This window comes from Gammaproteobacteria bacterium (genome assembly GCA_027296625.1).
Taxonomy (GTDB): domain Bacteria; phylum Pseudomonadota; class Gammaproteobacteria; order JAKEHO01; family JAKEHO01; genus JAKEHO01.
Genome location: JAPUIX010000135.1, coordinates 1 through 57671 on the forward strand (window position 1 = coordinate 1; position 57671 = coordinate 57671).

Annotated in this window: 60 protein-coding genes (1 of these 60 running past the window's edge); 38 read left to right on the forward strand and 22 right to left on the reverse strand. The window is 53.6% G+C overall.

All coding sequences use genetic code 11. The features are described 5' to 3' along the window. The 9 genes from O6944_07570 to suhB all read right to left on the reverse strand — a co-directional run. A partial coding sequence (locus O6944_07570; protein MCZ6718988.1) for a hypothetical protein occupies window positions 1-341 on the reverse strand: 341 nt, incomplete at its 3' end. A 33-nt stretch (window positions 342-374) separates the two neighbouring features. Then, entirely contained in the window at window positions 375-1292 is a 918-nt protein-coding gene (locus tag O6944_07575) for a lysylphosphatidylglycerol synthase transmembrane domain-containing protein (GenBank protein MCZ6718989.1), read from the reverse strand. A 1-nt stretch (window position 1293) separates the two neighbouring features. Continuing rightward, window positions 1294-2088: a class I SAM-dependent methyltransferase gene (locus O6944_07580; protein MCZ6718990.1), complete on the reverse strand. Its 795-nt coding sequence runs from the start codon at window positions 2086-2088 to the stop codon at window positions 1294-1296. After that, window positions 2085-3002 (reverse strand): glycosyltransferase family 4 protein, encoded by a 918-nt coding sequence (locus tag O6944_07585; GenBank protein MCZ6718991.1) that lies wholly within the window; start codon window positions 3000-3002, stop codon window positions 2085-2087. The genes O6944_07580 and O6944_07585 overlap by 4 nt, the downstream gene beginning before the upstream one ends. A 188-nt stretch (window positions 3003-3190) precedes the next feature. Beyond that, window positions 3191-3937: a class I SAM-dependent methyltransferase gene (locus tag O6944_07590; GenBank protein ID MCZ6718992.1), complete on the reverse strand. Its 747-nt coding sequence runs from the start codon at window positions 3935-3937 to the stop codon at window positions 3191-3193. 731 nt (window positions 3938-4668) lie between these two features. Further along, on the reverse strand, window positions 4669-5823 hold the full coding sequence (locus tag O6944_07595; GenBank protein MCZ6718993.1) for a DegT/DnrJ/EryC1/StrS family aminotransferase: 1155 nt from the start codon (window positions 5821-5823) through the stop codon (window positions 4669-4671). A 38-nt stretch (window positions 5824-5861) separates the two neighbouring features. Further along, window positions 5862-6596 carry a sugar phosphate nucleotidyltransferase gene (locus O6944_07600; protein ID MCZ6718994.1) on the reverse strand — a complete coding sequence of 245 codons (735 nt, stop codon included), beginning with the start codon at window positions 6594-6596 and terminating at the stop codon, window positions 5862-5864. Window positions 6597-6599: 3 nt separating this feature from the next. Next, the gene (rfbB, locus tag O6944_07605; GenBank protein MCZ6718995.1) at window positions 6600-7655 is read right to left on the reverse strand and encodes a dTDP-glucose 4,6-dehydratase; all 1056 of its coding nucleotides are present in this window, start codon (window positions 7653-7655) and stop codon (window positions 6600-6602) included. Between the two features lie 186 nt (window positions 7656-7841). Beyond that, window positions 7842-8633 (reverse strand): inositol-1-monophosphatase, encoded by a 792-nt coding sequence (gene suhB / locus O6944_07610; protein ID MCZ6718996.1) that lies wholly within the window; start codon window positions 8631-8633, stop codon window positions 7842-7844. 88 nt (window positions 8634-8721) lie between these two features. Here suhB and trmJ point away from each other — a divergent pair, with 88 nt between their 5' ends. Beyond that, window positions 8722-9468 carry a tRNA (cytosine(32)/uridine(32)-2'-O)-methyltransferase TrmJ gene (gene trmJ, locus O6944_07615; protein MCZ6718997.1) on the forward strand — a complete coding sequence of 249 codons (747 nt, stop codon included), beginning with the start codon at window positions 8722-8724 and terminating at the stop codon, window positions 9466-9468. Between the two features lie 3 nt (window positions 9469-9471). Here trmJ and purM read toward each other — a convergent pair whose 3' ends face one another. Beyond that, a complete protein-coding gene (gene purM, locus O6944_07620) occupies window positions 9472-10536 on the reverse strand; it encodes a phosphoribosylformylglycinamidine cyclo-ligase (protein ID MCZ6718998.1) in 1065 nt (354 codons plus the stop codon). A 62-nt stretch (window positions 10537-10598) separates the two neighbouring features. Between purM and O6944_07625 the strand changes: the two genes are divergently transcribed. From O6944_07625 to O6944_07635, 3 genes are all read left to right on the forward strand, one after another. After that, window positions 10599-11657: a DUF2066 domain-containing protein gene (locus O6944_07625; protein ID MCZ6718999.1), complete on the forward strand. Its 1059-nt coding sequence runs from the start codon at window positions 10599-10601 to the stop codon at window positions 11655-11657. A 108-nt stretch (window positions 11658-11765) separates the two neighbouring features. Beyond that, the gene (hda, locus tag O6944_07630) at window positions 11766-12476 is read left to right on the forward strand and encodes a DnaA regulatory inactivator Hda (GenBank protein ID MCZ6719000.1); all 711 of its coding nucleotides are present in this window, start codon (window positions 11766-11768) and stop codon (window positions 12474-12476) included. Window positions 12477-12645: 169 nt separating this feature from the next. Further along, window positions 12646-13353: a BPSS1780 family membrane protein gene (locus tag O6944_07635; GenBank protein ID MCZ6719001.1), complete on the forward strand. Its 708-nt coding sequence runs from the start codon at window positions 12646-12648 to the stop codon at window positions 13351-13353. A 41-nt stretch (window positions 13354-13394) separates the two neighbouring features. Here the strand turns inward: O6944_07635 and wrbA are convergent, their stop codons facing one another. Together wrbA and arsC are read right to left on the reverse strand one after the other, a co-directional pair. Then, on the reverse strand, window positions 13395-14006 hold the full coding sequence (gene wrbA / locus O6944_07640; GenBank protein MCZ6719002.1) for an NAD(P)H:quinone oxidoreductase: 612 nt from the start codon (window positions 14004-14006) through the stop codon (window positions 13395-13397). Window positions 14007-14021: 15 nt separating this feature from the next. Continuing rightward, complete coding sequence (gene arsC, locus O6944_07645) at window positions 14022-14369, reverse strand: arsenate reductase (glutaredoxin) (GenBank protein ID MCZ6719003.1); 348 nt, start codon at window positions 14367-14369, stop codon at window positions 14022-14024. A 254-nt stretch (window positions 14370-14623) separates the two neighbouring features. Here arsC and O6944_07650 point away from each other — a divergent pair, with 254 nt between their 5' ends. Beyond that, on the forward strand, window positions 14624-15868 hold the full coding sequence (locus O6944_07650) for a virulence factor BrkB family protein (protein MCZ6719004.1): 1245 nt from the start codon (window positions 14624-14626) through the stop codon (window positions 15866-15868). 20 nt (window positions 15869-15888) lie between these two features. On the opposite strand, the gene O6944_07655 is transcribed toward O6944_07650, so the two are convergent. After that, window positions 15889-17508, reverse strand: a complete 1620-nt coding sequence (locus tag O6944_07655) for a hypothetical protein (GenBank protein MCZ6719005.1) — start codon at window positions 17506-17508, stop codon at window positions 15889-15891. 439 nt (window positions 17509-17947) lie between these two features. Here O6944_07655 and O6944_07660 point away from each other — a divergent pair, with 439 nt between their 5' ends. Continuing rightward, window positions 17948-18217 carry an acylphosphatase gene (locus O6944_07660; protein ID MCZ6719006.1) on the forward strand — a complete coding sequence of 90 codons (270 nt, stop codon included), beginning with the start codon at window positions 17948-17950 and terminating at the stop codon, window positions 18215-18217. Here the strand turns inward: O6944_07660 and O6944_07665 are convergent. Continuing rightward, window positions 18214-19959 (reverse strand): proline--tRNA ligase, encoded by a 1746-nt coding sequence (locus tag O6944_07665; protein ID MCZ6719007.1) that lies wholly within the window; start codon window positions 19957-19959, stop codon window positions 18214-18216. The genes O6944_07660 and O6944_07665 overlap by 4 nt on opposite strands. A gap of 192 nt (window positions 19960-20151) precedes the next feature. Beyond that, a complete protein-coding gene (locus O6944_07670) occupies window positions 20152-20616 on the reverse strand; it encodes a DUF4124 domain-containing protein (GenBank protein ID MCZ6719008.1) in 465 nt (154 codons plus the stop codon). Between the two features lie 271 nt (window positions 20617-20887). Between O6944_07670 and O6944_07675 the strand changes: the two genes are divergently transcribed. The 14 genes from O6944_07675 (at window position 20888) to O6944_07740 (ending at window position 35653) form a co-directional block, all read left to right on the forward strand. Then, entirely contained in the window at window positions 20888-22615 is a 1728-nt protein-coding gene (locus O6944_07675) for an acetolactate synthase 3 large subunit (protein ID MCZ6719009.1), read from the forward strand. A 2-nt stretch (window positions 22616-22617) separates the two neighbouring features. Further along, on the forward strand, window positions 22618-23109 hold the full coding sequence (gene ilvN, locus O6944_07680) for an acetolactate synthase small subunit (protein MCZ6719010.1): 492 nt from the start codon (window positions 22618-22620) through the stop codon (window positions 23107-23109). A 73-nt stretch (window positions 23110-23182) separates the two neighbouring features. After that, a complete protein-coding gene (ilvC, locus tag O6944_07685) occupies window positions 23183-24199 on the forward strand; it encodes a ketol-acid reductoisomerase (protein MCZ6719011.1) in 1017 nt (338 codons plus the stop codon). A 136-nt stretch (window positions 24200-24335) separates the two neighbouring features. Continuing rightward, complete coding sequence (locus O6944_07690; protein MCZ6719012.1) at window positions 24336-25037, forward strand: phosphatidylserine decarboxylase; 702 nt, start codon at window positions 24336-24338, stop codon at window positions 25035-25037. A gap of 11 nt (window positions 25038-25048) precedes the next feature. Continuing rightward, the gene (pssA, locus tag O6944_07695) at window positions 25049-25807 is read left to right on the forward strand and encodes a CDP-diacylglycerol--serine O-phosphatidyltransferase (GenBank protein ID MCZ6719013.1); all 759 of its coding nucleotides are present in this window, start codon (window positions 25049-25051) and stop codon (window positions 25805-25807) included. 302 nt (window positions 25808-26109) lie between these two features. Next, window positions 26110-27645, forward strand: coding sequence for a 2-isopropylmalate synthase (locus O6944_07700; protein MCZ6719014.1), 1536 nt, complete (start codon window positions 26110-26112; stop codon window positions 27643-27645). Then, window positions 27642-28364 (forward strand): uracil-DNA glycosylase, encoded by a 723-nt coding sequence (locus O6944_07705; protein ID MCZ6719015.1) that lies wholly within the window; start codon window positions 27642-27644, stop codon window positions 28362-28364. The genes O6944_07700 and O6944_07705 overlap by 4 nt, the downstream gene beginning before the upstream one ends. Beyond that, window positions 28361-28828 carry a ribosomal protein S18-alanine N-acetyltransferase gene (gene rimI, locus O6944_07710; GenBank protein MCZ6719016.1) on the forward strand — a complete coding sequence of 156 codons (468 nt, stop codon included), beginning with the start codon at window positions 28361-28363 and terminating at the stop codon, window positions 28826-28828. The genes O6944_07705 and rimI overlap by 4 nt, the downstream gene beginning before the upstream one ends. Window positions 28829-28920: 92 nt before the next feature. Beyond that, window positions 28921-29814, forward strand: coding sequence for a cysteine synthase CysM (cysM, locus tag O6944_07715; GenBank protein MCZ6719017.1), 894 nt, complete (start codon window positions 28921-28923; stop codon window positions 29812-29814). Further along, window positions 29741-31909: a hypothetical protein gene (locus O6944_07720; protein MCZ6719018.1), complete on the forward strand. Its 2169-nt coding sequence runs from the start codon at window positions 29741-29743 to the stop codon at window positions 31907-31909. The genes cysM and O6944_07720 overlap by 74 nt, the downstream gene beginning before the upstream one ends. A gap of 113 nt (window positions 31910-32022) precedes the next feature. Beyond that, the gene (locus O6944_07725) at window positions 32023-32646 is read left to right on the forward strand and encodes a YdbL family protein (protein MCZ6719019.1); all 624 of its coding nucleotides are present in this window, start codon (window positions 32023-32025) and stop codon (window positions 32644-32646) included. Between the two features lie 21 nt (window positions 32647-32667). Continuing rightward, complete coding sequence (locus O6944_07730) at window positions 32668-33444, forward strand: 3'-5' exonuclease (protein MCZ6719020.1); 777 nt, start codon at window positions 32668-32670, stop codon at window positions 33442-33444. Window positions 33445-33587: 143 nt separating this feature from the next. Further along, window positions 33588-35150: an ABC transporter substrate-binding protein gene (locus O6944_07735; protein MCZ6719021.1), complete on the forward strand. Its 1563-nt coding sequence runs from the start codon at window positions 33588-33590 to the stop codon at window positions 35148-35150. Window positions 35151-35158: 8 nt separating this feature from the next. After that, window positions 35159-35653 (forward strand): L,D-transpeptidase, encoded by a 495-nt coding sequence (locus O6944_07740; protein ID MCZ6719022.1) that lies wholly within the window; start codon window positions 35159-35161, stop codon window positions 35651-35653. A 286-nt stretch (window positions 35654-35939) separates the two neighbouring features. On the opposite strand, the gene O6944_07745 is transcribed toward O6944_07740, so the two are convergent. Further along, window positions 35940-36692, reverse strand: coding sequence for a hypothetical protein (locus tag O6944_07745; protein MCZ6719023.1), 753 nt, complete (start codon window positions 36690-36692; stop codon window positions 35940-35942). Window positions 36693-36758: 66 nt separating this feature from the next. Between O6944_07745 and O6944_07750 the strand changes: the two genes are divergently transcribed. The 4 genes from O6944_07750 to O6944_07765 are packed head-to-tail and all read left to right on the forward strand — an operon-like array spanning window position 36759 to window position 38577. Further along, window positions 36759-37343: an RNA polymerase sigma factor gene (locus O6944_07750; protein ID MCZ6719024.1), complete on the forward strand. Its 585-nt coding sequence runs from the start codon at window positions 36759-36761 to the stop codon at window positions 37341-37343. Continuing rightward, a complete protein-coding gene (locus tag O6944_07755; GenBank protein ID MCZ6719025.1) occupies window positions 37340-37684 on the forward strand; it encodes a hypothetical protein in 345 nt (114 codons plus the stop codon). Before O6944_07750 ends, O6944_07755 begins: the two co-directional genes overlap by 4 nt. After that, entirely contained in the window at window positions 37668-37886 is a 219-nt protein-coding gene (locus O6944_07760) for a hypothetical protein (GenBank protein ID MCZ6719026.1), read from the forward strand. Before O6944_07755 ends, O6944_07760 begins: the two co-directional genes overlap by 17 nt. Beyond that, window positions 37879-38577, forward strand: coding sequence for a DUF3106 domain-containing protein (locus O6944_07765; GenBank protein ID MCZ6719027.1), 699 nt, complete (start codon window positions 37879-37881; stop codon window positions 38575-38577). Before O6944_07760 ends, O6944_07765 begins: the two co-directional genes overlap by 8 nt. Before the next feature lie 53 nt (window positions 38578-38630). On the opposite strand, the gene O6944_07770 is transcribed toward O6944_07765, so the two are convergent. Beyond that, window positions 38631-39110, reverse strand: a complete 480-nt coding sequence (locus tag O6944_07770) for a hypothetical protein (protein MCZ6719028.1) — start codon at window positions 39108-39110, stop codon at window positions 38631-38633. Window positions 39111-39256: 146 nt separating this feature from the next. Here O6944_07770 and O6944_07775 point away from each other — a divergent pair, with 146 nt between their 5' ends. From O6944_07775 to ubiB, 14 genes are all read left to right on the forward strand, one after another. Beyond that, window positions 39257-40180: an ABC transporter permease gene (locus tag O6944_07775; GenBank protein ID MCZ6719029.1), complete on the forward strand. Its 924-nt coding sequence runs from the start codon at window positions 39257-39259 to the stop codon at window positions 40178-40180. A 2-nt stretch (window positions 40181-40182) separates the two neighbouring features. Beyond that, window positions 40183-40974: an ABC transporter permease gene (locus O6944_07780; GenBank protein ID MCZ6719030.1), complete on the forward strand. Its 792-nt coding sequence runs from the start codon at window positions 40183-40185 to the stop codon at window positions 40972-40974. 54 nt (window positions 40975-41028) lie between these two features. Next, the gene (gene nagZ, locus O6944_07785) at window positions 41029-42087 is read left to right on the forward strand and encodes a beta-N-acetylhexosaminidase (GenBank protein ID MCZ6719031.1); all 1059 of its coding nucleotides are present in this window, start codon (window positions 41029-41031) and stop codon (window positions 42085-42087) included. 55 nt (window positions 42088-42142) lie between these two features. Beyond that, window positions 42143-43108 (forward strand): TraB/GumN family protein, encoded by a 966-nt coding sequence (locus O6944_07790; GenBank protein ID MCZ6719032.1) that lies wholly within the window; start codon window positions 42143-42145, stop codon window positions 43106-43108. Window positions 43109-43209: 101 nt separating this feature from the next. After that, window positions 43210-44343: a mechanosensitive ion channel family protein gene (locus O6944_07795; GenBank protein ID MCZ6719033.1), complete on the forward strand. Its 1134-nt coding sequence runs from the start codon at window positions 43210-43212 to the stop codon at window positions 44341-44343. Window positions 44344-44476: 133 nt separating this feature from the next. Then, entirely contained in the window at window positions 44477-45307 is an 831-nt protein-coding gene (gene dapF / locus O6944_07800) for a diaminopimelate epimerase (protein ID MCZ6719034.1), read from the forward strand. Beyond that, window positions 45304-46008: a DUF484 family protein gene (locus tag O6944_07805; protein ID MCZ6719035.1), complete on the forward strand. Its 705-nt coding sequence runs from the start codon at window positions 45304-45306 to the stop codon at window positions 46006-46008. The genes dapF and O6944_07805 overlap by 4 nt, the downstream gene beginning before the upstream one ends. A gap of 12 nt (window positions 46009-46020) precedes the next feature. Continuing rightward, entirely contained in the window at window positions 46021-46911 is an 891-nt protein-coding gene (gene xerC, locus O6944_07810; GenBank protein MCZ6719036.1) for a tyrosine recombinase XerC, read from the forward strand. A gap of 112 nt (window positions 46912-47023) precedes the next feature. Further along, window positions 47024-47575 carry an ATP-dependent protease subunit HslV gene (gene hslV, locus O6944_07815; GenBank protein ID MCZ6719037.1) on the forward strand — a complete coding sequence of 184 codons (552 nt, stop codon included), beginning with the start codon at window positions 47024-47026 and terminating at the stop codon, window positions 47573-47575. A gap of 21 nt (window positions 47576-47596) precedes the next feature. Further along, the gene (gene hslU / locus O6944_07820; protein ID MCZ6719038.1) at window positions 47597-48931 is read left to right on the forward strand and encodes an ATP-dependent protease ATPase subunit HslU; all 1335 of its coding nucleotides are present in this window, start codon (window positions 47597-47599) and stop codon (window positions 48929-48931) included. An 83-nt stretch (window positions 48932-49014) separates the two neighbouring features. Further along, window positions 49015-49380, forward strand: coding sequence for a DUF971 domain-containing protein (locus tag O6944_07825; protein ID MCZ6719039.1), 366 nt, complete (start codon window positions 49015-49017; stop codon window positions 49378-49380). Then, complete coding sequence (gene ubiE / locus O6944_07830) at window positions 49377-50126, forward strand: bifunctional demethylmenaquinone methyltransferase/2-methoxy-6-polyprenyl-1,4-benzoquinol methylase UbiE (GenBank protein MCZ6719040.1); 750 nt, start codon at window positions 49377-49379, stop codon at window positions 50124-50126. The genes O6944_07825 and ubiE overlap by 4 nt, the downstream gene beginning before the upstream one ends. A gap of 52 nt (window positions 50127-50178) precedes the next feature. Beyond that, window positions 50179-50799, forward strand: a complete 621-nt coding sequence (locus O6944_07835) for an SCP2 sterol-binding domain-containing protein (GenBank protein MCZ6719041.1) — start codon at window positions 50179-50181, stop codon at window positions 50797-50799. Between the two features lie 10 nt (window positions 50800-50809). Beyond that, complete coding sequence (gene ubiB / locus O6944_07840; protein MCZ6719042.1) at window positions 50810-52477, forward strand: ubiquinone biosynthesis regulatory protein kinase UbiB; 1668 nt, start codon at window positions 50810-50812, stop codon at window positions 52475-52477. Window positions 52478-52488: 11 nt separating this feature from the next. Here ubiB and O6944_07845 read toward each other — a convergent pair whose 3' ends face one another. The 5 genes from O6944_07845 to gpmI form a co-directional block, all read right to left on the reverse strand. Beyond that, a complete protein-coding gene (locus O6944_07845; protein ID MCZ6719043.1) occupies window positions 52489-53040 on the reverse strand; it encodes a DJ-1/PfpI family protein in 552 nt (183 codons plus the stop codon). Continuing rightward, window positions 52995-53840, reverse strand: a complete 846-nt coding sequence (locus O6944_07850; protein MCZ6719044.1) for a divergent polysaccharide deacetylase family protein — start codon at window positions 53838-53840, stop codon at window positions 52995-52997. Before O6944_07850 ends, O6944_07845 begins: the two co-directional genes overlap by 46 nt. Beyond that, window positions 53837-55180: a S41 family peptidase gene (locus O6944_07855; protein ID MCZ6719045.1), complete on the reverse strand. Its 1344-nt coding sequence runs from the start codon at window positions 55178-55180 to the stop codon at window positions 53837-53839. The genes O6944_07850 and O6944_07855 overlap by 4 nt, the downstream gene beginning before the upstream one ends. Before the next feature lie 166 nt (window positions 55181-55346). Further along, complete coding sequence (locus tag O6944_07860) at window positions 55347-56537, reverse strand: peptidoglycan DD-metalloendopeptidase family protein (protein ID MCZ6719046.1); 1191 nt, start codon at window positions 56535-56537, stop codon at window positions 55347-55349. 17 nt (window positions 56538-56554) lie between these two features. Then, on the reverse strand, window positions 56555-57671 hold the 3' portion of the coding sequence (gpmI, locus tag O6944_07865; protein ID MCZ6719047.1) for a 2,3-bisphosphoglycerate-independent phosphoglycerate mutase. 473 nt of this gene lie beyond the right edge of the window; 1117 of the gene's 1590 nt are visible here — the last part of the coding sequence; its start codon lies off the right edge, out of view; the stop codon is at window positions 56555-56557.

Sequence of the window (57671 nt, forward strand, 5' to 3'; positions counted from 1 at the left end):
GCTCGTACGCGACCGCGTTCCCCCCAGATCTCGATTTCGCTCACATAGGCGTGTCCGAAACCCCAATCCAGAAGGGCATGGATCCCGCATTTAAAGACGATCAGCGCAGAACCAGTCGTGTCCACCTTATAGCCTGCCTCACTCCCTAAGCAGGCAGCGAGAAAATCAGGCTCGTCACCTGTCAGACAACTTGCCGCGTGGAGTGTGTAGCAGCCAGCGTCCAAGAGTGCCCCGGCGCCAAGGGCTTTTTTGTAATTGTAAAACGGTAGGCAAAGCACGCGCTGCGAATACTCCTCCGTTATAGGGAGATGGTCGGGCCGATACCCAAGCCTGATTCCCATTGTTCCCGGTTGGATCGGGGATATTATGTGATTTCACTTGGTCTCAGTCTGAACACCATCATTCGCCGTGATATTTCGCCACGATTTCTTTCTGAATGGGTTAATCTCCAGCCTCATTCCGCTGATTGTTCCAGTTACTATGCTGAGAACGATACTGGCAAGACGATTGATAATAGCCACGCTGATAGCCAACTCCGGATTAACTGAGAACTGCATTAGCAAAAGAACCAACACGGCATCGTAGCCGCCTAATCCCATCGGCATCATTGACAGAATACCCGCAAACAAGCTAACGGTTGTAATCATAAAGATCACTCCCCAATCCAAATCAATGCCAAGTAATGAGAAGATAGCCCAGTGCCGCAGCACATGACTTGCGATATCCAACAACATAATGCAGGATGCCAGCGCAACAGAATGATATGTGATGGTAGTTAGGGCTCGTGTAAGTCCTCTAGCAGATTTGGCGACGGTATGCCCTATCCCACTTTCGCCGGCACTAGGAAAAAGTTTGGAACGTTGTTTCCAAATGAAAACTGTAAGGGCGAGAAGAAAAATCGATACAATATATATCATGATTAAATTGGTTTGTAGAATATTCTCTCTCGCCATTAGATAAACACCGGCTATACTGGTGAATCCCCAACAAGTGTAATTAATCAGACCATCCAGCATCAGCAATGTGGAGCAATGCATAATGCCAAGCCCAGCCCTGCGCTTTAGAAGATAAATCCTGGCCGGAAGGCCCATCTTTAGAGGCAAGGAAAAACTGATCAGTGCCGTCAATGAGAAGATATAAAACAGGATCCGATAGGCTGTATGTAACGAGCTTCGGAGATAGATGAACCAACGTAAAGGTTCTGCGAGGAAATGGGCGACCGTTGCCAACAGCAACGGAACTATATACATGAGATGAATTGAATCCGGCAGCGAGGGTAGGAATTCGCTCATCTTACCTATCGGCCTGCCCAGGCACCTTTAGAATCATCCAGCGGTGCAGGGACAACCCGCCGAACCAATTAAGCCGTCTATCCAACCAGGATGCACTACCGATGAGCATATTTAAACTTCGTGGAGAATGACGCAAAAGTAGCATTACTGGTAACAGGAGTGAGAAGAACAGCATGCCGCCAGTTGCGATTACAGTCACTCCCGCGCTGCGTGCGAGCGAAAGGTAATCTCGTGCATAAAATCCGTTTCCACCCGTGGAATTCTCCCTGCTTACGGGATGCAACCGTGCTACTAGGTCCATGTATTCTTGTCCTGGATCGAGAAAAAGCGCAACCCCACCCGGTTTCAATAGCTGGATCAGACTGCACATCACTTTTGCCCTGTCGCTCGCAGGGAGATACATGAGTGAGGTAATCGAGATTATGGTATTAAAAGATTGTGCCAAAAACGGCGCCTTCGACAAATCTGCGCAGACTACAGGGCGTCTGACGCTATCCTGATACAGCCTGCAAAAATTCATGGAGAAGTCCAGACCTGTAATGCTTATGTCAGGCCTGTTCACATTAATGATTTGGCTGATTCTTCCGAAACCACAACCTAGGTCTAATAGATTTGAACGGTTAACGACTAAGGGGAGAAATCTTTCGTTCAATATGCAGCTGTGATACTTGTGGATCTGTTTGTTGAGTTCCTTAGGTAGTTTTTTGAACAATACACTGGTTTCGTTACTGCCTTGTTCAGCAGCCCGTCGTTCCCAACGCTCGCGAATCTCATCATCGGGGACAGATGATTTCATAATTCGGTAGCGCGAATTACGCGCTGCGCCAAAATCCTGAGCTGCTGTGCCGATCGCTCGATAGACCAGCGCGTCCTCGCATACTGTCGCGATGCTTCGCCGATCTGCCGAAGTCGTTGCCGATCCGTAAGCGCTTGCTGTATTTTTTCGGCTAGGGATCTATGATTGCCAGATTTAAACACGAATCCCGTCTCTCCATCCTTGATGAGCGCTTTGAACAGCGCAAAATCAGGAATCACAACGGGCACACTTGCAGACATCGATTCTCTAACTGATGTCGGGATGAAGTGCTGAATCTGCTTGCTATAGGGAAAGACAAACAAGTCAACATGCGAAAATATTTCCGGCACGGTGACCACCGACTCAAATTTAACAGCATTTTCTGGCCATGAGTTGGATTTTGAGTTCAACACATATTTTCTGAAGGTGAGATTTTCAAATAGTGGTGATGCGATGATCAGTCGTACGCCGTCTTTCGCGAGGATAGCCCCTGTTTTAAGAAGTAGGTCCAAGCCCCTCACCTTAAGGACATGGTCAACTCTGTTCTTGTTCTGTTGATGCATTCCAGCCATGAACAGTACTGTCGGAGGGCCCGTTGATTTGAGATTGAGCGCTGGCCAGTGATCAAATCTCAGACCAGGATCTATTACGTCACCGTGCCAGTTATCCCGTTCCCCTAGCACTAAATGGCTGACGAGTCGATCAAGCTGCCCAGGCGACACCGATGCATCGATGGAATACATTATGGTCAGGCACGGCACACCATTCCGAGAACAGATACGGTCTACGCTGGCCATGTATGACTTATTGGCTAACCCGTAATATCGGCGGAAGGTTCCGTAGGGGAAGTGGCAAACGATCTCCGGGTGATTATCTTTGATAATCGAAGATAGATTACGCAGGATGCTGAGCAAATGCTGTGGCTTCCATCTACAGCACAAGATCCTATGCTCACACGGGAATGAGCTGTACTCGTGGGCCGGACGGCTCGTGAGGACGAAAAGCTGTTCGTGGCTCCAAAGCCAATCAACCAGATCACGGACAAAGTTTTTCCTGCCTTCCGTCCAGGGTGAACAGATTTCGGGCGCGACAATTAGAGTCTTCAAGATTTGGTACCAAATACTATGAACTGCTCTGCCAGGATTCGTAAGGGATTCGTCTTATGAAGTCTGCCAAACCAGAAAGCGAGATCCTGGGATATCAGCGCAGGAAGTATTAAATGTGTGCCTCCAATGCCGGTGATCCGTTGTACCCGAACACCTAATTCCTCGAACATGCGTTTTGTCGGATTGATCCGGTTGTAGATACTGTAAGGCGCAATGCGTCTATAACGTACAAGATTGTAGATTAAATAAGGGAGTGCCATGATCCAACGGCTGGACCAATTGTCGAAATCTACCAAGATATAACCTCCAGGCCTAAGTATTCTCAGCATCTCCCTTAGCAACTCGCGCTGCTCTTTATGAGGAAACAAATGCAAAAATCTTGTCGATACAACTAAATCGAAACTGGAATCGGGAAATGGCAACGAGGTTACGTCCGATTCCAAAAACTTCCCGTTCACTTCATGAACTGTTTTGACACGTTCCATGGCCTGTGTAAGCATCTCTGGTGTTAGGTCACAAGCAAGGAGACTGAAACCCAATTCGACCAAAAGAGCACTGGTATGTCCCGTCCCGCAGGCGACCTCGAGCAGGCTAAGATCACGGTCAAGCCGCCCTAGGGTTTCGCTAATGCCTTCATGGTGCAACAGCTGGAAAAGCTTTCCATAGCGTGATTCGTAACGTAAACGGTGATAGACGTTCGCTTCTTCTGCATAGAAATCTCTGAACCGCTTGGTATCGTTCATTTTTGCCTGCCCCGAAGAGTCCATTTCGAATCATTCAAAAAACATTACTATATTTATTAACCTTGATTGTGCTTACGTTTAATATAGGTGGTTTAAAAAGGCGCGCTCACACTGTGGTCACTCCTCCAACCCACCTGGAGTAGACGCCGTAGTTGTTGTCACTGGTGACGCTAGTCAAAAAATCTGCCCCGGTCGGTTAAGTGTAGTCGACCGTGCAAAGATCTGGTGCTCATCTGGCGTTTGCACTGGTAGCGGCCATGTAAACGTGCTTCTATAATTAGACACAATTGATTATAAGCAAGTTAATTTCGGCGAGGGACGCAAGGGCCGCTTTGCTATCATTGTATATGTGGTGGGGTATCCGCCGTCACTCTCTTTTATTGCTGACATCGTACATACATTGAGAACGGATAGAAATCCTGGTACGCAAGATATGCGAGCAGTGGAATAAACGGTTTGTATTTTATTGGGCTTGATAATTTTTGGAATTTTCTGAGCCGTTACCTATGTGGGATCCGTGATGATGCAAAACGTCTGGCATCAAGAATAAAAGAAGAACTTCAGGATCGTCAGAATGTGACCGCATGAAACGTGGTGTCTCGGACAACCGAGACCATATTTTCAGCGAATTGCTCGAATGGGCACAAATAATATGTGTTGATTGGCTCAGCGGTTGATTGACACATAGGGGATTAACCAGATTTTACTAATAAAATATTGGCGACGTCGCGCTAGCCACAAATCCTCTGAACAGCACGAATGACGTCCTCCACATCGGTGTCAGTGAGTTTCGCCGATAATGGCAGGCTGACCGTTTGTTGGCCGATGCGCGTGGCATTGGGGTAATCTTTCGCTCGCCAGCCGAAGGTGCGTTGGTAGTACGGATGTTCGGGTATGCTCAAGTAATGGACCCCGACGCCGATGTTTTGCTGTGTCATGGCATCGAGGAAGGCGTCACGGCCCATCCCCGTTGCTTCTTCGTTGACTAATAGGGTGTAGAGATGATAGGCGTGGCGTGTGTCCGCTGGCGGCTCTGGGGGCCGGTAGATAGGGAGTTTACTGAAGGCCTGTTGGTAATGGTCCCAAATGGCCTTCCGGCGATTCCAATTTTTGTCTACGCGGGCCAATTGATGAATACCAATGGCCGCTTGGAGGTCCATCATGTTGTATTTAAAACCACAATCTTCAACCTGATAGTGCTTATACCCTACATCGCTAAAGCGTTTCCACGCGTCTTGACTCAGTCCGTGAAGCGCGAGGGACTTGATGCGTTTAATGTGTTCGGGATCGTGCGCGATGTTCATACCGCCTTCGCCGGTAACCACATTTTTCGTAACGTAAAAACTGAAGCAACCAAAATCTCCAATCGTTCCTGCTTTACGTCCCTTAAACTCTGTTTCGATGGCGTGCGCACAATCTTCGATGACGAGCAGTTTATGACGCTCTGCAATTTCCATGATTGCATCCATATCACAGGCACGTCCAGCAAAGTGGACAGGCAAAATAGCCCGTGTTTTAGGCGTAATACATGCTTCAATCGAATCTGGGTCAATGTTCATCGAATGCACATCGACATCCGCCAATACGGGCGTTGCGCCGGCGTGAATGATGGCATTCACCGTCGCACAAAAGGTCAATGCTGTGGTAATGACCTCATCGCCCGGCGCGAGATTAGCAGCACGTAAGCTAAGATGCAGCGCGGCTGTGCAGGAACTTAGAGCAGCGACTAAGGATGAATCGACTCCCTTATATCCGGCGAAATCGCCTTCGAATTGGGTAACCTTGGGACCGGTACCCAACCATCCCGAGCGCATCGTGACGAGGACTTCATCGATTTCGGCTTGCTCTATTTGCGGTGCACCGAACACCAGAAGTTCGCTCCGCATGGGGTCGAATTTGGGGGTTTGCTTTTTGGAGTTGTCGTTCAAGAGTGCGGTAGGATTTTATTGTTATTGCTTATCATAATTTGGTTGGCCTCAAACAGAGATTCGAACGTCCCGGCGTCGGTCCAACGGCCACGGCAAATATCGTATTGAAGCTGATTCTTTTCTATGTATGCATTGTTGACAGTGGTGATCTCAAACTCACCGCGCGCCGAAGGTTTAATACTTCGAATGATGTCGAAGATCTGATCATCGTAGAAGTAGAGCCCTATAACGGCGTACGATGATTTGGGATTGCTCGGTTTTTCCTGAATCTCAAGAACCTGATGCTCATCGAGCGCTGCAACGCCGAAGCGTTCCGGATCACCCACTTTTTTCAGGAGAACACGCGCACCTTTGTCTTGTTTCTGGAAATTGTCTGCATAAGGCGCAATGCTATATTCGAAAACATTATCGCCGAGAATAACGCAGATTTTTTCGGCTACGATGAAATCTTCTGCCAACGCGAGCGCGTGCGCAATTCCACCCACTTTCTCCTGAACTTTGTAGCTGAGGATGCACCCAAACTCCTCTCCACTACCAAGGCAGCGAACGACGTCGCCCATGTGCAGGGTACTGGTTACGACCAAAATGCTTCGAATCCCCGCACCTGTAAGCTGCCTGATCGGGTGGAACAGCATTGGCTCGGCGCCGACGGGGAGTAGGTGCTTATTTGTTGCTTTTGTTAGTGGATGCAGCCGTGTACCAAGCCCGCCGGCCAATATGACCCCTTTCATTGCTTAACCCAGTCCCAACCGTTCGCCCTGATAGCTTCCTGATATTACTCGTTCACACCAATCGAGATTTTTCATATACCAGTGGACCGTCTTACGTAAACCTGAAGCAAAGCTCTCCTGTGGTTGCCAGTCAAGTTCCGTCTGGAGCTTTTCAGTGCTCATAGCGTAGCGCAGATCATGTCCCGGGCGGTCAGTTACGAACTCTATGAGATTGCTGTGTGGGTTGTTGCCTTTGTTGGGACTGAGTTCATCAAGCAGGCCGCACAGCGTGTGGACTACTTCAATATTCGCCATTTCGCAGTGACCGCCGATGTTGTAACTCGCTCCGACCTTACCGCGCAGCAAGATCTGATATAAGGCGCGAACGTGGTCTTCTACATAAAGCCAGTCACGAACGTTCTTTCCCGTACCGTAAACGGGCAGTGGCTCTCCCTTCAATGCAGCCAGGATGATTAGTGGAATGAGCTTTTCTGGAAACTGATAGGGGCCGTAGTTGTTGGAACAGTTACTGATGGTGACGGGTAGACCAAAAGTATGATACCAGCTGCGTACTAGGTGGTCCGCCGCTGCCTTGCTTGCAGAATAGGGCGAGTTTGGCGCATACGGTGTCGTTTCGGAAAATGCTGGATCAGACGGTTCCAACGATCCGAAAACCTCATCCGTGGAGGTGTGGTGGAATCTGAAATTGCGTTGCTGCTCGGGTAGCAGGCCACGCCAATAGTCCCTTGCTGCCTCGAGCAGCGTGTAGGTGCCGACGATGTTGGAGTGAATAAAGGCGCTGGGAGAATCAATGGATCGATCAACATGCGATTCAGCTGCGAGATGTACAATCGCGTCGGGCGCAAAATCCATAACAATATTCCGCATAGCGGAAGCGTCGCATATGTCTACTTGTGCAAATGAGTAACGGGTAGAATCCTCAAAATCTTGAATGGTCAATAGGCTTCCAGGAAAAGTTAGCTTATCGACGTTAAAAATCTCGACATCGGTCTCGTCCAAGAGATACCGAATCAGGTTAGATCCAATAAAGCCGGCGCCACCGGTTACTAAGATTTTCAATGTTTAATCCCCAAATTATGGACAGGGCATTACCTTTGTGAACTTACATTGTATATGGGACATGAGGGCAGGCAAGATCAAAGGCCACTGAACTCATGTGATCTGTGACGTAGTTCTTTTTAAATGCTGTACGTTGGGCGAAGTCGGTTGAGCGTCTTTAATCGGATTGCATGACCGATGTTTTAGTTAGAGTAAGCCGGCAACGTGTGGCTCAATCGTCCTAAGGATGGCCTTGTATATTTTGGGATTACCCGCGGCGATGTTACCGCTCTGAAGGTAATCATGACCCCCATTCATGTCACTTACCAACCCACCAGCTTCTTGAACGAGGAGGACCCCCGCCGCCATGTCCCATTCTCGTAGCCCAAACTCCCAAAAGCCATCGAAACGGCCACAGGCCACATAGGCCAGATCTAAAGCAGCAGATCCGGCTCGTCTGATCCCGGATGTAGTGGGGAACAAAGACTTAAAGGTGGCAAGGTAGACCTCAAGTCGTTTTTGGTCTTTAAATGGGAATCCCGTGCCAAGCAGTGCGCCTTCCAGCTTAGTTTGTCGACTTACCCGGATCCGCCGATCATTCAATAAAGCCCCTGATCCGCGGGTGGCGGTAAACAGTTCCTGGCGAAGCGGGTCATACACGACGCCCTGTTCGAGCACGCCCTTGTGCATCAGCGCAATGGATACGGCAAACTGCGGGAAACCGTGAAGATAATTGGTAGTGCCGTCCAAAGGGTCGATAATCCATTGATACGCATCGTCTCCTTGTCTACCGCTCTCTTCAGCAAGGATGGCATGATGGGGATATGCCTTATGTATAGTTCGGATGATCGCGTCTTCGGCCTGCCGGTCCACCTCTGTGACGAAGTCATTGTACCCTTTTGTGGTTACCTCTAGGCCCTGAACCCGGTCCATATGTCTTACAATGATATCCCCAGCGGTACGGGCTGCGCGGGCAGCAATGTTGAGCATGGGGTGCATGTGGGATCTCTGCTTGTTTGGCCATGGGCATTGTACGGGCCGATTCACGATCATTGAAGGTTGCAACGACAAACCTGATGATTGCGGCATGACCTTGCAGATAGTTGACAATATTCGCATGGTGCTCGTCGCGACCAGCCATTCCGGCAATATCGGCGCGGCCGCCCGAGCGATGAAAGCCATGGGCCAGCGACGGCTCTACCTCGTTCGGCCAAAGACGTTCCCTTGTGCGGAGGCCACGGCGCGTGCCGCCGGCGCGGATGATGTATTAGCAGAAGCACAGATGTTTCGATCACTCCAGGAGGCCCTTGCGGGATGTGGCCTTGTTATCGGGACGAGTGCGCGCCAACGGAGCATCTCCTGGCCCACACTTGATCCGGTTGGTTGCGCGGGTCGGGTTGTGCAGGAAGCGCAAAGCGGTGAGGTCGCGTTAGTCTTTGGGCGCGAGCGCACAGGACTTACCAACGAAGAGCTCGATCTATGTAATTACGTTGTGCAGATACCTACCGATCCAGCATTTAACTCATTGAACGTGGCTGCCGCGGTTCAGATCATCAGCTATGAAATTATGAAGGCGGCCTCTAGCAACGATCGATCAAAGGATCACGATGAGGGTGACGCACCGCTCGCAACTGCCGAGCAGATGACACAATTCTACACGCATCTCGAGCGGTTAATGATCGAAATCACGTTTATGGATCCAGATAAGCCGCGCCGGCTCATGCGTCGCCTAAAGCGCCTCTTTAACCGCGCGCAACCCGATCAGAATGAGATCAATATACTGCGGGGAATACTGGCGGCCGCCGAGAAGGCGGTGAGAAATGCTCGTGATTAAGGACTATCCGGTGTTCTCGATTCGTACGCTCTCCTCACGGCGTGCCTCGACTGTGCCAATTCGCCAGGCTCTCTCCCCTGAATCTTGAAGACACCGTAAGGCATCTTGCGCGTCTTCTTCTGGGATGCAGGCAACCATACCGATCCCACAATTAAACGTTCGGTACATTTCCTTGGTCTCAATTCGGCCTTTCTCTTGCAACCACTGGAAAATTGGCAGGTGATCCCACGTGGATGCATCAATGTTCGCACACGCAGTTGACGGCAACATTCGAGGGATGTTTTCGATTAACCCACCACCCGTGATGTGTGCTAGGCCATGCACCGGCACCTTCACTATCAACTGGCGTATGGGTTGGACGTATACGCGAGTCGGTTCTAACAGGACAGCGCCAAGCGGCTCGCCAAAGAAGTCTTGCTCTAGGTCCGCTTTTCCCCGTGCTATCACTTTGCGGATGAGGGAGTAGCCATTGGCGTGAGGCCCGTTGGATGCAATACCGATAAGCGCGTCTCCGATTGTGACCTGATGCCCATCGATACAGTCGTCTCGTTCGACAATGCCAACGCAAAATCCAGCCAGATCATAGTCGCCCACGGCATACAGATCCGGCATCTCCGCAGTCTCGCCACCAACCAGTGCCGTGCCCGCCAGTTCACAGCCGTGGGCAATCCCGGAGATAACCTCCGTTGCCAGGTCCACGTCGAGGCGCGCACAGGCGTAATAGTCAAGAAAGAATAATGGCTCAGCACCCTGTACGATGAGGTCATTCACGCACATCGCAACGAGATCAATGCCGATGGTGTTGTGTTTGCCCATGGCGAGTGCGAGCTTCAGCTTGGTTCCAACGCCATCGGTGGTGGATACCAGGATCGGTTTCCGGTAATCAAGCTTTGACAGATCAAACAATGCGCCAAAGCCTCCCAATCGGCCCATGACGCCCGGGCGTTGTGTGCGATCCGCGATAGCTTTGATGCGATCGATCAGCCGGTCGCCCCGGTCGACGCTAACACCTGCGTCCTCATAGGTGAGAGGGGATTGATCACGAGAGCTCACGGGAAGTAATGGTATCGGGCAAGCCTGGGCCGCTGCAAATCTTGACTTGGGATGGGCTCTCGCATAGCGTGCCGCGCATGAGCCGTTACATACGTATCCTCTGCCTGATTGCACTCTTTTCCCCCGGGATATCATCCGCTGCGAATGTGTCTGGTCTGTACGAAGCGGAGGTACCCGTTATCGATCAAGCCGCTGCCACACGTGAGAAGGGGGTAGCAACAGCGCTTCGCGTGGTGTTGGTCAAGGTGACCGGTGACCGAAATGTGGCCAGCCGATCGGCTATTGTGCCTTTGCTGGAGGAGGCCCAGCGCTACGTCCAGCAATATCGTTATCGTGCGGTCTCGCCGACGACAGCCGATGGTTCAGTGTTGCCGGAGGAAAGCCTAGAGCTTTGGGTGCGTTTCGACGCTGGGACGCTTGATAAACGGCTCCGGGATCTTGGAGTGCCAATATGGGGGAAGCAGCGCCCGTCGACGCTCGTGTGGCTGGTGGTGGAAGATGAGGGCGGGCGTCGACTGATCGGCACGGATGAGGAATCCGAATATCTATCTGTTCTGAAAGAGCGGGCAAGCGTGCGGGGGATCCCAATGCTTATCCCTCTGCTGGACCTCGAAGACAATGCGCGTCTCAAGCCCAGCGATGTGTGGGGGGGGTTTAGAGAGCCTATCCTAAAGGCATCCGAACGATATCATTCGGACACGGTGCTTTCTGGGCGGATCGTGCCCATTTTTCCGGGACTGTGGGAGGCGCGTTGGGAATTTTATCTGGATGGACAGTCCGTAAGCTGGATCTCCCAGGGAGATCTTCCGGCATTTGTAATTGATGAAGGAATTGACACGCTTGCTGATAATCTAGCCGCGCGGTTTGTTCGTACAGGGGTGTATACAGAGAAAACTGGCGTGGAAGTGGTCGTAACGGATATCTTTAACGTGGACGAGTATGCGCGGACACTGCACTATCTGCAATCCTTAAAGGCGGTGACTGGCGTTCAGGTCAAACGTGTTGATCCTGGCAAAGTGACGTTTCTTGTCACGGCACATGGCGGTGCGGATGCAATCGCGCAAGCAGTTTCGCTAGGCAAAACGCTGGAGCGGATTACATATAGTGCCGGGCCGTCCTATCGATTGTTGCGCTAGTGAGGATCATCGCATCGTGGCGATTGGACAGGAGTCTTCTCTCGCGGCTGGTATTATGGATCTGATGTTCCCGCCACACAGATCGTACGAAATACCCCTTAATGCATCATGGACGTGATCGACCGTAGTGGTGTTCAATTGCCTCTCGGATTTGCTCCACAGGAGGCAGTTACCTTCGCGACATATCTTCCGGGTCCTAATGGCTATGTGGTCCGGTTTCTGCAACGTTTGTGCGACGGCATCGAAAAGGGAAGTGTTTACCTTTGGGGTCGACGTGACACGGGCAAAACTCACCTTCTGCAGGCGACTTGTCAGCAGGTCGCTGAGCACGGCGGAAGATCGGTGTATCTGCCGTTATCACAGATAGCTCGGCTATCCACGGGGGTGCTGGAGGATCTAGAGGAGCTCGACGTTATTTGTGTCGATGATGTTGACAAGATTGCGGGACACAGCAATTGGGAACAGGCGCTGTTTCATCTGTACAACCGTTTACGTGAGTGCAGCAAGCCCATGGTCGTCACCGGGCGGACCAGCCCACGGGCATTGGGCCTGCAACTCATTGATCTAACTACTCGGCTTGGCTGGGGGCTTGTGTTCCAGCTTAAGGCACTCGCCGATGATGAGAAGGTTAGGGCCTTACAGCAGTGCGCAGTGGCGCGTGGCTTTGAGCTACCCGTTGACGTTGGAGATTTTCTGTTGAGGCGCTGCCCGCGTGACATGGGGGCGCTGTTTGACTTATTGAATCAGCTGGATGAGGCATCGCTCGCGGCACAGCGCCGCCTCACCGTACCCTTTGTCAAGACCTTGCTTGATATCTAACGCACAAGCGCTCAAGCACTCGGAGCAAATTGACACCCGATCCAAAAAACACAGAGATAAAAGCACCGTTCGGTAGATCCTATCTGTAGAGGGATGTTATCTTTGCCTGCAGTGGCTGATGGGATGCTTCTCCGGTCAGGACCACGAGCACCCAGAAGGGGGGACGGCTATGCAGGTTAATCGCGTCGAGGCTAGTCAGGGCTGGGCTTGGATCACATGCGGATGGCGGCTCTTCATGGCCAGTCCCGGCCTGTGGATTGCTTTGCTAATCATCTACCTCGCCATTGAGGTGATCTTGTCATTCATACCCGGTGTTGGTGGGCTGATTCTGATGGTCATATCCCCGGCACTCTATGGGGGTATGCTCTACGGGGCCCGATCGCTTGATCGTGGAGGAGAACTCGGGGTTGGGCATTTGTTTATTGGTTTCACCGATCCCAAGATGCGCGGGCCGTTACTCAGCCTTGGGGGACTGCTTTTGCTCGCGCTCGTCGTGACGCTTGTCATTGGTCAAGTTCTTTCAGGCGGCGCGTTACTACCTGCACTTGGGCAGGCTCAGACAGGCCAGCCACAAGCGTTAGCAGGTGGTGTTTTGATCGCCGTGCTCGTGAGCCTTTCAATTTGGTTACTGGTGTTGATGGCCTTTATTTATGCGTCGCCACTGGTGATGTTTTCCGGTGGCAAACCGATACCTGCACTGAAAAGCAGTTTTGTGGCCTGTCTTCGCAACTTTCTACCGGTCTCGGTCTTCAGTCTCATTTATCTCGGCTTGGCGATCGTGGCCGCGATTCCATTTGGTCTGGGGTTTCTTGTCTTAATCCCTGTAACCTTTGGTGCCTTGTATTGCAGTTATAAGAGTATCTATGGGGATGGATGATGCGCCCTGCTGCACCTCTCGCGGGCTATTGGGGTTCCTCGTTACGTTGATTGCGTTGCCCTCCCAGAATTGAGCGCCTGTGTTATACGCGCAAGCCGCGTGCCGAGCGCAATGCAGAGTCTTTTTTCCTCCTCGGAAACCGCCCGATCACTGTCTACCCCCGCCACATGGGATGCCCCGTACGGCGTGCCACCACTCGTGGTGGTGAACAAATCGGATTCTTGGTATGGCAGGCCCACAAGCAGCATGCCGTGATGCAGCAGCGGCAGCATCATGGACAATAAGGTACTTTCTTGGCCGCCGTGAAGGCTTGCGGTTGAGGTGAAAACGGCTGCTGGTTTACCGCTCAATAGGCCGGATACCCAGAGATCACCGGTGCCGTCGAGAAAATACTTGAGTGGCGCCGCCATATTGCCGAAGCGCGTCGGGCTACCCAACGCCAGCGCCGCGCACTCCTTCAGATCGTCGTGAGTGGCATACGGTGCGCCGGCTGACGGAATAGGCTCTTCCACGGCTTCACAGACTTCGGAAACTGCCGGGACAGTACGGAGCCGTGCCTGGCAATCTGAGATTTCTTCGATGCCGCGGGCCACATACTGGGCCATCTGAGCGACGTTTCCGTGGCGAGAGTAGTAGAGCACGAGGATATCCATCGGCACATGTCCAGGTTAGAGGATTTCGAGAACCTTCTCGGGTGGACGTCCGATCCGCGCCTTGCTCTTGCTTAGAACAATGGGGCGTTCAATCAAAATGGGATAGTCAAGCATCGCCGAGATCAGCGCCTCTCGGCTCAACGCTTTGTCATCGAGTTTTTCTTGCTTATATACGCTCTCATTCTTTCTCATCAGGTCCCGGGGCTCCAATTCCAGCAACGCCAAGATTCTCTCTAGGGTCGCCCTGTCCGGCGGTGTCTTGAGATACTCGATGACATCCGGATCGATGTTTCGCTTGCGAATGAGATCGAGCGTCTGTCGAGATTTTGAACAGCGCGGATTGTGGTAGATAGTCACTTTCATAGAATGCCTATCCTTCGTCCTGTCTAAAGAAATGCTATTCTACTCGAGGTTGCGCCTGTCAATGAATAATTCCAATCTATCACGCTGACGTTGCCGCTTGAACTGTGTAAAACGGGTAAATATTAGATGACGGTCTATGATTCGCAAGAATTTGTTTGCGTTCTCATCGATGCTCATGTTGTCAATGACGTATAATCAAATCCAATGAAATCATTGCGGCGCTTCAACTAGCGTTCTGATCTGGACAGACTCTTATGCCAAGGCGAGTGCTTGACAAAATCATAAACCAATGCAAGTGGATCATGGATTTTCTTGTGTTTGTTACGAGACAGTTCATGGCCGACGGGTGTCAGCGAACTGCAGCATCGCTTTCCTATACGACGGTTTTGTCTTTGGTCCCGTTGATAGCCGTTATGTTCGTCGCTCTCAAGGCATTTCCGGTATACCAAGACCTCGGCAATGAAATCCAAGATTATATCTTTCGAAATTTTGTGCCCGCCGCGAGTGAATCCGTGCAGAGCCATATCCAGCAGTTTGCGACCCGTGCTACGCAACTGACTGCCGCCGGGATCATCTTTTTGGTGCTCATTGCGGTCATGATGATGGTAACCATTGAAAATGCCTTAAATAAGATTTGGCGGGTGCATGCAAAACGTCACGCACTATCGAGCTTCGCGATGTATTGGGCGGTACTCACACTCGGCCCGTTACTAGTCGGGGTGGGATTAGTAGCGACATCGTATGTCGTCTCGTTACCATTGGTTTCGGACGTGGAAGTACGGCTTGGTCTCAAGACCCGGTTTATTGCATGGACGCCCTTCGTAACGACAACGCTCGCATTTACGCTCTTGTACATGCTGGTGCCCAACCGACGCGTACCGTTTCGCCCTGCGGTAATCGGCGGTGTCGTGGCCGCGCTGTTATTCGAAGTGGCCAAGCGGGGCTTTGCCTTCTACGTCACACATTTCCCGACCTATGAGGCGATCTATGGCGCCCTGGTCAGCATTCCGCTGTTCCTGGTTTGGGTATATTTATCTTGGCTTGTGATCCTGCTCGGCGCAGAGATCACCCGTAGCCTGGTCACGTTTCCGACCTGGCGCCGACATGTCAAGGCATATGGTGATGAGGGCTTCTTTGTCGCCGCCTACCGTACCATCGGGCAGCTGTGGGAGGCTCAAAGGCGGGGTCGCTCGATTTCGACGGAGGAGATCGTCAAGAAGGAGCGGCGCATCGACGATGAGCGTGCCACGGCGGTGCTCGACCGGCTTGTGCAGGCCCGGTGGGTGCATCGGACGGCGTCCGGTAAGTGGGTCTTGTCGCGGGATCTGGGTCAGCAGACCTTGCTGGAACTCTACGAGTCGGTGCCAGGTCCCCTGCCTGTCACGAACGCGAGCGGGGGTCAGCAGGATGAGTGGGACACGGCCTTGCGTACTGTGCTCGAGGGTCAAGGCAAGTCGATGCAGGTCCCGTTAAAATCCCTTTATGAGGGCAGCCCGTAAGCTGCAACGGTTGCGTGGGGCTATGTGCGCTTGTAGCTGAATTGCTCCAGGGAGGCAGTTGACTCTAACAATTTATCTGCACGGACCTGGAACGTCTCCTCGCCTACACTGATCTCCAAGGAACGGCCTTCTTGGTATAGCCCGTTTGTTGTGATCAAAGAGATCTCTCGATCTTGTTCGGGTGTGGCAATAAGAATGGCCCGCCGATGTTCCGTATCAGCCGGCCCCCCAACGAGCGCACACACCGTTGCCGGTCGGACCTTCGATGCAAGGATCTGAATTCCCAATTTATGTTCCATGTTTTTATGGATCATCAACCAGCGCACGACACCGATTGTCCAATCGTCTTCGGTACCATTATGCCCGGGCATCTTAAGACCGACGAGTTCGCCGATGCGAACAGGCTGCTGGAGCTTTGCATTCTTGAATACGGCAAGGCCGCCAGGCCCCTGATTGATGACATTCCAGTTTTCTGCGGAATAGACGCGTGCGCGTTGCGCGGGTTGCCTCTGGTTGATCTTTTCCCGTACGATGATTTCGCCTTCCTCCTCCGCGTCCTGAATGGCTTTGACAAAGTCGTGTTGGCCGTTCAAGTAAAAGTAGGTGGCATTAATTCCGCAGGTTATCTCCATGGTTGTCGCCTTGGGCTCTCGCGGAAACGCTCGCCGGGGTGGGAGCCCCCAAACCTTCAATAAATGACCTAGCAGCACCTTCGCGTAGTGCGGGGAAAATTGAAGCCTCGCGTCCCGGCCATGTCCTGATTGGATCCGATCGAGATGCTGCTGGACGATGCCCTCCAATGGTCTGCAGTCAAATAAGCGATGATGGTCGGTGATCGTCTCAAACCGAAACTTTACATACGGTATCGGTCGCGTATCGCTCTTTAGATCCACAACAAAATACCCACTTGCTTCCTTGACTGGCTGAAATCCGCCTAGATGCGTTTGAGTTGCCCATTCCTCAAGCTGGTCGTAGATCTCCCAGATTGCGCCATAGGGGAGCTGGTGGGGATCGCCAACGGCCGCCAGCAGGATCTGTTTGTACGTATGGTCAATGGTTGTTTGCTTATCGCTGTCGTCGTCGGGCGTGTCTAGCAACGTCATATGTTCATTAAGCCGTTCCGCCAGTTCATAGATCGAGCTAAGCTCTCGCCACACATTCTTTGGCGTTGGCGCGTATCCTTGAAAACTGAGTATCAATGCATGCGCCAGGTAGTGCATGCCGAAGAGCATGCCTTCAATCGGTGGTTTGCTTTTTCCCCACAGTGATTTTTTTGAAACACTGTCATTCAATATGAGTTTGCAGGCAAAGGCCATTTCAACAGCAAGCTTTTTCATCGCCGCAACCTGCATGTGCGCTGTCTCGATGCTCTGGAGATTCCGTTCAGCGCTGGACTTGATGCGGGACTCGATAAAGTATTGATAGGGACGGTGATAAAGCTGCACCAGTTCAAGCCGAGTCGAAGGCTTGACGGATTGTATGTTGGTTGCTCGGAGCGCCGCCTGTAGAAGCTGACTGGTGCTTTCAAAATCAGTGTAGGGCAGGGAATTCAGCCATTCCTCGACATGGATGGGACGGGTTTCGACGAGCTTACCTTTCGCGGTGTCTCTTGTCGGGATGGAATCTTGTTCGGGATTCATGTGCCTTCGTCCCATTCAACGGTCATGCTGAGGGAGCAATCGGTTTCGGCCCGAGTGCAGCATTGCAGGGGGAGTCTGTTATGGGCACGCGTCCCGTAACGGCTTGCAACTGATCGACTTCGTTGGGCCTCGTCTGGCTCACTGCTCTGGGCCTCTTTTTGTCTGTGCCGCCGCGCACCGGGCACGCGGGGCCTGAATGCTAAATATAACCACAACGCAATAAGGTTTCCAGAAAAACGGGAGGGCCTGGGGAGGCACCGGCGGGGGTTATCATCAAGGCAGCGGGGCCCCGAAACGCCAGACGGGGACGCTTTGCGCCTATTGGGGTAAGCCTTACCCCATCTAAAGGGTCAGTGCCTCATACTCGTCGTGACGTTGCAATTTCCGGCCTGATCGGGGACATTTTTAGCCGTTTTGTGGATAGCAACCAAGGTTACCCATGACGGGGTGTAGGCACTGCTTTGTGTCGGGACGCGTTCAGGGCGTGTTTTTCCGGGCCGAGACGGGCCAGCAGGCGCGAGGACTCGGTCTTACCGGCTGGGTGCGTAACGTGCCGGACGGGCGGGTCGAGGTGATGGCCTGTGGCAAGCCCACTGACGTGGAACAGCTGTGTGCCTGGCTGTGGCACGGTCCTGACTTCGCAGAGGTCACAAATGTGACATGCGAGCCGGCGGACGATCAGGGCCTTGATCGTTTTGAAGTCCGCTAAATCGGCGCGACTTCGGTTGGCATGGTCAGCGCGCTTTTCGAGATTCTGGACTCGATAAATGGAATGACTTCGCTGAGTGGCACCTGTTGAGATTCGGCATCGACTCGCCCCTTATACTCCGCTTCCTCGATATCGAGTCCTCGATCGCTGACAACCAGTCTGTGCGGGATACCGATAAGCTCCATGTCGGCAAACATGACCCCGGGCCGTTCTTGGCGATCATCCAGTAATACCTCGATGCTCGCTGCGGACAACGTGTTGTAAAGTGTCATAACGGCGTCGCGCAGCCTGCGTGATTTGTGCATATTTATCGGTATAAGCGCGAGAGCGAAAGGCGCGATCGCCGTCGGCCAAATAATCCCGTGTTCATCGTGATTTTGTTCTATTGATGCGGCGACAATTCGGGAAACGCCAATGCCATAGCACCCCATAATCAGGTTCACAGCATCACCGTTCTCGTCGAGACACACAGCCTTCATCGTTGCACTGTACTTATCGCCCAGCTGAAAGATGTGTCCTACCTCGATGCCGCGGGCGATATCCAGGGTGCCTTTCCCATCCGGACTGGGATCGCCTTTGATTGCGTTTCGAACGTCAGCGACCTTCGGCTCGGGCAAGTCACGTCCCCAGTTGACTCCGATCAGGTGTTGCCCTGCTTCATTGGCACCGCACACGAAGTCTGCGAGGTGCGCGGCCTGATGATCGACAATCACAGGAACCATGAGGCCTACAGGGCCAATGGAACCAAGCTCACAACCGATAACTGCGCTGACCTCGGCTTCGTCAGCGAAAGTAAGCGGGGCAGCGACCTCAGGTAACTTTTCAACCTTCACTTTGTTGAGTTCATGATCGCCCCTCAGCACGATTGCAACCAGACCGCCGTCCGAACCCGTAACCAATAGCGTCTTTGCGCAGCGCTCGGGGGGCACTTTTAGGTAACGGCTTACCTCCTCGATGGTGTGCTGGTTGGGAGTGTTAACGCGTTGCATCACCTCTTTAAGTTTCGGCCGCGGGCCCTTCGGTGGGAGGGCTTCTGCCAATTCAAGGTTTGCGGCATAGCTGTTCTCATTATTGAAAGCAATGCGGTCCTCGCCGGAGGATGCCAGCACATGAAACTCGTGGGATAAGCTTCCCCCGATGTTCCCCGTTCCGGCACGAACGGCTCGAAACTTCAAGCCCATGCGGGTGAAGATGCGCGAATAGACCTCATACATCAGTTCATAGGTTTCTTGCAACGAACCTTGAGTTAAGTGAAACGAGTAGGCATCCTTCATTAGGAATTCGCGGGCCCGCATGATGCCAAAACGCGGTCTCACCTCATCCCGGAACTTAGTTTGGATTTGGTAAAAGTTCGCTGGGAGTTGTTTGTAGCTACGGATCTCGCGGCGGACCAGGTCTGTGATGATCTCTTCATGCGTAGGGCCGAGGCAGAAGTCACGCTGATGCCGGTCCTTCAGGCGTAACAACTCAGGACCATACTCGTCCCATCGGCCCGACTCTTGCCAGAGTTCAGCCGGCTGGACACCGGGCATCCACAGCTCCTGTGCGCCGACGGCATCCATCTCGTCGCGAATGATCGCTTCCACCTTGCGTAAGACCCGTAATCCCAGTGGCAACCAGGTATAGATGCCGGCGGCCAGCTGACGGACCATACCGGCGCGCACCATTAACTGGTGACTTACGACCTCCGCGTCAGCCGGTGGATCCCTCAGTGTCGCCAGCAGAAATTGGGAAATACGCATGGTGATGTAGCACGCCCGGATGAAGAGATTGCGGATTCTACCCCAAACGGGGCCGCAAGCGCATGGCGTCGTGTCGTGACCACCCGGCTAACTAGGTCGTTGGTTGGGATGTTGGGTATGAAACGCTCGCGGAGCCGATGCAAGTCTCCTTTCCTGGGAGATGGCTTCTACCAGCCGAAAATTGATCGCAAATTACTTGCAATACTTATCGACGTCTGCCTGGTACTTTTTGATGGCCGCCCGGTGTTCCTCGTCGGTTCGTATGACCCACTCGCCCGATTCATCCTTTGAACGTACTCGTCGCCTATTTTGTAGTTCTGTGAGATTTCTTGTTGCGATCTGACAGTTCGTTGCCATAGCCGCCTTAAGCTCGTTGGCCTTACGCTGCTCTTCGGCCTGTGTTGCCCTTTCCTTACGTAATGTGTCTAGCTGCCTCTGAGTCTCTTGCAATTCATTGATTGCATCGTCCGAATCCGCCGGCTGCGGCGGCGGTTTGATGGACTCCGCTTGCTGACCAGGGGGGGGATTCTGCCCGTAATGCACCACACCTTCTTCATCAATCCATTTATAGATTCTGGCGGACAGCGGAGATGATCCAAACACCCACAGGAGTAACAAGGTGGCGAGTAACACAGTGACTGGTGTGAGTTTCTGCATTGGCCTTGATCTCAAGCACGCCGGCACGCTGTCGCTTACAGTGAAGCATATCTTGGCCAGCGGCGCTATGCACAGGCCCCCGAAAACGACGGGTGCCGGAACAACCCAGCCCGCCAAGCTGAAGCTCCCGTGGCAGGCTGGGCGCCCGTCGTTGAGGTGCCCGGTGCGCCTAGTGGGGGCCGCATCTTGACCTCTGGAGCGAATGCCAGTAACGTTTTGTAGTTTCACTGTATTTTTTGTGTGTTCACAGTAATGTTTGGAGTTGTTGGGTGTGGGCAAGTCAAGAGAAAACCTGCGCGGTGCTGAAATCTTCGTCCGCTGCTTAAAGGATGAAGGGGTCGAGCATATTTTTGGCTACCCCGGTGGCGCCGTGCTACACATCTATGACGCGCTGTTTAAACAGGATGATGTAAAGCATATCCTGGTTCGCCACGAGCAAGGCGCCACCCATGCAGCCGACGGGTATGCGCGTGCGACTGGCAAACCTGGTGTCGTGCTCGTCACCTCGGGTCCAGGCGCCACGAACTGTGTTACAGGCATCGCCACCGCCTATATGGACTCTATCCCGATGGTGGTTTTTACCGGACAGGTGCCGACACAGCTCATTGGCAATGATGCATTCCAGGAGGTCGATGCCATTGGCATCACGCGCCCCTGTGTGAAGCATAACTTCCTGGTTAGGGACGTAAGGGATCTGGCGTTGACCATCAAGAAGGCATTTTATATCGCATCGAGCGGCCGTCCCGGGCCCGTTGTGGTGGATGTTCCCAAGGACGTGACCGCTGATACCTGCGAATATGACTATCCTGAACACGTTGAGCTACGGTCCTATAGGCCAGTGACCAAGGGGCATCCAGGCCAGATAAAGAGAGCCGTGTCGCTGATCCTGTCGGCCAAGCGCCCGATGATCTATTCGGGTGGGGGCGTCATTCTCGATGATGCCAGTGACGCGCTTGTCGAGTTCACGCAACGTTTAGGGTACCCCATAACCAATACCCTCATGGGACTCGGCGGTTATTCAGCTACGGACAAGCAATTTATCGGTATGCTCGGGATGCACGGGACCTACGAGGCTAATATGGCGATGCATCAATGTGATGTGCTGATTGCGATTGGTGCTCGCTTCGATGACCGGGTGACGGGGGATCTGGAGAAATTCTGTCCCGAAGCGAAGATCGTGCACATCGACATTGATCCTTCATCCATATCCAAGAACGTTCCTGTTGATATACCGATTGTTGGCAGTGTGGGCAACGTGCTGCGTGACATGATCCAGTTGATCAAGCAAGGTAAGGTCAAGCCGGATCAAAAGGCCCTTGACGCTTGGTGGCAGCAGATCAAGCAGTGGCAGAGCATGGACTGCCTCAAGTACAACAGGAAGAGTAAGGTTATCAAGCCGCAATACGTTCTTGAGAAGCTCTATGAGCTGACCAAAGGCGACGCCTATGTAACTTCTGACGTCGGCCAGCACCAGATGTGGGCAGCGCAATTCTATAAGTTTACCAAGCCTCGGCGCTGGATTAACTCGGGCGGGCTTGGCACTATGGGATTCGGACTACCCGCTGCCATGGGCGTGCAGGTACGCTTTCCTAATGAAGTCGTCTGTTGCGTTACTGGTGAGGCCAGTCTGGTTATGTGTATTCAGGAACTATCAACGTGCAAACAATATGACCTGCCGCTCAAAATCATTAACCTCAACAACCGCTATATGGGGATGGTCCGCCAGTGGCAAGAATTTTTCTACGCTGGGCGCTATTCATATTCCTATATGGAGGCATTACCGGATTTCGTCAAGTTGGCAGAGAGCTTCGGTCATGTTGGCATGCAGATCAAGCAAACGGGTGACGTAGAAGCCGCATTAAAGGAAGCGCTAGGAATGAAGGATCGTCTGGTGCTTATGGATTTTATCACTGACCAGACCGAGAACGTTTATCCCATGATCGCATCGGGTAAGGGCCAGCATGAGATGCACCTTTCGCCAGAAAGGGAACTGGCCTGAACATGCGCCATATCCTGTCGTTATTGTTGGAAAATGAAGCGGGCACACTCTCACGAGTTGCCGGGCTATTCTCCGCACGCAGTTACAATATCGAATGTCTCACGGTTGCCCCGACTGAAGATCCGACGGTGTCGCGCATGACGCTGGTTACTGACGGGTCGGACGAGATCATCGAGCAGATCACGAAACAGCTGAACAAGATGATCGATGTGATCAAGGTCGTTGACCTGGAGAACAATAAGCACATTGAACGGGAGTTGGTGCTGGTCAAAATCATGGCCAAGGGCGCTAGTCGGGATGAACTTAAAAGGCTTGTCGACATTTTTCGTGGTCGTGTCATTGATGTCACAGAAACCACATATACCATCGAACTGACTGGTAACGGTGGCAAGGTCAATGCATTTATCGAAGCACTCGACAAAAAGTCGATTATTGAAGTCGTGCGTTCCGGTGTGTCGGGCATCGCCCGTGGCGATAAAGGGGTGCACGTCTAAGCCATCATACGGTTTAATGAACGTGGCCCCAATGCCGGTGCCGTCAGATTAATTTAGCAAGGGGCATCGAAAAATGAATATCTATTATGACAAGGACGCTGATCTTGCTCTGATTAAGGGGAAACAGGTCGCCATTGTTGGTTACGGCTCCCAAGGACATGCCCATGCCAACAACTTGAATGATTCCGGCGTCAGGGTTGTGGTCGGCCTGCGCAGTGGGTCCCCCTCCGAGGCGAAGGCCAAGGCTGCTGGGATCACTACAAAGCCCATTGATGAGGCAGTCAAGGGCGCGGATGTCGTTATGATCCTCGCGCCCGACGAGGACCAAGCTCGTTTATATCGAGAAGCGATTGAACCGAATATCAAGCAGGGAGCCGCGTTGGGCTTTGCCCACGGTTTTAATATCCATTTTGGACAGATTGAGCCGCGCGCCGATTTGGATGTGATCATGGTTGCGCCCAAGGGGCCAGGGCATCTGGTACGTTCCACATACGTCCAGGGAGGTGGGGTCCCATGCCTTATCGCCGTCTTTCAAGACGTGTCCGGAAAGGCAAAGGACATCGCATTGTCTTATGCATCGGCGAATGGTGGTGGACGCGCAGGCATCATCGAAACCACCTTCCGCGACGAGACGGAGACTGATCTGTTCGGCGAACAGGTGGTGCTCTGTGGCGGGATGACGGCATTGGTTCAAGCGGGATTTGAGACCTTGATTGATGCCGGTTATGCACCGGAGATGGCCTACTTTGAATGTCTCCATGAGCTAAAATTAATCGTTGACCTGATGTATGAAGGCGGCATCGCCAATATGCGCTACTCAATATCGAACACTGCGGAATACGGCGATTTCACCCGTGGCCCCCGCATTATTAATGATGATACCCGCGAGGAGATGAAACGGATCCTTGCCGAAATCCAGAACGGCGCATTTGCCCGCGAGTTCATTCTGGAGAACCAGGCAGGTGCAGCGACGCTCAAGGCCATGCGTCGCAGGGGGCTTGAGCACCCCATCGAGCGAGTAGGGGCAGGTTTAAGGGAAATGATGCCGTGGATTAAGGCTAATCGATTAGTGGATCAGGCAAAAAACTGATAACAGCCGCTGTGTGAGGCGACTTTTTGAAAAGCAAGGATGCAGAGGCGGTTCTCGGATGAACCTATTAAACAGTATCTCATAGAAAAGGCGGTTGCGTATCGGGAAGTCGATCGATCCAACATAATTCAGCACGATGCCTACAAACCGCTATCCGGTAATTGCCCGCGAAGGTTGGCCAGTTCTGTTGGCTATTGCGATGATCGCAATTGTCCTTAACAACGTGATTGGCTTGCTTGCTGCCGTTCCCGTGTGGGCGTTGTTTGGCAGCATGGTGTATCTTTTTCGCGATCCGCCTCGCAATGTGCCAGCTAGTCCGCTCGCCGTTGTGAGCCCTGTGCACGGCACAGTCATCGTGGTGGACAATGTGCGAGATCAGTGGCTCCAGCGCGAAGCGCAGCATGTCCAGATCAAAATGTCCTGTGTGGAGATTTTTTCCTTACGCAGTCCAATTGAGGGTAAGCTGATAAAGCAATGGTCATCCCGCTTCAAAGATGACGGCCTGGTCGGGCGCGATAACCAGCAACATGCGTTCTGGATCCAGACGGACGAGCAGGATGATGTCCTTTTCGCGGTAACGGCTCCCGGTTTGACTTCCCGTCTCAGATTCTATGTGAGCCCTGGCGAAAGGGTGGGGCAGGGCCAACGGTGCGGCTATCTATATTTTGGTGGTGTCGTCGATGTGCTAGCGCCCGTCAATACACGGGTCAGCATCAACGTCGGTGATAAGGTTATTGCCGGTTCGTCGGTCCTCGCCCAGTTGGTCCATGAAAGTGGTGTTACGGTGCTCTCAGCGGTGGGCGCTGCGCCCGTCAACAAAACTTTGGAACGAATTTAGGCCAGTCCAACGTGGAAAAACGTCGCAGAGGAATCTATCTACTGCCGAATCTGTTTACGACAGCTGCATTGTTTGCTGGTTTCTATGCCATTGTGGCTGCTATGAACAGCCGTTTTGGCGTGGCCGCCATCGCTATTTTCATCGCCATGGTTCTCGACGGCATTGATGGCAGGGTCGCTCGGCTGACAAACACGCAGAGCGACTTTGGTGTGCACTATGACAGTCTGTCCGATATGGTATGTTTTGGCCTTGCGCCGGCCCTTATCATGTACCAATGGTCGCTGTTCGGGTTGGGAAAGGTGGGTTGGTTGGCCGCCTTCATCTATGCAGCAGCTGCTACATTGCGTCTTGCCCGCTTTAACACCCAAGTAGGGATCGCCGACAAGCGCTATTTCCAGGGCCTTGCAACTCCTGCGGCAGCGGCCCTCATTGCAGGGACTGTTTGGCTTGGCGACCGCTACGGGCTAAGGGACGGGACCACCGTTATTCCCTTTGCTTTCTGCATAACCATTGCGGCGGGGCTATTGATGGTCAGCAACATTCGATACCATAGTTTTAAGCAGCTCGACCTAAAAGGCCGGGTGCCTTTTGTCACGGTCTTGGTTATCGTGTTTGTGTTTGTATTTGTATCAATCGAACCCTCCCTCGTGCTATTTTCGCTCTTTATGCTCTATGCCTTGTCTGGCCCCGTTATGACCTTGGCTGTTTTGCGAAAGCATCGTGCAGCTCGTAAGTCACTTGACACCTCAAGGGATGCCGAGCGCAGGTAGGGCTTGGAAAACTCGCGGAATCCCGCTATATTCTTAACGGGTGAAGCGAGAAAATGATTTGGGAACCCCTGTGAAAGGCACCACATACAAATTTTTTGGACTTTCCTGTTGCCCTCTAATGGTGCCGGGCCTACGATCCTTGCTGTGCCTGCCGCTAACGCGGCTGCTGCCCTAGTCAGGGCAGAACAAATCGCATTCCTAAATTTCACTATTAGAACGTTCCTTAGCGCGAGAGCGCTTGAGCGGAGTTTTTATGTCGGTAATTCAAATATTAGTGGTAGATTAAGCAACGGAGTGGGGCCATGAAAGATAGGTTGATCATATTCGATACAACGCTCCGAGATGGGGAGCAGAGTCCTGGCGCGTCTATGAATCGGGACGAGAAGCTCCGTATCGCCAAGGCGCTGGAAAAAATGGGTGTTGATGTGATTGAATCAGGATTCCCTATCGCAAGTCGCGGGGATTTCGAAGCTGTTCAGAGTGTCGCCGCCGCAGTCACGGAAAGTATCGTTTGTGGTCTTGCGCGAGCGCTTGAAAAAGATATTGACGTTGCGGCTGATGCACTGAAAAAAGCGAAGTCTGCACGGATTCATACATTTATCGCCACCTCTCCCATCCATATGGAGAAGAAGCTTCGGATGAAACCCGAGGAGGTGCTCGAGCAAGCTGTGCGTGCTGTTAAGCGGGCGCGCCAATATACGGATGATGTGGAATTTTCGCCGGAGGATGCTGGGCGTTCGGATAGCGACTTTCTTTGCCGAGTATTAGAAGCCGTTATTGACGCGGGCGCAAAAACGGTGAATATCCCGGACACGGTGGGTTATAGTTTTCCGCATCACTTTGGCGCGCTTATAAAGGAGCTCATAGAACGTGTGCCGAATTCTGATAAAGCCGTTTTCTCGGTCCACTGTCACAATGATCTCGGTCTTGCCGTAGGCAATTCGTTGTCTGCGGTGATGAACGGCGCCCGTCAGGTTGAATGCACGATCAACGGATTGGGTGAGCGTGCCGGGAATGCGGCCCTTGAAGAGGTGGTGATGGCAGTTCGGACACGACAAGACATTTTTCCATGTGATGTCGGACTCGACACGACTCAGATCTTAAACTGTTCTCGGTTGGTATCGAATATCACTGGATTTCCTGTACAGCCGAATAAAGCGATTGTCGGCGCAAATGCTTTTGCCCATGAGTCGGGAATTCACCAGGACGGCGTGCTGAAAAGCCGTGATACGTATGAAATCATGCGTGCTGAGGAGGTTGGCTGGAAGGCCAATCGTATGGTGCTCGGCAAACATTCCGGTCGGAACGCATTCCGGACGCGCCTTAAGGAGCTCAATGTGGAATTCGACCGTGAGGAGGACCTTAACGCGGCGTTTATTCGATTTAAAGAACTCGCCGACAAGAAGCATGAGATCTTTGATGAAGATCTCCAGGCGATCGTTACCGATACTACGCATGATGCGGCTAATGAACGGGTTAAACTTGTAGCGCTGAGAGTATGTTCGGAAACCGGTGAGACTCCGAAGGCTGCTGTCACTTTGGTCGTCGATGGTGAGGAGAAACAGAGTACGGCCGACGGTAGTGGGCCGGTGGACGCCACATTCAAGGGTATTGAGCGTATTATCAACAGTGGTTGCGTGCTGCAACTCTACTCGGTCAACGCCATTACCACGGGTACGGATTCCCAGGGAGAAGTGACCGTGCGCGTGGACAAGGGAGGACGGATCGTCAATGGGCAAGGTGCCGATACTGATATCGTGATCGCGTCGGCTAAGGCATATATTAATGCACTCAATAAAATTCTTGATCCTGTGACGCGGACGCACCCGCAAGTATGAGCGTTACCCACCGGCAACAGCAATATCTTCGGGCGATGGGGATCGACGTGTGGGTGCGGCGTGGCCCAGAGGCCAAAGAAAAGGCGCCAGCCAAGCCGACCGTGCCACAACGGAGCGCTGCGGGTGGAACCGTGGTGGCGGACATTGATGCCATTGCCCAGATGGACTGGGAAACGTTGCGGAAAACGGTAGCGGGCTGTGTGCGGTGCGCGCTCCATGAGAGCCGTAGTCAAACCGTATTCGGCGTTGGTTCTCGGACGGCGGACTGGCTACTTGTCGGTGAGGCGCCTGGTGTTGATGAGGACAGAAAGGGGGAGCCCTTTGTTGGACGGGCCGGTCAGTTGCTGAATGCTATGTTACTGGCAATGGGGCTTAAGCGAGAGGAGGTATTCATCGCTAACATTCTGAAATGTTGGCCTCCGAAGAACCGTGATCCGGGGCCAGAAGAAGTTATGTGTTGCGAGCCTTATCTTAAGCGGCAGATTCAGCTGATAGAGCCTAAGATCATTCTGGCGTTGGGCCGAGTTGCGGCACATAATCTCCTAAAAGCGGACACGCCGATTGGACGCATGCGTGGTAAACGATATGAGTACTTGAGCCTCGGTATCCCCGTGGTGGTGACCTATCATCCCGCTTATCTGTTGCGTTCACCTAGGGAGAAACAAAAGGTCTGGCAAGATCTACAGTTTGGGAAACGTGTATTGGAAGGTATGCTATGAGCGCGGTTCTTCAATCGCCGGTTATCCAGTTTCGTCCTATGCACGAGACAGATCTGGCTGAGGTGATGGTGATCGAACAGGAAGCGTATGCTTTCCCTTGGTCGCCGGGCATTTTTTGTGATTGCTTGCATGTTGGGTACTGCTGCTGGGTTTTGGAACAGGATGGTGTCGTCGATGCCTATGCAGTAATGTCAATGGGTGCCGGCGAGTCGCATATCCTTAATCTGTGTGTGAGACCCACGGTTCAGAGGTCAGGATTAGGCGGGGCGATGTTGCGACATCTGCTCATGTTGGCGCGCAAATACAAAGCAGAATGCATGTTGCTTGAAGTTAGGCCCTCGAACAGGGCAGCTTTGCGCCTGTATCGTTCAGCAGGCTTCGACGAGGTGGGGATGCGGCGTCGCTACTATCCTGCGACAAGGGGACGCGAGGATGCGTTGATTTTGGCCCGCAACCTGGAATAAGACTCGTATCGTTTGATCGTTGATCCTTTAAAGGCCAACTTGCTATGGCATCATCAGCCCGTTTCGCACCCAAGAAAGTTGACGCGAATGCGCTGGCTGTGCCGACCATCGAGTCCTGTATTGGCAATACGCCGTTAGTTAGATTGCAGCGCTTGCCGGGCGATCGCCGTAATCTACTTCTGGTGAAGCTCGAAGGTGACAATCCTGCTGGCTCTGTGAAGGATCGCCCGGCCATTAGCATGCTTAATGGTGCTGAAGCCCGCGGGGAGATTCAGCGAGGCGATACCCTCATTGAGGCTACCAGCGGGAATACCGGGATCGCACTTGCGATGGTGGCGGCGATAAAGGGCTACCGAATGGTGCTGGTGATGCCCGATCACTTGAGCGCCGAACGGGTTGCCGTGATGAAGGCTTTTGGGGCCGAGATCATTTTAACGCCAGGCAAAGGGAGCATGGAGACCGCAAGGGATGTCGCCCGAGAAATGGAGGTGGCAGGCGAGGGCAGGGTTCTGGACCAGTTCGCCAACCCGGATAACGCACGCGCCCATTACGAGGGCACGGGGCCAGAGATCTGGCGAGACACCGAGCGCCGCATCACCCACTTTGTCAGTGCGATGGGGACCACCGGCACGATCATGGGAGTATCCAGGTACCTTAAGGAGCAGGACCCAAGTATTCAGATCATCGGTGTACAGCCTGAAGACGGCACCTGCATTCCGGGGATCCGGCGTTGGCCTACCGCGTACGTGCCGAAAATCTTCGAACCTCACCGTGTTGACCGGGTCATAGATGTGGGCCAGACGGAGGCCGAAGAGACCACCCGGGCGCTGGCCGCCCGTGAGGGTATCTTTGCTGGGATATCTTCCGGGGGCGCCGTGGCCGCAGCACTCCGGCTCTCGGGTGAGCTTGAGAATGCGGTCATCGTCACGATCATTTGCGACCGGGGAGATCGCTATCTGTCGACGGACGTGTTTCCAGGCGCTTAGTGGGCATCCGCCTCTCGCTATCGGCGGGCTGCTCGTCATCTTTTCGTTTTCAGCAACAATTCCCGCCGCGACTGTCGAATCCATTCGGCTTACCCTCGATAGTGTTCAAGCACCATTGTGGCGGGCGCACGGTGTATCGATAGAGCTTACTTTGCGAGGGCGTGAGCGTGCAGAACTTCGCCTTCACGCGGAACGTCTCGAGCTGCCCTGGCCTGTCGACTCACTTGCCGACATTCGCTTGGATTGCCTGGCGGCAATCGAGGCCCAGGAAATAGCGTGTGAGGAGGGCACGCTTGCGCTACAAAGCGCTGTGCTCGATGCGCCGCACCTCAACGTAGCGTTTCGCTATGGAGTTAGTGACGGCACGCTCGCGTTCACCGTTGCCGATGGGCCCGTTGCCGGTGGCACCCTCGCGGTTGAGGGACGTCTTGCCGGGCAGCGCTGGGACCTTCACGTTCAAGGCGTAGATTTGAGAGCACAGCGTTTGAGCGAGGCACTCCGGGCGTTGTCACTGTGGCCGGAGGGGTATGTGATAGAGCACGGAAGGTTGAGCACGACAGCGCGCATCAGGGGCGAAGGCGGATCGGTCGTTCGCTTGGAGGCCAAAGGGCGTGTGGCGGCTTTGGCTTTCGACGGTCCAAGTGCCGGTGAAGATGTTAACGCGGAGTATGACTTCACGCTTGAGCGTGGTGCGGCAGGTTGGGTAGCAGAAGTAGAAGGGGCGCTCACCCAGGGTCTTGTATTTATCGAACCGGGTCTGAAAGTGGGTTCTATTTCACCAGGTTTTACATTCGATGTGCAGGGAGATCCTCTTAGGCTCCACGTCGCCGCAGGATGGAATGCAGAAGCAAAGCAGCTCAGCCTCAGTTATGGTTTCTTAGACCATCCCGGGGTCGTGCGCGCCGACGGTGCTGCGTTGCTGTCATTGGGTAGTGACAGTCCAGTTCAGATGCTGACACTAAAAGCGGCGCAGGCTCAGATGGGACCGTTGTATGAAACCTATCTTCAGCCGCTCCTTATCAGTTCAAGTTTTAATGCGCTGAGCGCTACTGGACAGATCGATCTCGAGATCAAATTGGACTCAGGGCGTCTGTCCGAAATCCTCTTGGGCTTCGAGCATGTCGAGATACGGGACACACAAGGGCGTTTCGGCATTGCTGATGTGAATGGTAGCTTTGCCTTTAGCAGTGCGTCTGAGCCGCGGCTGAGCGAGCTGCAATGGGGCGGCGCCAGTCTTTATCGCCTCGATTTTGGTGCAGGGTCGCTGGCAGCCGTTACTCAGGATCGGTCGTTGCGTTTAGTGGGCGACACATTTATCCCGTTTCTTGACGGGGGGTTGCGCATCGACACGTTAGCGTATCAACAGGCAGCACCCGACGAGATTGGGCTTGAATTCGGAGGCGTGCTTACGCCCGTTTCATTAGAAGCGTTTTGCCGTGCCATGGATTGGCCGATTTTGTCGGGTAAAGTGTCAGGAATCATTCCAGGGCTACACTACAAGGATAAGGCACTGACAATAGATGGCAAGGTGCTCGTCAGGGCGTTTGATGGCAATGTCGTGGTCCATAATTTAGTGGTTGAAGATCTATTCGGAACCGTGCCTGTTCTTGACACGGACATCGATTTCAAGGGGTTGGATCTTGAGCCACTGACCCAGGCATTTTCCTTTGGTAGGATTGAAGGAAGGCTGGGCGGTGTAGTGCGTCAGTTGCGAATGGAGGACTGGCAGCCTGTGTCCTTTAAAGCAAGCTTCTATACGCCGGAGGGCGACCAATCCCGTCACCGCATCAGTCGGAAGGCTATCGATAACTTGACGACTTTGGGTGGTGGAGGTGCCTCGACAGCGATTTCAAATACGTTTATCGGTGTATTCAAAGAATTCTCCTATGATCGCCTAGGACTAAGCTGTCATCTCTCGAACGGCGTCTGTGAGATGGGCGGAGTGGGACCGGCAAATGGCGGTTATTACATCGTGAAGCGTGGCTTGCTGCCGCCCTGGATCGATGTGAAAGGTTTCAATCGGGAGGTCGACTGGGCGGTATTAGTGGATCGGCTTAAGGTCATAACGCAGGGAGGCAGCCCCGTAATTAAGTGATGTGCGTGGTACTATCCTGCGACATCGGGAACTCAGTGGGATCATTTTGGTACGAAGTAAAACACGGCTCAGTAATCATATGATCTGTTAAATTCCCTAGAGAGGATGAATGAATGGCGAAACTGCTAAGACTGATCGTTGGTTTGTTGGGTTTCAGCTTGATGGCCTGTGTGACGGTGAACATTTATTTCCCGGCCGCCGCCGCCGAGCAAGCTGCAGATAAAATTATCAAAGACGTCTATGGGACTCAGTCGGGTGATGAGGCGACATCGCCCGCCCCAGGGTCAATGGACGAGCCTTCTGGTCTGGTGGAACCGCCCGTCAACCACAATGCAAAGCCGGTCGGACTCATTGATGTTGTTTTACCGGTGGCGTATGCCGAAGAGCCCGATCTCACAATCTCAACGCCGGGCATTCGTAAATTAACCGCGGCGATGGAGCAGCGTCACAAGACATTACGATCCTACTATGACAGCGGCGCCGTCGGCATGACGCGGAACGCCCTTATCGCCGAGCGCGATCCCAAGGCGATCCCTGTAAAAGACCGCAATAAGGTGAAGCAGCTCGTGGCTAATGAAAATCGGGATCGTAATAACCTCTATAAGGAAATTGCGAAGGCGAATGGGCATCCTGAGTGGGAAAATGATATTCGGGATACTTTCGCTAAGCGCTGGGTTGCGAACGCGCCTTCCGGGTGGTGGTACCAGGACAAAGCGGGAACCTGGAAGCAGAAATAACGATAATTAGCAACATCCGCGATGAACGTGCTTGTCTTTGATATAGAGACCGTGCCAGATGTTGCGACTGGGCGCCGCTTATATGGTGTTAATGGTCTAAGTGACAAGGATATGGCGGAGGTGATGTTTAGTCGGCGGCGGCAGGAGACGGGTGGGAGCACGGACTTCCTGCGACATTACCTGCATCGGATCGTCGCGATATCCGTGGTGTTGCGGACAAGCGACCGCTTAAGCGTGTGGTCGCTCGGTGAGCCTGATTCGCCGGAGGCTGATCTCGTCCAACGTTTCTTTGACGGACTTGATCGATACAGCCCGATCCTGGTGTCCTGGAACGGTAACACGTTCGATCTCCCGGTGTTGCATTACCGTGGGCTATTGCATGGTATCAGTGCACCGCGTTACTGGGATACTGGTGATGATGACCAAAGCTTTCGCTGGAACAATTACCTGAATCGGTACCACCAACGGCATACGGATTTGATGGATGTGCTTGCGAGTTATGATCAGCGAGCCTTTGCACCCCTGCATGACGTAGCTACGATGCTGGGCTTTCCCGGCAAACTGGGCATGAGTGGTGCAGATGTGTGGGATCGGTATCTTGCGGGTGACGTTAAGGCGGTTCGTAGCTACTGTGAGACGGATGTCCTCAATACCTATTTGATCTATTTGCGCTACCAGCTCATCCGAGGCCACCTCACCGCTCAAGGCTATGACGATCAATGCGGACAGGCGCGGGAGATGCTAAAGCAGGAAGCCGAACCTCATATGCTTGAATTTCTTCGCGCTTGGGACGTTTGACTGTCATCCTGCCACAGCGTTGGCGGGTCCAATGTCGTGGGGACGTAAAAATACCATGCGCTGTCTATCTGACCCCAATGCGATGAGCGCTCAAGAGATTGCCCGCCACTGATTGCACGGTCATGGTCTTGGCACGGTAGGTTATGTCAAACAAACTTGAGCAGGACCGGGCAGAGCACCTCGCGCATAGCATGGGTGTGATGGGAAGCCCGTGTTTTTCTAGCTTGTTTCTCATGTTGATCATTATGGTGGGCGGCTGTGCCGATCCTGCTACCAACAATATCCGTTTCGGCATGGCGGCAGCGCCGGTCACGCTCGACCCGCGTTTTGCAACCGATGCCGCCTCATATCGGATAAACCGCTTGCTCTATGCGCGCCTTGTGGATTTTGATGCCGCAGAGCAACCCGCACCGGCACTCGCAACCTGGCAAAGGCTAGGCCCCACACATTACCGTTTCATCCTCAAGGACGATGGAAGGGTGTTTCATGATGGAAGCCAGTTGACGTCTGTGGACGTGAAGGCCACGTACGACTCGGTGCTGGACGCTGCAGTTGGGTCGCCCCATCGCGGATCGCTGACTGTGATCAAGCAGATCGAGACGTTGGATGAGAAGACACTCGATTTTCATCTGCATAAGCCCGACCCACTCTTTCCAGGGCGCCTCACGATCGGCATCCTGCCTCATCGACTCATCGCCTCGGACCACCCGTTTAACCATCACCCGCTAGGTAGCGGCCCGCTAAGGTTCGTTGACTGGCCGGAGCAAGGCCAGCTGATATTACGCCGCGACCGCGATCGTCTGACATTGGAGATGATCGTCGTTGTCGACCCAACCGTGCGTGTCCTGAAACTCCTTAGCAGTGAAATCGATCTGATCCAGGGGGATCTTCCGCAGGAGTTGATCGCCTGGCTGGAAGAGCGACCTGCAATATATGTTCAGCGAGGGCGTGGTAGTACGTTCACTTATCTTGGGTTTAACTTAGATGACCCCGTTGTGGGCGACATCAACATACGCCGCGCAATTGCATACGCATTAGATCGGGATTCCATTATCAACTATGTTATGGGCAATGCTGCACGCAAGGCCAATGCCATGCTACGGCCCGACCATTGGGCGGGCCACCCAGGCCTCTCGGAATATGCATATGATCCTGATAAGGCGCGTGCCTTGGTCCAGCGCGCTGGTTATGGCTTACAACGGCCGGTGGAAATCACCTATAAGACATCTAACCATCCCTTTCGGGTACGTCTTGCGACCATCATCCAGCATCAGCTTGAGCAGGTGGGTATTGGTGTCGATCTGAAGAGCTACGACTGGGGTACATTCTACGGAGATATCAAGGCCGGGCGCTTTCAGATGTACAGCCTATCGTGGGTGGGTTTGAAACTACCTGATATATTTCGTTACGTATTTCACAGTACCAGTGTGCCACCAAAAGGGGCGAACCGCGGTAGATTTGTGAGCACGCAGGCGGATCGCCTTATTGAAGCGGCTGAAGATACCCTGGACTTAAATGTCCAGGCCACGATCTATCGTGCGTTACAGACTTATTTGTTAGAAGAATTGCCCTATGTCCCCTTGTGGTACGAGGACAATGTGCTGGTGGCAAGACATGATATTGTGGGTTATGCCTTGGCTCCAGACGGTAATTACGATGGCTTGATGAAGGTCCACCGCGTCCCGCAAGCTTTTTTCGAACCTTGATCATGTGAATGATTGCTGCTCCCTATATTGAAGTGGATCTGACCCGCCAGCGCTTGCGCCTTAGAGTCGACGAAGAAGTGGTGGCGGATTATGTAGTCTCGACGGCCAAGAACGGAGCTGGCGAGCTGTACGACAGCGAATGTACGCCGCGCGGCAAGCATGTGATTCGCGCCAAGATCGGCACCGGTTATCCAAAGAACGCCGTGCTGGTCGAGCGCAGGGCAACCGGTGAAATCTACACGTCGGCATTGCGTAAGAAGTATCCCGGACGCGATTGGATTCTGACCCGAATTCTTTGGCTAAGCGGATTGGAAGCGGGCCGAAATCGCGGAGGCCAGGTGGATACCTTGCGGCGATGTGTCTACATCCACGGGGCCCCAAACGATGTGGCAATGGGAGTACCTGGCTCGCGCGGTTGCGTTCGCATGCGCAATGCTGACATTCTTGACTTATACGATCGCGTCTGCGTCAGCACTCGCGTTGTGATCATTGAGGATGAGTGAGGCGCCGGCGGGAGGGATTCCGTCTTCGCTCCAGCGTGATTTGGACCGAAGGAAGGTGTTAGGGGCGCTTTGAGATACGCCCACGGGCTCGCTATTGGCCTCATCGGTGATGCTGTAGTTAGTTTGGGCATCAGATGCTGACACGTTAAGGTGGATGGGGCTCGCAGCTCGCCCCCGTTAAGGGGTATTTTTCGGCTCATCCGGGCCTTCCTTGTCAACCGATTCGACCGCTGTGCGTTAATGCGTGTATTAGGCCTTTTTAACTACAGTTGAGGAATCGGAAATGCTAAAAGTTATCCTTTTTGTCAGTGCCATATTCGGCGCACTCATTGTAATGCCAGCCGTCGCCGGAGAGTACGATAGGGGCGACCGCGTTGAGCATCGTTTCGACCAGCGGGGTGATCGGATCGAAGAGCGCCTGGATGCGCGTGGAGATAGCATCGAAGAGCGGCTTGATGCCAAAGGCGATCGGATTGATGCTTACTATGAGCGACGCGCAGTACAGGCCCGTGACGCCGGACACGACGAGCTGGCAGAGCGCCTCGAGCGTCGTGGCGAGGTAATCGATGGGCGTCTTGATCGCAAGGGGAACCGCATGGATAGACGTTTGGATCATAAAGGTGATCGAATTGATTCGCGCCTTGATCACAGAGGTGATCGCCTTGATGCGCGGTACGATCGCAAACACGAACAGATGGATCGCCGTGGTGACCGGATTGAAGAGCGCCTGGATGCGCGTGGAGACAGAATCGAAAGGCGATTGGATGTCAAAGGCGATCGGCTTGAGGCACGGTTTGATCAACGCGCGGAGCGGGCGGGTGAAGCCGGTTACAATAAGGTAGCGCGCAAGCTGGAACATAGGGGCAATGTCGTTGACAGGCGCCTTGATAAGAAAGGTAAACGCGCCAACCGGCGGCTGAACCATAAGGGGCACCATGCTGATGCGCGAATTGATCGTGAGCATGGCCGATGGAACGATCGCGGCGAACGCTCGCAGCAGCAAGGACGATCCGTAGAACAGCGCGTAAGGCGTCGCCAACGGTAATTGCAGTTGGCAGTCGGCCGCCTATGAGTGCGGCCGACTGCAGGCTTAGGCGATGAACACGTGCAGTCTACTGCGCAAGTTAGTGAGAGGGGATTTACGCTGGATAGTACCGAGGCCCTCGATCGTTTTCTCGTTGACATCCAAGGGCGAGCATTTCGAATGGCGCAGATCGCGACAGGCAATAATGACGACGCGCTCGATGTCATTCAGGATGCCATGCTCAAATTGGTGCAGCGCTACGCTGACCGCAGTGAGTCGGATTGGGGCCCGTTGTTCTATCGTATCCTGCAAAGCCGGCTACGAGACTGGCACCGTCGCACAACCGTCCGCAACCGCTTTCGGATTTGGCTGGGTACCGGCAAGCCTAATCGGCGGGATGCACCGGATCCCATACAGGAGCTACCAGACCGGCGTAAGGATAATCCGGAACAGATGCTTCAGATGGGACGGACACTGGACGCTTTGGAAGCGGCGCTCCATTGTCTTCCCCTGCGCCAGCAGCAAGCGTTTTTGCTGCGTGTCTGGGAAGGGCTGGACGTCGCACAAACTGCTCGTGCCATGGGCTGTACCGAGGGCAGTGTCAAGACGCATTACTCCCGTGCGGTTCATAGGTTGCGAGAAAAACTCGGCGAGGAGTGGCCATGAGCGTGATTGATCGAGAGAAACGTTTTCTTGATTCCGTTCGGGCAGAGTTGGACAGGAGCGTCGCGCACCTAGATGCGGCGACAAACGCACAGCTCAACCAAGCACGTCGCCGAGCGTTCGAAGAGCGCGCCCAGCCTCTATGGCAAATTGGACTGCTTCCGGCCGGGGTATTCGCTACAGCGTGCGTCGCATTGATTGTGTTCACGCTCGCTGCACCTCCGTTCTCATGGCGGGAGATGATCTTGCAAGATGTAGAGCTGATCTCCTCGCTCGATAGCTTAGATCTCTATGAGGACCTCGAGTTTTATGAGTGGCTTGAGGCTTATGAACAAGCAAGTTAGTTGGATTGTCATCTCAGCGATGTTTTTCTCACTCGCTTCAGCTGCCGACGATGCCGGGCTTAATGATACGCTTGATCCGGAGATCCTCGAGTTTCTGGGTGGGTGGGAAAGTGCCGAAGGCGAATGGCTGGATCCCATAAGTTTTGAGGATCCAATCTTGAGTGAGGCAACTAACCAATCGGTTGGACAGGACGATGAATAAAGTAACTCTGTACTTTGCTGTTCTACTACTTGCCTCCGCCGCTGCCGTTCGCGCGGATGATGGCCTGCCGTGGGATCAGCTAGCGCCGGAGGAACAGGAGATCCTCAAGCGCTTTGAGAATGAGTGGGGCCACCTACCGCCGGCGCGGCGCGAGCGGCTACAGAAGGGGGCAAGGCGTTGGCAGGAAATGAGCCCTGAACAGCGTGAAACGGCGCGCGACAAACTCCAGCGTTGGAAAGCACTGGAGCCGGAACAGCGTGAGCGCATTCGTCAGCGCTATGAACATTTTCGTGCTTTGCCACCGGAGCAACAGGAACGACTGCGGCGTCGCCATGCATCGTTTAAACAATTGCCTCCTGAAGAGCGACGGGCGCTACGGGAGCGTTGGCAACAATTATCCCCAGAGGAACGCAGGGCCAAGCGCCAAGAGTGGCAAAAGATCCCGCGTAGTGAACGTAACCGCATGCGGGAGCACCTGCCCAATATGTCGCCCGAGGAACGCCGTGCCTTCCGGGATAAATGGCAGCAGATGTCTCCGGAAGAGCGTCGGCAATTCGTGAGGCAGCGCCGTCAGGATCGGTCGCATGATAGGCTGCAGGGTGGTAGGAATAAGCAAGGAACACATGCGCCTCATGACCAAGGAGCGCCGGCAAGATCAGCGCCCGACAATGGTGGCTCAGCGGTGCCGTGACAGTTGCAAGCCTTGTATGGACAGATCTAGAGGTGCTAAGAAAAGGGAAGGTCTTAGGATGATCGCTGGGACTTGATGGTTTCCTTGATTAAGGTTTGAGCGAATTTCTTTATCTGTGTGTCATAGAGCGCGAGCTCTCCGCCAGTTTTGATCGCAGAAAGTGCAATTCTTGCGATCAAAATCAGAAGTAGTAGGACGATGATCCAGGCTACATAATAGGATAGCCGTAAGGAGTTATCTTTAGTCGGGTTTTGCTCACCCATTGCGGTTGGATTGTTTCCCGATAGTATGCCGTCCTGCTGGTCAGAGAGCGCAGATGGTTGCGTTAAGTTCTTTTGTTTCGAAGGTGCAATCAACTTGTCAATGTTGGACCCTTTATCAATTGCGCGTGCGAAGCGTTCTATTTCGGCAGGATTTCGATATAGGCCCCACGCTTCGTTGATGACCTCAATAGCGGCCCATAGGCCCACAATCAATAGCGCGACTCCTACAAGCCGCACAAATATGCCCATCACGCTGATACCGAACTCCATCAAAGCGCCATCCTCCGAGTAAATACCTATTATATTTTACGTACCGAGTTTAATTGCTACAGGGGTCAGAACGAGTAGCTGCTTGTCTTTCTTATTGACAGTATACCGTTTTTGCGCGATCAACGGATTCCAGTGATAATCCGGCCATGTTGCGCTTCCTGATCACGCGCCTCGTTAGCGCCACCGTGGTTGTCTTCGGCGTGATCACTATCGTCTTTCTTCTTATTCATTTGGTGCCGGGCGACCCGGTTGAGGTCATGCTGGGGGAGGCGGCGCAGCCAGCAGACCGGGACGCGCTACGGCAGGTCCTAGGGCTTGATCAACCGCTTTGGGTGCAATGGGGCAGGTATGTTCAAGGGCTTGCGCATTTGGACCTGGGCATGTCCTTACATTCCAAGCGGCCCATCGTGGATATATTGGGGGAGCGTGTGCCCGCAACGCTCCTCCTTGCGGCGGCGGGATTGCTGGTGGCCGTTGTGATTGCTTTGCCGCTCGGAATATTGGCGGCGGTGCGCAAGGGCACGGCCTGGGACCAGGGATCTATGGCATTTGCCATGCTTGGGGTGTCCATTCCAAACTTCTGGATGGGCCCGCTGCTGATACTGGTGTTTTCTTTTTGGCTCGGGTGGTTTCCCGTGAGCGGCATGGAGGGGATACGCTCTCTTGTGTTGCCGGCATTTACGCTCGGGACTGCCCTTGCGGCCATTCTTTCGCGCATGGTACGCGCTGCGTTGCTTGAGGTGCTCAGCGAGGACTATATTCGCGCAGCTCGTGCCAAGGGCCTCAATAACCGGACAGTAGTGCTTCACCATGGGTTGAGAAATGCTGCTTTGCCCGTGATCACGGTCCTCGGCCTCCAGCTAGGAGCCCTACTTGGGGGCGCAGTGATTACAGAAACCATATTCGCATGGCCCGGTATCGGACAGTTGACCATCGAAGCGATCCAACGTCGGGACTATCCTGTGGTCCAAGCCTGCGTGATGTTAATCAGCTTGGCTTATGTGTTGGTGAACACACTGACAGACGTAGCTTATGCTGCGCTTGATCCGCGGGTGCGATTGCACACGTGAGCATACGATTAGCGCTTCCCACGGCAGTCATGGTGCTCTGGTGCTCTGTTGCCCTAATTGCACCGTGGTTGCCGCTGGAACCCGATGAGATCTTTTTATCAAAGATTCTAATGCGCCCCAGCTCGGAAGCCTGGCTAGGTTACGACGATCTTGGTCGTTCGATCGCGGATCGCCTGGCGATGGGGGCTCGCACATCACTCGCTGTCGCATTCTCAGTTATATTTGTCTCGCTTGTGGTTGGTATATTTGTGGGGATAGTGAGTGCATGGCTTGGAGGATGGTGGGACCATGTGATTGTTCGCATCATCGATATCTTCATCGCCTTTCCCGGCATCCTGCTTGCTATTGCATTGGCGGGGCTATTGGGGCCTGGTATCGCGAATGCAGTGATTGCTCTGGCGGTTGTAGGCTGGGTAGGTTTTGCGCGGTTGGCCCGCGCACAAACCTTGACTGTAAAACACCGGGAACACATTGATGCGGCACGGTCCCTCGGAACAGGGCGTTGGCGGATCGGTGCACGCCATCTGTTGCCATTGATCACTGCACCGCTCATTGTGGAAGCAACGTTTGGAATCGCAAGCGTGGTTATTGCCGAGGCCAGCTTATCGTTCTTGGGATTGGGTGTGCAGCCGCCAGCCGCTTCTTGGGGGAGTATGATCCGTGATGGCACACGCTACATGCTGGTTTCACCGCACATGGTATTGGCCCCGGGGTTGGCGATTCTACTCGTCGTACTCTCAATCAATCTGCTTGGCGATAGGCTGCGTGATTGGATGGATGTGCGCAGGAAATAATAGGTCTCGTGTGTCCAATTCATACAATGGTCCGTCCGTGATTGAGGAATAGCGATGTCGCTCGGGTCTATTATGTTTGACGTTGCCGGGGCAGCGTTGCAACCCGAAGAACGGGAGATGCTTCAACATCCGCTTACTGGTGGTGTGATCCTCTTTAGTCGTAACTATGAATCGCCCGATCAAATCGGAGAGTTCGTGGACGAAATCCATCGACTAAGGGAACCACGTCTGCTCGTGGCGGTTGATCATGAAGGGGGCCGAGTGCAGCGATTCCGGCAAGGCTTTACGCAACTACCTGCCTGCGGTTTGTTGGGCGAGATCTATGGATCAGATAGCGAAAGGGGTGTGCGCCTTGCCGAGGATGTGGGTTGGGTGATGGCCGCCGAGCTGCGTGCCATTGGAGTGGATTTCAGTTTTTCACCGGTGCTGGATCTGAGAAAGGGTGTGAGCAAGGTTATTGATGATCGTGCGTTTCATCGCAACGCGGAGGCTGTCGCAGCGCTTGCCTATGCTTATGTGAAAGGGATGAAAAACGCGGGTATGGGCGCTGTAGGCAAGCACTTTCCCGGGCACGGTTCCGTGGCCGAGGATTCCCATCATACAATGCCGGTGGATAGTCGGCGCTTTGAGGACATTGAAATGGAAGATCTTGTGCCATTTGAGCGCCTTATTCACTATGGGATCCCCGCCATGATGCCCGCCCACGTGATCTTCTCTCGTGTGGATGACCGGCCGTCTGGCTTTTCCGCCGTATGGCTGAAACAGGTGCTGCGCAACCAGCTTGGATTTCAGGGTGCTGTATTCAGCGATGATATTGGCATGGCGGCGGCGGGAGTGGCTGGCGACTTCGTGGAACGTGCCCGCAGTGCCTTGGATGCGGGTTGTGATATGGTCGTGATTTGTAACAATCTCGACGGGGCCGCTGAGATCTTGGAGAAGCTTGGACAACATCCAGACCCGACTTCTCAGGTCCGACTGATGCGTATGCATGGGCGACCAGCACAAGATCGCATTGCGCTGCGAAACGATGAGAAGTGGCAGCGTGTGTCATGCGCGGTCGAAGCCATCGAACAGGCCCCAGAGCTGAATCTCGGCGATGATCAACTTGCCTAAGTTAGCCGATGAGTCATTCTGCGATGACAGATGAACGTCCCTACCCAACACAGGCATGATGCGACTCATTGATTTACGCTTCAATCAGCGCGGAAAACGCAAGATGCGGATCGTAACACCCCTCATGTTGACACTTTTTACCTTGTCGTCAGCCTGGGCTGAGCAGGGATTGTCCGCTGTATGCGAGCCCCTTGTGCTAGTGGCCGATGGGGCGCCTGTTACGCTCAAGCATTCCAAGGGATTATTGTGGAAGGTGTCTAAAAGTTTCACCAAACCAAGTTATCTGTTTGGCACTATGCACGTGGTGGATCCACGTATCGTGAATCTGCCTCCGGCCGTGCAAGTGGTATTTGACCAAAGCGACACCTTTGTGATGGAAGCGGTGCTCGATGTCCCGGAGATGCTGGAGTTTTCTCAGATGATGTTTTTCGCGGATGGAACCCGTCTTGATGCGCTTTTAGGTGATCAGCTTTTTGATATGACTGCGGACGCCTTGGCTTACTATGGCATATCAAGAGAGGTGGCTGAGAGCATGAAGCCATGGGGCGCCTATTTGACATTGAATATTCCTCCTGCACTTGGCGTCCCACTGGACTTTATGTTGCTTGAAAGTGCTCGCATTAACGGTGCCGCTGTGTATGGCCTGGAGACGCTCAATGAGCAGGCCCGCGTCATGGATGATATGGCTATTGACGACCAGGTGAAGCTGCTGCGAGATACCGTCTGCAATTACGATGTTGTACAGAAGGACATAGAACAGATGAAGGATCGCTATTTAGATCGTGACTTGGCAGGGTTGTGGGCCTTTACAGACAAGTACGAGGTACAGGATACCGCGGGCTACCAGAAGCTCATGACCAGACTTCTGTCAGACCGTAATCGTCGTATGGTCGAGCGAATGCAGCCGATGTTGGCTAGAGGTAATGCCTTCATCGCCATTGGTGCGCTTCATTTGCCCGGGAACCGCGGTGTACTATCACTATTGGAGGAGCGCGGATACAGCGTCACGCCAGTTTATTGACAGGTTGGTCGCGCTACTATCCAGTATCACGTTTGAACGCCCAAGCGAACGTAGTCTAATTCCAGCGACAACAATCGCTCACCTTGATGGGGAATGAGGGTATGCAACATTTTTTGAACATGCTGACAGGCTTTCTTGGTGAAAATGACTGGGTGGCCCAGGTCTTCATCGTGGTTTTCGTGGCGCTGCTGATTGATTTTGTGCAACGACGCATCTTGAACAGGCTGCATGTGAAACTTGTAAAGACCGAGAATTTTTGGGACGACTCAGTCGTCGATTCGCTTAAACAGCCGCTCAGCCTGTTGATCTGGATATTTGGCATCGCCTTTGCCGCCAGTATCGTGAGCCAGGAGACGGAGGCAGTCATCTTTGAGGCCGTGGAGCCCATCCGCTATGTCGCTATCATCGCGACATTGGCCTGGTTTCTCATCCGATTAATCCAGCGGGCCGAGGCGAACATCATTGCCAAGCGCGTGGCGGCGGGAAAGCCCTATGACCGCACCACGATGGACGCCGTTGCCAAGCTGCTGCGGCTGTCCGTCATCATTACCGCGGTACTTGTGGCGATGCAAACGCTGGGCTTCAGTGTAGCGGGCGTAGTGGCCTTCGGGGGCGTTGGTGGTATTGCCATCGGCTTTGCGGCTCAGTCCCTGCTTGCCAATTTCTTTGGCGCCATAATGATCTATCTCGATCGCCCGTTTGAGGTCGGTGACTGGATACGATCCCCGGATCGAGATATTGAAGGGACAGTGGAAGACATCGGTTGGCGGCTCACGCGCATTCGAACCTTCGACAAGCGTCCCTTATATGTCCCCAACTCCACGTTCACGCAGATTGCGGTGGAGAACCCGTCGAGGATGCACAATCGGCGTATTAAAGAAACCATCGGTATACGGTATGACGACGCCAACAAGATGGGGAAGATCGTGCAAGAGGTGGAAAACATGCTACGCGAGCATCCTGAGATCGAAACCGATCAGATGCTCATGGTGAATTTCAATACCTTTGCAGCATCCTCGCTTGACTTTTTTATCTATACCTTTACCAAGACCACGGACTGGGCGAAGTATCATAAGGTCAAGCAAGATGTTTTACTGCGCATCCTAGAGATCATCGATTCCCATGGGGCCGAGGTGGCCTTTCCGACCTCTACGGTGCATATCCCGAATGGCCTCCCAACCTACCATGAGACTGCTGATCGGGAAGCCCCGCCACAGGAACGCCTGGCGCGCTGAGGCTCCTGTGTCGTGACCATGACAGGTCGGCGCTGGCGTTGGGGCGGCAGCAAGTACGCCAAGGCTTGCTTCTTCGAATCTTCCGTATACAGGTGACTTTGCTTCCGGGCAGGGTGCCTGTACGCTTATCGCCATGGATTTGGAATTTACGAAAATGCACGGTCTCGGAAATGATTTCGTGCTGTTCAACGCCCTTGCGGACCCCATCACGTTGAGCCCGGAGCAGATTCGATTTATCGCGGATCGCCGTTTTGGCGTGGGCTGCGATCAAGTCTTGTTGCTGGAATCTGCTAATGTACCAGGTGCGGACGTGCGCTTTCGGATTTACAATGCGGATGGCGCTGAGGTGGAACAGTGCGGAAACGGTGTCCGTTGTGTCGGTCGCTTTCTTTGGGAACATGGCCTTGTGGACAAGGATGAGATTGTGGTGGAGACCCTCAATGGACTGCTGACGCTGTACCGTCAGGCGAATGGGCAGGTTAAAGTAACGATGGGGATCCCAGAATTTGCACCGGAGGAGATCCCCATGCTTGCCAAATCGGCCGCAAACAGTTATGTACTACAGGTGGGAGACGAGCAGATCGAAGTCGCTGCAGTGTCTATGGGTAATCCCCACGCGATCATTAAAGTTGACGATACCGACGCAGCGCCGGTACGTAAGCTAGGACCCCTCGTTGAACGGCACGAAGTATTTCCAAACGGCGCCAATGTCAGCTTTATGCAGGTCATCGATTCTTCCCACATTCGCTTACGGGTCTGGGAAAGAGGGGTTGGGGAGACCCTGGCTTGCGGGACGGGTGCCTGTGCGGCGGTGGTCGCAGGGCACCTGTTATCCTTGCTCGATGACGACGTCGACGTCACACTGCCGGGCGGACATCTGCAGATTCGTTGGCGGGGTGGCCAGGAACCGGTCTGGATGACGGGCCCTGCGACTCAGGTATTTGAGGGGCGCATTGAGCTATGACGACTCAGAAGAAGATTGGGGTAGAACCACCACTGCTGACCGCGGAAGCAGTGGCCGCTTATTTGAGGGAAAATCCGCGATTCTTTGTTGACCATGTAGAGTTGCTGGCAGACCTTAAGATTCCCCATGCAACCGGGGAGGCGGTATCACTGGTTGAGCGCCAGGTGTCGGTGCTGCGCGATCAAAACTACCAGTTGCACAAAAAGCTTCGGGAACTGGTGGATATAGCGCGAGGTAACGAAGAGCTGGCACGCCGCATGCATCGCATGATCTTGACCCTGATGGATGCTCAGAGTCCTGAAGCGGTCTTTCATAGTCTAAAGGAGCATCTCCGCAACGACTTCAAGGCCGATGTCATTATCGTGCGCGTATTTGCCAAAGCAGTGGTTGACGAGAGTATCGCGGGCGAAGAGTTCGTTGGCAGGGATGTTCCGGAGAAGGCCCTGTTTGCGGAGCTTATTACACGTGCGCAGCCTTCATGCGGTCGCTTAAAACGTAAACAGCAAGCTTACCTATTCGGTGGTGAGCGGGACGATATCGCCTCTGCCGTATTGGTTCCGCTGCACGGTGCTGGCTGGGGTGGGGTGATGGCCATAGGCAGCTATGATCCGCAGCGCTTCCACCCTGGTCTGGGCGTCGAGCTGCTCGCGAATATGGGCGAGATTGTGAGTTTAATTTTGAATTCGTGGATCGCCGATTAGGCGGTGTGACACTTGCAAACGTCAGCGATCGAACGGTTTCTCGAGACCCTCAACCACCTTTCTGTCAACACCCGCAACGCTTATCGATGCGATTTGAGCTTCCTCGTCTGCTACTGCGGCAGAGAAGGGATTGATACTTGGAGAGCGTTGGATGCCGGGCACATACGTGCATTTATCGCCTGGCGTCACCGTCAGGGAATCGGCGGGCGTAGCCTACAACGCAGTCTCTCGGCGGTCAGAACCTTCTACAGGTTTCTTTCTGACGAGGGCGTCGTCACCCATAATCCTGCGGAGGGGATTTACGCCCCGAAGACGCCTCGCAAGTTGCCAAAGGTCCTGGATGTCGATCAAACGACACGCCTAGTGGATATCAATGCCGCCGATCCCCTAGCGCAGCGGGATCGCGCCATGCTGGAGTTGATGTATTCCTCAGGACTTAGGCTTTCCGAACTGGTCGCCCTGAACATGGACGAAGTGGATCTTGACGATGCCATCGTGGGCGTGACGGGCAAGGGCAACAAACGGCGTTATGTGCCCATTGGGCGATATGCCGTCGACGCACTGAACCGGTGGCTGCAGATCCGAGGCGGGTTGGCCAGTTCCGAGGAAACTGCATTGTTTGTTAGTCGGCGTGGTAAGCGCCTAGGCGCGCGAGCGGTGCAGGAGCGCCTCCGGCAGTGGGCTATTCGACAGGGACTTCCAACTCATGTTCATCCACACATGCTCCGGCACTCCTTCGCAAGCCATTTATTGGAATCCAGCGGTGATCTGCGTGCTGTCCAGGAATTGTTGGGCCACGCGGATATCAGGACAACACAAGTGTATACGCATCTGGATTTTCAGCACCTCGCGAAGGTCTACGATGCGGCTCACCCACGCGCTCGCAGGAAAAAAAGTTCATAACCCCTGCCAAACGCAGCGGTTCTGAGGGTGCATAGTTCCTTATTGATCAGCTTTTCTGAGGATGTGCTGAGTTCGTGTACAATGCTCATCGTCACCCGATGAGTTCAGGCAATTGCAACAGTTTCAGGGCACTACGGTACTTTCTGTGCGTCGTCATGGTCGTGTGGTGATCGGCGGCGACGGGCAGGTCTCGTCCGGCAATACGATTATGAAGGGTAATGCCCGCAAGGTGCGCCGCCTGTTCCACGACACCGTTCTCGCCGGGTTTGCGGGCGGAACAGCAGATGCCTTTACCCTGTTCGAGCGCTTCGAAGGCAAACTGGAAACGCATCAGGGAAATCTAACCCGCGCGGCGGTTGAACTGGCTAAGGACTGGCGCACCGATCGTATTTTGCGCCGCCTTGAGGCCATGCTCGCTGTCGCAGACAAGTCCACGTCGCTCATTATCTCGGGCAACGGAGATGTGATCGAGCCCGAGGATAATCTGATGGCCATTGGCTCTGGGGCGCCCTATGTCCAAGCCGCGGCACGTGCCTTGCTGGACCATACAGAAATGGACGCACGAACCATCGTTGAGACTGCGCTCAACATTGCGGCAGATATTTGCGTCTATACCAACCATCAGTTGACCATCGATGAACTGGATGCAACCGAAAGGGAATAATTACGTTACGCGATGAATTTGATGACAGAGCTGACCCCTCAGGCCATTGTCAAGGAATTGAACAAGCACATTGTGGGACAGACCGCGGCAAAGCGGGCGGTGGCGATCGCTCTGCGTAATCGCTGGCGCAGGTCCCAAGTACCTGAAGAACTCAGAAACGAAATTACCCCGAAGAATATCCTGATGATTGGCCCCACTGGGGTGGGTAAAACAGAAATCGCGCGACGTCTTGCGAAGCTGGCCAATGCGCCCTTTATCAAGATTGAGGCAACAAAATTTACGGAGGTCGGATATGTCGGTCGTGATGTCGAATCCATCATCCGGGATCTGATGGACGTTGCGGCAAAGATGACCCGGGAGGAGGAGCTTCGCAAAGTACGTCGCCGTGGCGAAGAGGCTGCTGAGGAGCGTGTGCTCGATATTTTGTTACCAAGAGCTCGGGGTGTTAGCGAGAAGTCTGAGGATGAAGCAGCGGAAACGTCATCAACCCGAGAGCGGTTTCGCCTGATGCTACGTGAAGGAGGACTAGCTGAGAAAGAAATCGAGGTGGAAGTCAGCGTGCCCGCGATCGGCGTAGAGATTATGGCGCCGCCGGGAATGGAGGAGATGACCAGCCAGCTCCAGGATATGTTTCAAAATCTTGGAGGAGGACGAAAGCGCGTTCGTAGGGTGCGTGTGAAAGACGCGTTGAAGCTCCTAGCTGAGGAAGAAGCGTCGAAGCTCATCAATGATGAGGACCTTAAGGCACGTGTCCTGGAAAATGTGGAACAGAACGGCATCGTTTTTCTCGATGAGATCGACAAGATAGCGAAACGCTCAGAACATGGCGGGCCCGATGTATCTCGTGAGGGAGTGCAAAGAGATTTATTGCCAATAGTGGAGGGCTCCACCGTAACAACCAAGTATGGGATGGTAAGAACCGACTTCATTCTTTTTATTGCCTCAGGTTCGTTCCTGATGGTAAAACCTTCCGACCTTATCCCGGAACTGCAGGGCCGTCTTCCCATTCGAGTTGAGTTAGATGCACTTGGTGTTGACGATTTTGTTCGAATTCTCACAGAGCCGGATGCGTCTTTGACGGAACAGTATGCGGCGCTCATGGAGAGCGAAGGAGTCACGGTGGAGTTCACCAAAGACGCACTTAGCCGAATCGCAGAGATGGCCTGGCAGGTCAATGAAACAACAGAGAATATCGGCGCTAGGCGGCTACATACAGTGATGGAACGCCTGCTGGAGGAACTCTCCTTCGAGGCGTCTGCCAGGCGCGGTGAGAACGTGCGAATCGATGCAGCCTATGTGAATGCTCATCTCGGTGCTCTCATCCAGGACGAAGACCTAACACGTTATATTCTCTAGATGTGTTTGCCCAGGATGTCCGTGCAGGACATGGGCGCTCCTTTTTTTATCCGCAAACTGATAAGAAAGAGAAACAAAAGGAAATGGCCAAGCCAATCCCCACCATGATCAACTTGCACCAGGCTTCGCGTGTACTTGAAATCAGCTTTGATGATGGATCTCAATTCGATCTTTCCTGCGAACTTCTAAGGGCTTATTCACCCTCGGCGGAAGTGCGTGGCCACGGTGCCGGACAAGGCGTTCTGCAAACAGGCAAGGAGATGGTTACGATCCGAAATATTGAGCAGGTAGGTAACTACGCGGTGAAGTTAGATTTCGACGATGGACATAACACAGGCATCTATTCCTGGGACTACCTGTACGATCTAGGGCAGAACAAAGAGCGCTATTGGCAAGAGTATCTCGCCGCACTTGAGAAGGCAGGATATCAGCGCGACCCCGTGAAATGAGCAGCTCTGGCACAATGTATTTTGGCAGTCAGCCCGTCTCCCCGGATGAGAAGACTCGTCGGGTCAAGCACGTATTTGATTCCGTTGCACCGCGTTACGATGTGATGAATGACCTGATGTCATTGGGTGTTCACCGCTTGTGGAAACGCTTTATGGTACATTTGGCTGGTGTTCGCCGTGACCATCAGGTGCTGGATGTGGCTGGGGGCACGGGCGACCTGGCGTACCACTTTGCGCACCTTGTTGGCCCGAAAGGCAGGGTGGTGCTTGCCGACATCAATCCTTCAATGCTGGCGCTTGGCAGGGATTCGCTCATCAATCGAGGATTGGTCACGAACGTTCATTATGTCCAGGCCGACGTGGAGTGCTTGCCTTTTCCAGACAATGTGTTCGACTGCGTCAGTATTGCGTTTGGGTTACGCAATGTGACCGATCAACAAACGGCGCTTGCTTCCATGTATAGGAGCTTGAAATTTGGAGGACGCTTGCTGATTTTGGAGTTTTCCCATGTGACTCTTCCATTTCTTAAGCGCGCCTATGATGCGTATTCGTTCAGGATCCTGCCGTGGCTAGGTAATGTGGTAGCAGGCGATACGAAGAGCTATCAATACTTGGTTGAGTCGATCCGCAAACATCCTAATCAGGAATCGCTTGTCGAGTTAATGGGTAACGCAGGCTTTGTGCATATTGATTATTACAATCTTTCGGGTGGTATTGTCGCTGTTCATAGAGGACATAAAGTGTGAACGTCTACGTCGGAAGCCCCCAGGTTTATTTCAAGTTCTTTAGGACGCCGTGTTGACTATCCCGGCATCCTTTATTGTCAATCTTGAGAAATGGCTTAACCAGCTTATTCAGCTTGACCCCGCAGCGAGGGGGGCGTTTGGAGAACTGTCAGGTAAAGTGATCGCGGTTGAGTTTATAGAACCCGCCGTTGTTTTTTATCTTCTGCCGCAGGAAGAAGGCATTCGTTTGCACACCGCTTTTGAGGGTGCCGTCAATGTGCGCATTTCGGGCAGGCCATTGGCACTCCTTTCGATGGCGATGCGCCGCCCAGGCGATCAACCTACGGTGTCTGGTGACGTGGAAGTGAGCGGGGATGTCCGGCTTGCTCAGCGATTTCAGCGGATCTTGGATGAAGTGGATATCGATTGGGAAGAGCTGTTATCCCGCTGGGTTGGAGACATCGCCGCTCATCAGCTTGGCAAGTTTGGGAGAAGCTTGCGTGAATGGGCGGGTGAGACCAAGCGTACCCTGGAAATGGACATATCGGAGTACCTTCGGGAGGAGAGCGACCTTGTCGCACGTCAGGAGGATGTCGCTGAGTTCGTCGATGCGGTGGACACGTTGCGAGGCGATCTAGATCGGCTCGAAGAGAGCCTTAAGCAAATAGAACGCGACGCACTGGAGGAGCGATAGCGTTACCGTCATGGTGACCCCTGGACAGTTTCTTCGGATACTCACGATTCAACGGGTCCTGATCCGTCATGGCCTCGATGAAATCATCTTGGCTACTCATTTGTTTAGGCCGGTTAGATTCCTGCTCTATCTCCTGCCATGGAATTGGATGCACAGTCATCAGGTACCGAGGGCAGAGCGCCTACGTCGGGCACTTGAAGATCTTGGCCCTATCTTTGTGAAGTTCGGACAACTCCTGTCCACCCGTCGTGATCTGTTGCCCGACGACATCGTAGCGGAACTGGCTAGGCTTCAAGATAGCGTTCCCCCATTTCCCGGTGATGTCGCACGGCAAATTATCGAAAAGGCATATGGACATGGTGTGGATGAGGTGTTTGTTGAATTCAACGAGACGCCATTGGCATCCGCCTCAATCGCACAGGTTCACGCAGCCAGACTAAGGGACGGGCGAGAGATGATCGTCAAAGTGGTGCGGCCCGGCATTGAGAAAGGGATCCGACGGGATGTAGGTCTTCTGTTTATCCTTGCGGATATGGCGGAGCGCTATTGGCGTGACGGCAAGTACCTGCGGCCGACCCGGGTAGTCGCTGAGTTTGAAAAAACTTTGCTAAACGAATTGGACTTGATGCGCGAGGCGGCTAATGCTTCGCAACTGCGGCGGAATTTTGCGCATTCGGAGCAACTATACGTACCGGAGGTGGATTGGGGGCTCACCCGTCGCAACGTCATGGTTATGGAGCGCATTTCTGGGATACCCGTCAGCGACATTGATGGGTTAAAGCGGGCCGGCATCGATCTGAGGTGGCTAGCCGAGGCGGGCGTGGAATCGTTTTTCACCCAGGTCTTTCGCGATAGTTTCTTCCACGCGGATATGCACCCAGGCAACATCTTCGTGACGGTGCCAGATGGAGGTCAATCCGCGAAATTTGTGTTTGTGGACTTTGGGATTATGGGTTCCCTGAGCGAGTACGATCAAAGATATCTGGCCGAAAACTTCTTGGCCTTTTTGAAGCGCGACTATCGTCGAGTTGCAGAATTGCATGTCGAATCCGGCTGGGTGCCGCCGGGAACGCGTGTTGACGAATTTGAATTCGCGATCCGTACCGTCTGCGAGCCACTCTTCGAGCGTCCCCTGAAGGAGATCTCATTTGGTCGTCTGTTGTTTGGGCTATTTCAAACAGCGCGGCGCTTTAATATGGAGATTCTCCCTCAACTGATCCTGTTGCAAAAGACGCTGGTAAACATTGAAGGTCTCGGTCGGCAGCTTTACCCCGACTTGGACCTATGGCAGACGGCTAGGCCCCTGCTCGAGCGATGGATGGGTAAACGCGTAGGTGTGCGGGGTCTCGTGAAGAGCACACGGGAAAATTTTCCCTTATGGGTCGAAAAGTTGCCGGATTTGCCGAATAAATTGATTGACCTGGTCGAGCGTGCGAGGAATGGGAAACTTCAAGTGGAGTGGCATTCGACAGAAATCGAAAGGCTGCGCCGGGAGATTCGGCAGACAAACCGCCGAAGTGTCCTGACCATCATTGCATCAGCGTTTATCATCAGCGCCGCCCTAGTGTTCGCTCTCGATGGATTTACACCGACGATGTTGGGGAGTGCTCCGGTCTTGACCTGGCTATTGGGAGGTCTGGGTGTGCTGATGTTGCTTGCCGCGTCTAGCGATATGTAATTGCGGCAGTCTTATGGCCTGACCAGCGCGCGTTCCACTTCGTCACGCTTGGCCTTGCCCGTGAGCGCCTCAATCAGGGCGAGGGCAAAATCCATCGCGGTACCCGGGCCTCGCGAGGTGATGACCTTACCGTCTCTGACTACGGCGTCCCCTGATACCAGCTGCGCTTGGTGGTTGACACTATCCAGACTGCCCGGGTAGGCGGTCGCTTTCTTGCCCCGCAACAGTCCTGCATTGGCTAACACCTTCGGAGCCGCACAGATGGCGGCAGTGAATCTTTCACTGTTCGCCATCTTCTTGAGGAGTTCCTTCACGCGCGGATCTTCGTCGAGGTTGTCCGCTCCGAGTAAGCCCCCCGGCAGTACAACCATGTCGTAGTCTCGCGTCAGTGCCTCGTCGAGATTTGTGTCAGGCATAATTCTTACGCCGTGGCTCGCTCTCACGAGTTGATCATCGAGGCCAGCAGTGACGACATCGATACCTGCGCGTCGCAGGATATCGACAATGGTGACCGCCTCTAATTCTTCGCATCCATCTGCGAGCGGGACAAGGACAGTTGCCATTCTGTGTCGCTCCGTGTGCGATAAGCGATCATCTCCCTCAGGCTCACCAGATGGACCCCATAGTCGCTGAGTGATGGGAGCACCCTGGACAATACCGCGATCGTTTTGGGATGCGGGTGAGCGATGGCAAGCGCAGTGCCTTGCTGCTTAGCGAGCGCAACCAGTCGCTCAAACTGGGCGTTAATGTGTGTTGCATCCTGAACATTATCGAGGAAGACATCTCGCGTTAGATTGGGTACATGGTTCCGCCTGGCGATATCCGCTGCAACCGTGTATGGAGTGGTTCGGCTGTCAACGAAGAAGTAGCCATGTTCCCGGATAGTTTCGATCAGCCATTGCATGGGTCCTGGGTGGCGGGTTAGAAGGCTGCCCATGTGGTTGTTGATGCCGGTTGCGAGTGGCACCGACATCATGGCGCGTTGTAGTGTATCAACGAACTGGGTGTGGCTCATCTCGATTGTCAAGGCACTCGGTTCGAGCAAATGATTACCGCTAGTGGATTGCATCGGCATATGCAGGAGCACCTCTTTACCTTTCCTCGATGCTTCGAGGGCTAATTCGTTGCCGTTCGGCGAAAAAGGAAGGATGCTGTAGGCCAATGGTCCGGGGAGTGCAATGGCTTCCCGTCCCTCATGGAGTCCATAGCCCATGTCGTCGATGATGATGCTAATTTGTGGGCGCGCCCCATTGTCGTATTCGGCGCCTTGGATGCCCAGCCCTGATATTAAACCAACGCAGACAGCGAGTCCCCTGACGGGCAGACTCAGCCGCGACCGACGATTCTTTATTGGCAAGGTCAAGTGGATTTTCGATTGAGTATGGCGAGTCCCTTCAATAGGTTGAGCGCTTCATACAGCTCGTAGTCCGTCGTTGCAAGCGACTCTGTGCTCTCATCTGCGGATGCCGGGGACTCGACGTCAGTTTTCTCGCTGTCTTTCTGGTCACTCTCCGTATCGTGGTTCTGAAGATGTCTCGCAAGATTCGATTCCTTGACTGTTGGTATGGCATCCTCGTCCGCTTCAGCGAGCTTAATTTTGCCAAGCTTAATATCTGGGGTGATTCCTTCGGCTTGTATGGAACGCCCGGCCGGGGTGTAGTAACGGGCGGTCGTCAGCTTTAATGCAGCACTATTATTCATTGGCAAGATGGTCTGCACTGAACCTTTACCAAAAGTTTGACTGCCGATAATCAGGGCGCGTTTATGATCCTGGAGCGCACCAGCTACAATCTCCGATGCGGAGGCCGAGCCCTCATTAACGAGGACAACCAATGGAGCGCCTTTCAAAAAGTCTGGGGGCCTTGCATTGAATTTCAATTCAGAGTCTTTGACACGACCCTCGGTATAGACGATCAGACCTTTAACGAGAAAAACATCGGAGACGGCGACGGCAGCGCTCAGGATCCCGCCAGGGTTATTGCGAAGGTCCAGAACCAATCCTTCCAGCTCCCCGCCGTTTTCTTTTTTGAGTGCGCTGAGTTCCTCGCGTAGATGCTCACCGGTAGCCGCCTGAAAGTGTGATACCCGAATGTAGCCGAACCCCGGCTCAAGGGTACGGCCCTTCACACTCTGTACCGTGATGATTGCCCGAGTGATCTTAATCGTAAGCGGCTTATCCTCGTCCTCCCTCACGATCGTCAGAGTAATATCTGTACCAGGGGCCCCGCGCATACTCTTGACTGCCTCATTCAAGCTGAGTCCCTTCACAGGGGTATCGTCTAAACGAATGATCAAATCCCCGGCCTTGATACCAGCCCGCTGGGCCGGCGTGTCATCGATGGGGGCAATGACCTTGACGAAACCATCCTCCATGCTGACCTCAATCCCGAGTCCCCCGAACTCGCCCGTCGTTCCTTCCTGAAGTTCCTTGTAGGCTTCCTCATCAAGGTAATCGGAATGTGGATCCAGCCCGGCCAGCATGCCACGGATCGCGTTCTCTAAGAGGGCCGAATCTTCAACCGGTTCCACATAATCGTTTTTTATCTTGGCGAAAACCTCGGTAAAGGTGCGGAGTTCATCCAAAGGCAGTGATTTGGCATCTTTGTTGGTATTTTGTTCAACGTCACTCTCACCAATGGCAATTTGCACCCCAAGCACGAGTCCGAGGATTAGAATCAATATGTTTCGCGCCACAGAATTCATTGAGTTCACTCCATGCATAGTATTTGGAGCCAGTTCTGGCCTAATTCACGGGGGTTAGCCGTTTGCTGAAGGCTCTCTTGGCCTGACGCCGTAGCCGATGGCAAGGCCCAGATCGGCACGGGCAACGCTAAAGCATACAAGTGCGAGGCATAGGGTGACAAGTTATCTATCGGGCTTGACGGCTGCGGCGGCACCACAATGCAGGATTCTGGGGCTCACCCTCGTGCCTGATCTCGAAATAGAGGCCGTTGTTAGTCTGCCCGCCGGTGTTACCCACGCTTGCGATGACCTCGCCAGCCTCAACCCAGTCTCCTACGGATTTGTAGAGGCTCTGGTTGTGTCCATAGACGCTCATGTACCCCTCCCCGTGGTCGATGATGATCAGGAGGCCTAAAGTCCGGAACCAATCCGCGAATACGACACGGCCATGATTGATTGCTTGTAGCTCCTCGCCAGGGCGTGCGCTGATGAAAACGCCTTGCCATTTGAGCGAGGCTTCTTTTTTCGGGCTGCCAAAACGGATCACGAGTTTGCCGTCTACAGGCCAAGTGAGTTTGCCTTTCAGCGTTGCGAACGGCTCCACATCGTCAAGCGGTTCGAGTGGCGCGGGCGCGACCTCGCCCAATGATTCGACCAGCGCTTCCAAGCGGCGCTCATCCTTTCGGTGTCGTTCAAGCTCCTCTCCATGCCGGTCTAATTCTTGGTGCAGCCGAGCAATAAGCCGTTTCCTCGATGCCCGGTAGGCTGTGATCTTATCGATGCTTTCAAGTTGCTCGACCTTAAGGTCTTGTAATGCTTGCGCCTCAAGCTTGATCGATTCTTCAATGGCGCTGATAGCGCCGAGCTTTTCTTTCGCCAGTGCGATCCGCTGGGTCCTGGCCCGATTGTGATATTCATAGTAGATGAGCACCCGCCCCATAGCAGACGGATCTTGCTGGTTGAGTAACAACTTCAGAAAGTCATGCTGTCCCATCATGTACGCTGCGCGAATTTGCTGTGCCAGCTGGTCGCGCTCACTAATAATTTTGGCTTGGTTCGCACGCCTCGATCGTTCTAGATCTTCCAACGTTACGAGCTTTTCTTTTATTGAGCGTTCTATTTCCTCCAATCGCTTGGCGGCCTTGCCAATGGCCACCTCGGTGTCGCGGAGTTGCTTGTAAACGGAATCTGCTTTGGCTTGTGTCGTATCCAGCTCACGCTGGACGCCTTCGATGCGAGAGCGCAGCGTTTCCAGCTCAGTGGTTTTCTCGTTATCTGTTGGTGGCGCGGCCGCCCCGACGGCTGTGAGGCATAAGGAGAAAGTAACAGATTGCCAGACGGGCAGAAAAGCTGGGGGCATCCAGCGACGTTTCGGCATAAGCGCGCGGACTGAGCCTAATTCCCGATGGTTGCCTCGGCAGGGTACTCCACAAGGTGTACAAGGTTGTGTCCGGTCATCTCCGCCGGTTTTTCCAGCCCCATCAAGTGGAGCATGGTCGGTGCAATATCCGACAATGCCCCGGTCGTTGGTAATATGTCGGCGGCGCGGCCAACATAGATCAGGGGAACCGGATTGCTTGTGTGCGCAGTATGTGGTTGACCACGCGCCTTCTCCGTCGTGAACCCCCGCATCTGTTCAGCGTTGCCATGGTCAGCTGTGATTAACAGCTCGCCGCCGACCTTTTGAGTCGCATCCACGATCTTTCCGAGGCAGTCATCGATGGCTTCGACGGCCTTGACTGTCGCGTTGAAGTCTCCTGAATGGCCGACCAAGTCGGCATTTGCGAAGTTGCAAATGATGGCATCGTATCGGCGATTATCAATGGCCTCAACCAATCGGGTCGTGATTTGATTGGCACTCATCTCCGGCTTGAGATCGTATGTGGAGACGCGAGGTGACGGGATAAGTATACGGTCCTCACCCGGAAACTCCCGTTCCTCGCCTCCGTCAAAAAAATACGTGACATGGGCATACTTTTCTGTTTCTGCGATCCGCAATTGTCGAAGGCCAAACTTTGAAATGTATTCGCCGAAAACGTTCCTGAGCGTTTCTGGGGGGAACGCCACTGGAATATCATAGTCCGCACTGTATGCAGTGAGACTGATAAATGCGCCAAGTTGCGGCGTATGGTCACGCGGAAAGTAGTCAAAGTTTGGTTCAATGAAGGCTTGGGTCAACTGCCGTGCACGGTCCGCACGGTAATTTGCGAATATGACGATATCACCGTCTTGAACACTAATGGGGCGCTCCCCACTGGGGACAATGGCGGTTGATTTCACAAATTCATCCGTCTCACCCCGCCCATAAGCTATGTCCAGCGCAATCAATGGATCCTCCGATCGATAGTCCGCTTTACCCTGGCTGATGAGATCGTATGTGTACAGCGTCCGCGCCCAGCGCTTGTCTCTGTCCATAGCAAAGTAACGCCCGATTAGCGAAGCGATGCGGCCGCTCCCCAGTTTCGAAAAATGCATCTGGGCTTGTTGGATGGATTCGGCCGCACTCTTTGGT

Excerpts from the sequence above, each read along its gene's own strand:
- O6944_07825 (MCZ6719039.1), top strand. The coding sequence starts at position 49,015 with ATGGCCAAGCCAATCCCCACCATGATCAACTTGCACCAGGCTTCGCGT.
- O6944_07775 (MCZ6719029.1), top strand. The coding sequence starts at position 39,257 with ATGTTGCGCTTCCTGATCACGCGCCTCGTTAGCGCCACCGTGGTTGTC.
- O6944_07690 (MCZ6719012.1), top strand. The coding sequence starts at position 24,336 with ATGCCTACAAACCGCTATCCGGTAATTGCCCGCGAAGGTTGGCCAGTT.
- O6944_07795 (MCZ6719033.1), top strand. The coding sequence starts at position 43,210 with ATGCAACATTTTTTGAACATGCTGACAGGCTTTCTTGGTGAAAATGAC.
- ubiE (MCZ6719040.1), top strand. The coding sequence starts at position 49,377 with ATGAGCAGCTCTGGCACAATGTATTTTGGCAGTCAGCCCGTCTCCCCG.
- O6944_07650 (MCZ6719004.1), top strand. The coding sequence starts at position 14,624 with ATGCCAAGGCGAGTGCTTGACAAAATCATAAACCAATGCAAGTGGATC.
- O6944_07580 (MCZ6718990.1), bottom strand. The coding sequence starts at position 2,088 with ATGAAATCATCTGTCCCCGATGATGAGATTCGCGAGCGTTGGGAACGA.
- wrbA (MCZ6719002.1), bottom strand. The coding sequence starts at position 14,006 with ATGGATATCCTCGTGCTCTACTACTCTCGCCACGGAAACGTCGCTCAG.
- suhB (MCZ6718996.1), bottom strand. The coding sequence starts at position 8,633 with ATGCACCCCATGCTCAACATTGCTGCCCGCGCAGCCCGTACCGCTGGG.
- O6944_07700 (MCZ6719014.1), top strand. The coding sequence starts at position 26,110 with ATGAAAGATAGGTTGATCATATTCGATACAACGCTCCGAGATGGGGAG.
- hslU (MCZ6719038.1), top strand. The coding sequence starts at position 47,597 with ATGACAGAGCTGACCCCTCAGGCCATTGTCAAGGAATTGAACAAGCAC.
- O6944_07600 (MCZ6718994.1), bottom strand. The coding sequence starts at position 6,596 with ATGAAAGGGGTCATATTGGCCGGCGGGCTTGGTACACGGCTGCATCCA.
- arsC (MCZ6719003.1), bottom strand. The coding sequence starts at position 14,369 with ATGAAAGTGACTATCTACCACAATCCGCGCTGTTCAAAATCTCGACAG.
- ilvC (MCZ6719011.1), top strand. The coding sequence starts at position 23,183 with ATGAATATCTATTATGACAAGGACGCTGATCTTGCTCTGATTAAGGGG.
- O6944_07770 (MCZ6719028.1), bottom strand. The coding sequence starts at position 39,110 with ATGGAGTTCGGTATCAGCGTGATGGGCATATTTGTGCGGCTTGTAGGA.
- O6944_07760 (MCZ6719026.1), top strand. The coding sequence starts at position 37,668 with ATGAACAAGCAAGTTAGTTGGATTGTCATCTCAGCGATGTTTTTCTCA.
- O6944_07635 (MCZ6719001.1), top strand. The coding sequence starts at position 12,646 with ATGCAGGTTAATCGCGTCGAGGCTAGTCAGGGCTGGGCTTGGATCACA.
- O6944_07755 (MCZ6719025.1), top strand. The coding sequence starts at position 37,340 with ATGAGCGTGATTGATCGAGAGAAACGTTTTCTTGATTCCGTTCGGGCA.
- O6944_07720 (MCZ6719018.1), top strand. The coding sequence starts at position 29,741 with ATGCGGTCATCGTCACGATCATTTGCGACCGGGGAGATCGCTATCTGT.
- O6944_07735 (MCZ6719021.1), top strand. The coding sequence starts at position 33,588 with ATGTCAAACAAACTTGAGCAGGACCGGGCAGAGCACCTCGCGCATAGC.
- O6944_07670 (MCZ6719008.1), bottom strand. The coding sequence starts at position 20,616 with ATGCAGAAACTCACACCAGTCACTGTGTTACTCGCCACCTTGTTACTC.
- O6944_07660 (MCZ6719006.1), top strand. The coding sequence starts at position 17,948 with ATGACGGGGTGTAGGCACTGCTTTGTGTCGGGACGCGTTCAGGGCGTG.
- O6944_07625 (MCZ6718999.1), top strand. The coding sequence starts at position 10,599 with ATGAGCCGTTACATACGTATCCTCTGCCTGATTGCACTCTTTTCCCCC.
- O6944_07765 (MCZ6719027.1), top strand. The coding sequence starts at position 37,879 with ATGAATAAAGTAACTCTGTACTTTGCTGTTCTACTACTTGCCTCCGCC.
- O6944_07665 (MCZ6719007.1), bottom strand. The coding sequence starts at position 19,959 with ATGCGTATTTCCCAATTTCTGCTGGCGACACTGAGGGATCCACCGGCT.
- trmJ (MCZ6718997.1), top strand. The coding sequence starts at position 8,722 with ATGACCTTGCAGATAGTTGACAATATTCGCATGGTGCTCGTCGCGACC.
- hda (MCZ6719000.1), top strand. The coding sequence starts at position 11,766 with ATGGACGTGATCGACCGTAGTGGTGTTCAATTGCCTCTCGGATTTGCT.
- O6944_07855 (MCZ6719045.1), bottom strand. The coding sequence starts at position 55,180 with ATGAATTCTGTGGCGCGAAACATATTGATTCTAATCCTCGGACTCGTG.
- O6944_07845 (MCZ6719043.1), bottom strand. The coding sequence starts at position 53,040 with ATGGCAACTGTCCTTGTCCCGCTCGCAGATGGATGCGAAGAATTAGAG.
- O6944_07575 (MCZ6718989.1), bottom strand. The coding sequence starts at position 1,292 with ATGAGCGAATTCCTACCCTCGCTGCCGGATTCAATTCATCTCATGTAT.
- O6944_07860 (MCZ6719046.1), bottom strand. The coding sequence starts at position 56,537 with ATGCCGAAACGTCGCTGGATGCCCCCAGCTTTTCTGCCCGTCTGGCAA.
- O6944_07725 (MCZ6719019.1), top strand. The coding sequence starts at position 32,023 with ATGGCGAAACTGCTAAGACTGATCGTTGGTTTGTTGGGTTTCAGCTTG.
- ilvN (MCZ6719010.1), top strand. The coding sequence starts at position 22,618 with ATGCGCCATATCCTGTCGTTATTGTTGGAAAATGAAGCGGGCACACTC.
- O6944_07705 (MCZ6719015.1), top strand. The coding sequence starts at position 27,642 with ATGAGCGTTACCCACCGGCAACAGCAATATCTTCGGGCGATGGGGATC.
- O6944_07590 (MCZ6718992.1), bottom strand. The coding sequence starts at position 3,937 with ATGAACGATACCAAGCGGTTCAGAGATTTCTATGCAGAAGAAGCGAAC.
- ubiB (MCZ6719042.1), top strand. The coding sequence starts at position 50,810 with ATGGTGACCCCTGGACAGTTTCTTCGGATACTCACGATTCAACGGGTC.
- O6944_07805 (MCZ6719035.1), top strand. The coding sequence starts at position 45,304 with ATGACGACTCAGAAGAAGATTGGGGTAGAACCACCACTGCTGACCGCG.
- nagZ (MCZ6719031.1), top strand. The coding sequence starts at position 41,029 with ATGTCGCTCGGGTCTATTATGTTTGACGTTGCCGGGGCAGCGTTGCAA.
- rimI (MCZ6719016.1), top strand. The coding sequence starts at position 28,361 with ATGAGCGCGGTTCTTCAATCGCCGGTTATCCAGTTTCGTCCTATGCAC.
- dapF (MCZ6719034.1), top strand. The coding sequence starts at position 44,477 with ATGGATTTGGAATTTACGAAAATGCACGGTCTCGGAAATGATTTCGTG.
- O6944_07790 (MCZ6719032.1), top strand. The coding sequence starts at position 42,143 with ATGATGCGACTCATTGATTTACGCTTCAATCAGCGCGGAAAACGCAAG.
- O6944_07595 (MCZ6718993.1), bottom strand. The coding sequence starts at position 5,823 with ATGCGGAGCGAACTTCTGGTGTTCGGTGCACCGCAAATAGAGCAAGCC.
- O6944_07655 (MCZ6719005.1), bottom strand. The coding sequence starts at position 17,508 with ATGAATCCCGAACAAGATTCCATCCCGACAAGAGACACCGCGAAAGGT.
- O6944_07730 (MCZ6719020.1), top strand. The coding sequence starts at position 32,668 with ATGAACGTGCTTGTCTTTGATATAGAGACCGTGCCAGATGTTGCGACT.
- O6944_07740 (MCZ6719022.1), top strand. The coding sequence starts at position 35,159 with ATGATTGCTGCTCCCTATATTGAAGTGGATCTGACCCGCCAGCGCTTG.